The 41,194-nt window shown below is 40.8% G+C and carries 40 protein-coding genes and 2 pseudogenes; 15 read left to right on the top strand and 27 right to left on the bottom strand.

The features are described 5' to 3' along the window. A pseudogene (locus tag FTU70_RS12510) lies at window positions 1–117 on the top strand (transposase); the annotation flags it as partial. On the opposite strand, the gene FTU70_RS12505 reads toward FTU70_RS12510, so the two are convergent. Together FTU70_RS12505 and FTU70_RS12500 are read right to left on the bottom strand one after the other, a co-directional pair. Next, window positions 79–477: a PD-(D/E)XK nuclease family protein gene (locus FTU70_RS12505; protein WP_373685344.1), complete on the bottom strand. Its 399-nt coding sequence runs from the start codon at window positions 475–477 to the stop codon at window positions 79–81. The pseudogene FTU70_RS12510 and the gene FTU70_RS12505 sit on opposite strands and share 39 nt — an antisense overlap. Window positions 478–591: 114 nt before the next feature. After that, on the bottom strand, window positions 592–2,295 hold the full coding sequence (locus tag FTU70_RS12500) for a M61 family metallopeptidase (protein ID WP_180060675.1): 1,704 nt from the start codon (window positions 2,293–2,295) through the stop codon (window positions 592–594). A gap of 203 nt (window positions 2,296–2,498) precedes the next feature. Between FTU70_RS12500 and FTU70_RS12495 the strand changes: the two genes are divergently transcribed. From FTU70_RS12495 to FTU70_RS12485, 3 genes are all read left to right on the top strand, one after another. Next, window positions 2,499–3,809: a D-alanyl-D-alanine carboxypeptidase PBP6B gene (locus FTU70_RS12495; RefSeq protein WP_180060674.1), complete on the top strand. Its 1,311-nt coding sequence runs from the start codon at window positions 2,499–2,501 to the stop codon at window positions 3,807–3,809. Window positions 3,810–4,092: 283 nt separating this feature from the next. After that, window positions 4,093–4,575: a peptidylprolyl isomerase gene (gene slyD / locus FTU70_RS12490; protein WP_004972992.1), complete on the top strand. Its 483-nt coding sequence runs from the start codon at window positions 4,093–4,095 to the stop codon at window positions 4,573–4,575. 253 nt (window positions 4,576–4,828) lie between these two features. Beyond that, window positions 4,829–6,271, top strand: a complete 1,443-nt coding sequence (locus FTU70_RS12485; protein WP_180060673.1) for a deoxyribodipyrimidine photo-lyase — start codon at window positions 4,829–4,831, stop codon at window positions 6,269–6,271. 82 nt (window positions 6,272–6,353) lie between these two features. On the opposite strand, the gene yaaA is transcribed toward FTU70_RS12485, so the two are convergent. Next, entirely contained in the window at window positions 6,354–7,133 is a 780-nt protein-coding gene (yaaA, locus tag FTU70_RS12480; protein WP_179990676.1) for a peroxide stress protein YaaA, read from the bottom strand. 450 nt (window positions 7,134–7,583) lie between these two features. Here yaaA and FTU70_RS12475 point away from each other — a divergent pair. Next, window positions 7,584–8,329: pseudogene (locus FTU70_RS12475) on the top strand (IS5 family transposase). 74 nt (window positions 8,330–8,403) lie between these two features. Here FTU70_RS12475 and FTU70_RS12470 read toward each other — a convergent pair. The 5 genes from FTU70_RS12470 to FTU70_RS12450 all read right to left on the bottom strand — a co-directional run bounded on the left by FTU70_RS12470 (window position 8,404) and on the right by FTU70_RS12450 (window position 14,923). Further along, a complete protein-coding gene (locus FTU70_RS12470; RefSeq protein WP_004972981.1) occupies window positions 8,404–8,769 on the bottom strand; it encodes a hypothetical protein in 366 nt (121 codons plus the stop codon). A gap of 135 nt (window positions 8,770–8,904) precedes the next feature. Continuing rightward, window positions 8,905–11,151 carry a bifunctional prephenate dehydrogenase/3-phosphoshikimate 1-carboxyvinyltransferase gene (locus FTU70_RS12465; protein ID WP_136144523.1) on the bottom strand — a complete coding sequence of 749 codons (2,247 nt, stop codon included), beginning with the start codon at window positions 11,149–11,151 and terminating at the stop codon, window positions 8,905–8,907. 3 nt (window positions 11,152–11,154) lie between these two features. Continuing rightward, complete coding sequence (gene hisC, locus FTU70_RS12460) at window positions 11,155–12,246, bottom strand: histidinol-phosphate transaminase (protein WP_004972978.1); 1,092 nt, start codon at window positions 12,244–12,246, stop codon at window positions 11,155–11,157. A gap of 73 nt (window positions 12,247–12,319) precedes the next feature. Further along, the gene (gene pheA, locus FTU70_RS12455) at window positions 12,320–13,429 is read right to left on the bottom strand and encodes a prephenate dehydratase (protein WP_004972976.1); all 1,110 of its coding nucleotides are present in this window, start codon (window positions 13,427–13,429) and stop codon (window positions 12,320–12,322) included. A gap of 351 nt (window positions 13,430–13,780) precedes the next feature. Beyond that, window positions 13,781–14,923: an acyl-CoA dehydrogenase family protein gene (locus FTU70_RS12450; protein WP_096901859.1), complete on the bottom strand. Its 1,143-nt coding sequence runs from the start codon at window positions 14,921–14,923 to the stop codon at window positions 13,781–13,783. Window positions 14,924–15,163: 240 nt separating this feature from the next. Here FTU70_RS12450 and FTU70_RS12445 point away from each other — a divergent pair, with 240 nt between their 5' ends. Next, window positions 15,164–16,174 carry a glycosyl transferase family protein gene (locus tag FTU70_RS12445; RefSeq protein ID WP_167846106.1) on the top strand — a complete coding sequence of 337 codons (1,011 nt, stop codon included), beginning with the start codon at window positions 15,164–15,166 and terminating at the stop codon, window positions 16,172–16,174. A gap of 86 nt (window positions 16,175–16,260) precedes the next feature. On the opposite strand, the gene FTU70_RS12440 is transcribed toward FTU70_RS12445, so the two are convergent. Then, window positions 16,261–16,530 (bottom strand): YeaC family protein, encoded by a 270-nt coding sequence (locus FTU70_RS12440; RefSeq protein WP_004972971.1) that lies wholly within the window; start codon window positions 16,528–16,530, stop codon window positions 16,261–16,263. Beyond that, the gene (locus tag FTU70_RS12435) at window positions 16,530–17,447 is read right to left on the bottom strand and encodes an NAD(+) kinase (RefSeq protein ID WP_207973958.1); all 918 of its coding nucleotides are present in this window, start codon (window positions 17,445–17,447) and stop codon (window positions 16,530–16,532) included. Before FTU70_RS12435 ends, FTU70_RS12440 begins: the two co-directional genes overlap by 1 nt. 179 nt (window positions 17,448–17,626) lie before the next feature. On the opposite strand from FTU70_RS12435, the gene mrcB reads away from it, so the two are divergent. Both mrcB and FTU70_RS12425 read left to right on the top strand, forming a co-directional pair. Continuing rightward, window positions 17,627–20,020 (top strand): penicillin-binding protein 1B, encoded by a 2,394-nt coding sequence (gene mrcB, locus FTU70_RS12430; RefSeq protein ID WP_004972968.1) that lies wholly within the window; start codon window positions 17,627–17,629, stop codon window positions 20,018–20,020. Window positions 20,021–20,092: 72 nt separating this feature from the next. Next, entirely contained in the window at window positions 20,093–20,611 is a 519-nt protein-coding gene (locus FTU70_RS12425; RefSeq protein ID WP_096901888.1) for a hypothetical protein, read from the top strand. Between the two features lie 74 nt (window positions 20,612–20,685). Here the strand turns inward: FTU70_RS12425 and FTU70_RS12420 are convergent, their stop codons facing one another. Further along, window positions 20,686–21,585 carry an NUDIX domain-containing protein gene (locus FTU70_RS12420; RefSeq protein WP_179990675.1) on the bottom strand — a complete coding sequence of 300 codons (900 nt, stop codon included), beginning with the start codon at window positions 21,583–21,585 and terminating at the stop codon, window positions 20,686–20,688. 138 nt (window positions 21,586–21,723) lie between these two features. Between FTU70_RS12420 and hemP the strand changes: the two genes are divergently transcribed. After that, window positions 21,724–21,894 (top strand): hemin uptake protein HemP, encoded by a 171-nt coding sequence (hemP, locus tag FTU70_RS12415; RefSeq protein WP_004972965.1) that lies wholly within the window; start codon window positions 21,724–21,726, stop codon window positions 21,892–21,894. Window positions 21,895–22,005: 111 nt separating this feature from the next. Here the strand turns inward: hemP and FTU70_RS12410 are convergent, their stop codons facing one another. The 4 genes from FTU70_RS12410 to FTU70_RS12395 all read right to left on the bottom strand — a co-directional run bounded on the left by FTU70_RS12410 (window position 22,006) and on the right by FTU70_RS12395 (window position 26,404). Continuing rightward, window positions 22,006–23,355, bottom strand: a complete 1,350-nt coding sequence (locus FTU70_RS12410; protein ID WP_180060672.1) for a HAMP domain-containing sensor histidine kinase — start codon at window positions 23,353–23,355, stop codon at window positions 22,006–22,008. A gap of 17 nt (window positions 23,356–23,372) precedes the next feature. After that, entirely contained in the window at window positions 23,373–24,035 is a 663-nt protein-coding gene (locus FTU70_RS12405) for a response regulator transcription factor (protein WP_004972960.1), read from the bottom strand. 143 nt (window positions 24,036–24,178) lie between these two features. Next, window positions 24,179–24,535 carry a NirD/YgiW/YdeI family stress tolerance protein gene (locus tag FTU70_RS12400; RefSeq protein ID WP_179988821.1) on the bottom strand — a complete coding sequence of 119 codons (357 nt, stop codon included), beginning with the start codon at window positions 24,533–24,535 and terminating at the stop codon, window positions 24,179–24,181. A gap of 111 nt (window positions 24,536–24,646) precedes the next feature. Then, entirely contained in the window at window positions 24,647–26,404 is a 1,758-nt protein-coding gene (locus tag FTU70_RS12395; RefSeq protein WP_179990673.1) for a GspE/PulE family protein, read from the bottom strand. Between the two features lie 248 nt (window positions 26,405–26,652). Between FTU70_RS12395 and FTU70_RS12390 the strand changes: the two genes are divergently transcribed. After that, on the top strand, window positions 26,653–27,855 hold the full coding sequence (locus FTU70_RS12390; protein WP_179990682.1) for a DUF4010 domain-containing protein: 1,203 nt from the start codon (window positions 26,653–26,655) through the stop codon (window positions 27,853–27,855). On the opposite strand, the gene tsaA is transcribed toward FTU70_RS12390, so the two are convergent. Further along, window positions 27,852–28,607: a tRNA (N6-threonylcarbamoyladenosine(37)-N6)-methyltransferase TrmO gene (gene tsaA / locus FTU70_RS12385; protein ID WP_035310989.1), complete on the bottom strand. Its 756-nt coding sequence runs from the start codon at window positions 28,605–28,607 to the stop codon at window positions 27,852–27,854. The genes FTU70_RS12390 and tsaA overlap by 4 nt on opposite strands. A gap of 102 nt (window positions 28,608–28,709) precedes the next feature. Between tsaA and FTU70_RS12380 the strand changes: the two genes are divergently transcribed. Beyond that, entirely contained in the window at window positions 28,710–29,489 is a 780-nt protein-coding gene (locus FTU70_RS12380; RefSeq protein ID WP_004972950.1) for a ferredoxin--NADP reductase, read from the top strand. A gap of 59 nt (window positions 29,490–29,548) precedes the next feature. On the opposite strand, the gene FTU70_RS12375 is transcribed toward FTU70_RS12380, so the two are convergent. The 3 genes from FTU70_RS12375 to FTU70_RS12365 form a co-directional block, all read right to left on the bottom strand. Then, window positions 29,549–29,734, bottom strand: a complete 186-nt coding sequence (locus FTU70_RS12375; protein WP_004972947.1) for a hypothetical protein — start codon at window positions 29,732–29,734, stop codon at window positions 29,549–29,551. Between the two features lie 20 nt (window positions 29,735–29,754). Beyond that, the gene (locus tag FTU70_RS12370; RefSeq protein ID WP_179991052.1) at window positions 29,755–30,009 is read right to left on the bottom strand and encodes a hypothetical protein; all 255 of its coding nucleotides are present in this window, start codon (window positions 30,007–30,009) and stop codon (window positions 29,755–29,757) included. Between the two features lie 226 nt (window positions 30,010–30,235). Continuing rightward, the gene (locus FTU70_RS12365; RefSeq protein ID WP_096901843.1) at window positions 30,236–30,856 is read right to left on the bottom strand and encodes a cation transporter; all 621 of its coding nucleotides are present in this window, start codon (window positions 30,854–30,856) and stop codon (window positions 30,236–30,238) included. A gap of 75 nt (window positions 30,857–30,931) precedes the next feature. Here FTU70_RS12365 and cadR point away from each other — a divergent pair, with 75 nt between their 5' ends. Further along, window positions 30,932–31,333: a Cd(II)/Pb(II)-responsive transcriptional regulator gene (cadR, locus tag FTU70_RS12360; RefSeq protein WP_004972941.1), complete on the top strand. Its 402-nt coding sequence runs from the start codon at window positions 30,932–30,934 to the stop codon at window positions 31,331–31,333. Window positions 31,334–31,382: 49 nt separating this feature from the next. On the opposite strand, the gene arsH is transcribed toward cadR, so the two are convergent. The 3 genes from arsH to FTU70_RS12345 all read right to left on the bottom strand — a co-directional run bounded on the left by arsH (window position 31,383) and on the right by FTU70_RS12345 (window position 33,540). Continuing rightward, window positions 31,383–32,087 carry an arsenical resistance protein ArsH gene (gene arsH / locus FTU70_RS12355; RefSeq protein WP_179988822.1) on the bottom strand — a complete coding sequence of 235 codons (705 nt, stop codon included), beginning with the start codon at window positions 32,085–32,087 and terminating at the stop codon, window positions 31,383–31,385. Window positions 32,088–32,159: 72 nt separating this feature from the next. Further along, window positions 32,160–33,218 carry an ACR3 family arsenite efflux transporter gene (arsB, locus tag FTU70_RS12350; protein WP_136144349.1) on the bottom strand — a complete coding sequence of 353 codons (1,059 nt, stop codon included), beginning with the start codon at window positions 33,216–33,218 and terminating at the stop codon, window positions 32,160–32,162. A gap of 4 nt (window positions 33,219–33,222) precedes the next feature. Further along, a complete protein-coding gene (locus FTU70_RS12345) occupies window positions 33,223–33,540 on the bottom strand; it encodes a metalloregulator ArsR/SmtB family transcription factor (RefSeq protein WP_180060671.1) in 318 nt (105 codons plus the stop codon). 98 nt (window positions 33,541–33,638) lie between these two features. Between FTU70_RS12345 and arsC the strand changes: the two genes are divergently transcribed. The 3 genes from arsC to FTU70_RS12330 all read left to right on the top strand — a co-directional run bounded on the left by arsC (window position 33,639) and on the right by FTU70_RS12330 (window position 35,971). Further along, window positions 33,639–34,067, top strand: coding sequence for an arsenate reductase (glutaredoxin) (gene arsC / locus FTU70_RS12340; protein ID WP_180060670.1), 429 nt, complete (start codon window positions 33,639–33,641; stop codon window positions 34,065–34,067). Window positions 34,068–34,291: 224 nt separating this feature from the next. Beyond that, window positions 34,292–35,674, top strand: a complete 1,383-nt coding sequence (yegQ, locus tag FTU70_RS12335; RefSeq protein ID WP_131261785.1) for a tRNA 5-hydroxyuridine modification protein YegQ — start codon at window positions 34,292–34,294, stop codon at window positions 35,672–35,674. 27 nt (window positions 35,675–35,701) lie between these two features. Next, complete coding sequence (locus FTU70_RS12330) at window positions 35,702–35,971, top strand: YfhL family 4Fe-4S dicluster ferredoxin (RefSeq protein ID WP_004972931.1); 270 nt, start codon at window positions 35,702–35,704, stop codon at window positions 35,969–35,971. A 235-nt stretch (window positions 35,972–36,206) separates the two neighbouring features. On the opposite strand, the gene ahpF is transcribed toward FTU70_RS12330, so the two are convergent. The 5 genes from ahpF to FTU70_RS12305 all read right to left on the bottom strand — a co-directional run. Next, on the bottom strand, window positions 36,207–37,772 hold the full coding sequence (ahpF, locus tag FTU70_RS12325; RefSeq protein ID WP_180060669.1) for an alkyl hydroperoxide reductase subunit F: 1,566 nt from the start codon (window positions 37,770–37,772) through the stop codon (window positions 36,207–36,209). Between the two features lie 216 nt (window positions 37,773–37,988). Beyond that, a complete protein-coding gene (locus FTU70_RS12320; RefSeq protein WP_131261786.1) occupies window positions 37,989–38,906 on the bottom strand; it encodes a hypothetical protein in 918 nt (305 codons plus the stop codon). Window positions 38,907–38,962: 56 nt separating this feature from the next. After that, on the bottom strand, window positions 38,963–40,090 hold the full coding sequence (locus FTU70_RS12315; RefSeq protein WP_104852204.1) for a toxic anion resistance protein: 1,128 nt from the start codon (window positions 40,088–40,090) through the stop codon (window positions 38,963–38,965). A gap of 30 nt (window positions 40,091–40,120) precedes the next feature. Continuing rightward, window positions 40,121–40,912 (bottom strand): hypothetical protein, encoded by a 792-nt coding sequence (locus FTU70_RS12310; RefSeq protein WP_004972923.1) that lies wholly within the window; start codon window positions 40,910–40,912, stop codon window positions 40,121–40,123. A 172-nt stretch (window positions 40,913–41,084) separates the two neighbouring features. Continuing rightward, window positions 41,085–41,194: zinc ribbon domain-containing protein (locus FTU70_RS12305; protein WP_179994364.1), on the bottom strand; the 110-nt coding region annotated here is incomplete at its 5' end.

Genomic DNA, 41,194 nt, shown 5'->3' with positions numbered 1-41,194 from the left:
TGGAAGCAGATGAAATATTATTGGCGAGATTTTCAAGTCATGACAGCTGATAAAATAGAGCAATGGGTGGAGAGAGTATCAAACCAATTCGGAAAAGAATACATGTTTACTTTTTGATGACAGCTTACAAAATTCATTCTTTTTAGATAAAAACAATAAATCTATATTTTGCATTTCCCTATGAATTACGAGGTCATCAAAATCTAAGTGAACAAAATCAAAAACAGATAAACCTGACTTATTACCTAAATTTTGAAATTCATTTTCTTTAAAATATAATTTTATAAACTCTTTTAATACAAAATCTCCTAATTTATGAGTTTCTGCAGGATCAAACAGCCATGCTAAAAAATTTGAATGCTGTAATTCTCTGTGTGAAACTCTTAAAATTTCCATAAGATTGACTTCTTCATTTACTAAATTCTGCAAACTATTGAAGTCATCATCTAATATCAGCTCTTTTAACTGATATTCCACCTCATTTCTCATAACTTAAGCCTTGGTCCCTCTTAAGCATTACACTTAGTTACTTTCTTAATATTTTTATTAAAAGTAAACCGATGCAAAAGCATCGGTTTACATTTTTTATGATCAACCTTTCAACCACTGCTCTACTTTTGCCTGATCTGTAACATTTAATACCACTTCTGGCAATTCAATCTGCGCAGCATATAGCTCAAAAGTCATCAACTCATCACGGCGGAACGCATGAACAGTATAAATTGCATCCTGTTTGGCATATCGCTCAAGGGATTTTACCGTAGCTTTTAAACCATCAATCGCAATAATCACATCATGCGCAGAAAGCCCCGCTTTTGCCGCTGAACCCTCACGATGTGCAGTTTGTACCAATACCCCTTCAGGTTTATCTGCCACTTTCAAACCAAATGGCAAAGACTTGTCCTGTTTTAGCTGATAATCAACACCAAACTCAGGCAATAACTGATCGAGCGGCAATTCATCAGTCGTGTTGATTAAATGGTGAATTTGCTCCGACCAATCATCCCCAGTTAATTCTTTGCATAAATCAAAGATGGTGCGCTCATGCACTTGAATGCCCTGTTGCGCATTGGCATACAATTTCTGCATTAAGGCATCTAAGCTTGAGCCACGTAAACGCAAGCCCAAATCTAAACATAAAGCCACCAAACAACCTTTGTTATAGTAGCTGGTTCCTGCATTGTTCGAGTTTTCATCTTGACGATAGAACTTGACCCAAGCATCAAAACTGGATTCTGCCACCGTTTGAATCGCACGACCCGGGTTTTGCAAATAACGATTAATTTGTGCTTTGAGCAGCTCCAAATAAGCCGCCTGATCAATTACACCACTACGAAGCAATAACAAATCATCGTAATAAGACGTAAAGCCTTCAAAAATCCATAACAGTGACGTATAGCCTTCCTGATTCAGGTCATAATTCACAAAATTTTCAGGACGAATGAATTTCACCAACCAACTGTGAAAATACTCATGGCTGCACAGACCTAAAAAGCGCTGATAATCTTTAGAAGGTTGTTCAGGTTCGTTAGCTTTCGGCAAATCATCACGAGGTGTAATTAAACTGGTACTGTTTGGATGCTCTAAACCGCCATAGCTATTGCCTGTTGCCATGGTCATAAAGGTATAGTTTTCAAATGGCGCAGAACCAAACATGGTAATTTGTGTAACACAAATTTTTTCAATATCTTGCTGCATACGCGCAGCGTTCATTGCATGTTTGCCCGAAACCACAAATTCGTGTGGAATATCTGCTGCGGTAAAACTAAAACGGGTTTGTTCTGCCAATTCAAACGGTGCATCAATCAGTTCGGCATAGTTTTTGGCTTTTAAGGTATAACGCCCTTTCACCAAACTTTTTGCTGCCAAACCTGTCGCAAGCTGAAAATGCTTCAGCTCGTCTGGTAAAAATAATTCAACTTCAATAGCTTTATCTTCTTGCCCATCTAAGCCCAAACAGGCACAGGCAGGATTGACGTATAAACGGGTTTGATCGACATAAGCGCCACGCACTGACAAATCATAAGCGTAGACATCATATTCCACCGTAATCAATTCATGATCGGTGTTAAATAAGCGCCATTTATTCTTTTCAAATTTCTGAATTTTGAGGATACGCCCCGCTTCATCATAAGCACGTACCGACTCAAGATGTTTGGAAAATTCACGAATTAAATAGCTGCCTGGAATCCAAGTGGGTAGAGATAAAACCTGAGTAGGATTAGCCAAAAAACGCACGGTGACATGAATAAGATGCTGACGATAATCGTCAAATTCGATTTGATAATGCAACATAATGGGCAATACAAAATGTATAAATAAGAACTTGACCACAAGCTTAACATTTTTTTAGCAATTGATGCGTCAAGACGAGATTTGTCTGCATTTATGGCTAGCCAACTGCGCAAAAAAGGCATAGCATGCCCTAGTCTATTGACATTGTTTTGCTGCTTAAAACCATTGTGACACCAATGGATTGGTGTAAATAAGGAACTTCTTTGAAACGTGTTATCTATCTGATTGCGCTACTCTATTGGCTATGCAGCGCAATCACGCATGCCGCATTATTGAATATTCAAGCTGAAAGTGTCGAAGCCGAAGCATGGGCAATTTTAGACCCACAATCTGGGCAAGTGATTGCAGAGCACAATAGTCACGTACAACGTGCACCTGCTTCACTCACTAAAATGATGGTGGCTTATATTGTGCTCAAAGATATTCAGGCAGGTAAATTAGACCGAGATGAAATCTTGACCGCAACACCTGTGGTGCAGCAAGTGATGTGGGATGAATCACAAATGTATCTAAAAGCAGGTGAACAGATTTCGATAGATCAGCTATTGGCAGGCTTAATTATTATGTCTGCTAACGATGCTGCACTCACTTTAGGTGAACGTGTTGCAGGTGGTGTTCCGCAGTTTATCGCCCGAATGAATCAGGAAGCGCAAGCTTTGGGCATGCAAGATACACATTTTCAGAATCCATCTGGTGTGACTATGCCTAGTCATTATTCTTCTGCGGCAGATATGGCACGTTTAGCACAAGCGATAGTGACTGAAACACCCGATTATTTGGCTTATTCAAAACAAACTAGTTTTACCTACAATCAGCACTTTCACCGTGCGACCAATATATTATTAAAACAAGACCCAAGTGTAGATGGGTTAAAAACAGGCTTCACCAAAGCTGCAGGTTACAACCTTGCCTTAACTGCAAACCGCCCAACATTGGATAGTGATGCACCTGAGCGTCGTTTAGTGGTGGTGGTGATGGGAACCAAAAGTGCGCAAAAACGCGCTGAAGTGGCACATCAATTATTAAATTTAGCCTATAGCTATACCCGTAATGAAGTCGCGATTAAACCCAAACAAATGATTGCAGAATTGCCTGTGGTGAAATCGACCTTACGCATGTTTAAGATTGAAAGCAGCCAGCCAAAGTTTGTGACGACATCACTCTATGAACAGCCACATGCAATTAACTTGGCGCAGTTTGATCAAAGTACTCAACGTCTACAACTTGTGAATGCACAAGGCGAATTAGAAACGATTGAACCTGCACAGCGCACACAAACGCATGTCAATATTGAATTGTCTGAAAAATTGCTGACTGCGCCATTGGCACAGGTCATGAAACTGGCAACCGTACACGTTTATCAAAATAATCAATTGATTAACAGCTTTTCGATTGAAGAACAGGTCAACATTGTTGAAGCCAATATTTTTGAAAGAATCATGATGTGGTTTGGCAGTTTGTTTAATTTCTTTAGCCATCAACCTGTAGAAGATGAGAAAACTTCACTCGGTTAGAAGCCGATGATCCTCAAGAATTAAATATCACCAAGATGGGCAATGTCCCATCTTTTTTATTGTCATCTACACATCATACAAAGGGCTTAAAATGAGCCTGCCATAAAATCTGCAAATTTATAGGTATGACGCATAAATTTGCATTGAAATTATAAAATTTGCCCCGATTAACTAAAAAATGTCATAAAAAACTCGGAAAAGTGAAGAATTTGCAGAAATGTCTATAACAAATTCCACGTTTCACTTTATGATGTACCCTTAAAAAATTGAATGGATCAATAACATGACTGCTATTGCAAATGACCTCGTGGTTTCTTTCCACTACACATTGACTAACGCAGAGGGTGAAACTCTCGACAAATCTCAAGGTGAACCACTTGCCTATTTGCATGGTGCAGGTAATATCATCCCTGGTTTAGAAAAAGCGTTAGAAGGTAAAACAGTAGGTGAAAAATTTACTGTAAACGTACCTGCAGCTGAAGGTTATGGCGAATACAACCCAGACTTAGTACAAGAAGTTCCTGCACAAATGTTCCAAGGTGTAGACAACATCCAAGCAGGCATGCAGTTCCAAGCGCAAACTGATGATGGCGTTCAAATCGTAACTGTAAAAGCAGTTGAAGGCGATAACGTAATTGTTGATGCAAACTTCCCACTTGCTGGTCAAGATTTAACGTTTGAAGTTGAAATCGTTGAAATCCGTGAAGCTTCTCAAGAAGAATTAGATCACGGTCACGTACACGGTGCGGGTGGTCATCACCACTAAGATCAGTATTGATCAAAACAAAAGGCAAAGTATTTTTACTTTGCCTTTTTGTTTGTCATTCTAAAATTTAGGATAAGCACATGACTGAAAGATCCTTTCAGGCAGAATATTTCGGAAAGATCATTACAGAAAAAATCAACACAACACATTGTCGTTTTATTGGACAATTAAACCCTTCGCATTTAAGACAATTTTACCCAGTCATGCTTATAATGAAGTCACCTTTCTAGCGACCACATCAAGCATTCTTCCCATGCAAAACTATAATTTAGTTTGGTTCCGACAAGATTTAAGAATTTCAGATCACACCGCGCTTTGGCATGCTAGCCAAGCAGGAGCTTGTATTGGCGTGGTGGTTCTTTCGCCTCAGCAATATCGTTTGCATCACGATGCGCCGATTAAAATTGACTTTTACTTGCGTCAATTAAATGTACTAAAAGAAAAACTCGCACAACTCAATATCCCACTGATTGTTCAAATCACGCCATCTTGGGCTGACATTGCACAAACGCTGCTCCAACTATGCCATACATTGAAGGACTCTCATCCGATTCAAAATATTTATGCCAATATTGAATTGGGAGTGAATGAGCTAAAACGTGATCTTGAAGTTCAACAAACCTTGAACCAACACGGTCAGGACTTGGTGTTGTACCATGACCGCACGCTTTTTCCCGTGGGTACGGTGCGCAATCAGAGCATGAAACCGTATCAGGTATTCAGCGCATTTAAAAAATATGCCTATCAACAGTTGAATGTCAGTATTCCGCGTTGCTTTCCTCAGCCGCAACCACAACTCCCCATCCAACTTCCTGAACAATATCTCTCTACAGTACCAAGTTTAGAACACTTAGGTTTCGACCCGCTTCCAACGGCACAACAAAATTTATGGGCAGTCACGGAACAACATGCACAGCACTTGTTAGATGATTTTACACGTGAAAAAATGCAGGATTATCAGCAACAGCGTGATTTTCCTGCGTTGTCTGGTACCAGCCAATTATCTGCGTATTTAAACTGTGGCATTCTCTCCATTCGGCAATGTCTGGCTGCGGTTTTTGCGCATTCACAAGGGCATTTTCATCTCGAAAATGCAGGACAACAAACTTGGTTAGATGAATTACTTTGGCGTGAGTTTTATCAACATATTTTGTTTGATTATCCCAAAGTTTCCAAGCACCGTCCTTTTAAAGATCAGACCGCACAGGTGGCGTGGCGCAATGATCCTGCAGGTTTAGCAGCATGGCAGCACGGAAAAACAGGCATTCCCATTGTGGATGCAGGCATGCAACAACTTTTGCAAACGGGCTGGATGCATAATCGAGTCAGAATGATTTGCGCGATGTTTTTGTGTAAAAACTTATTGATTGACTGGCGCTTGGGTGAACAGTGGTTTATGCAACATTTAATTGATGGCGATTTGGCTGCCAATAACGGTGGCTGGCAATGGTGTGCCTCAACTGGTACAGATGCGGTGCCCTATTTTCGGATTTTCAACCCAGTGAGCCAATCACAAAAGTTTGACCCCAATGGTGATTATATTCGCACATGGCTACCTGAACTGGCACATTTAGATGCCAAAAACATTCATGAACCGTATGCGAAAAATCCAAATCTAAAACTGGATTATCCTCATCCAATTGTTGATTTAAAACTCAGTCGTTTACGTGCCATAGAAGCCTTTAAACAGCTTTAAGAGTACAAACAGGAGATTGGTCAGTCTCGCCCCCATCTGCCATAGGTTAGCATGATGGGAGATTCAACGATTAAACCGACAGTTAGGCGGCTTGCTCGTCACGTTTAAAGACCAATTCGCCTTTTAAAGAACTGTCTGCATCGAAATAATAACCTTCACTATTGAATGCTTTTAAGTCTTCTGCTCGTTCTAATTTATTCTCGATGATAAAACGTGCCATCAAACCACGGGCTTTTTTGGCATAAAAACTGATGACTTTATATTTACCATTTTTCTGATCTAAAAATACAGGTTTAATAATTTCAGCCTGAATTTTTGCTTCCTGCACCGACTTATAATATTCATCGGAAGCTAGATTCACCAATAATGCCGACTGGTTATGTTTTAAATCTTGGTTAATTAAATTGGTGATGATATCGCCCCAGAAACGATACAAATTTTCACCGCGCGCATTATGCAACTTAGTGCCCATTTCCAAACGATACGGCATCATTAAATCCAATGGACGCAATAAGCCATATAAGCCAGAAAGCATGCGCAAGTGTTGTTGAGCAAACTCAATCTCTGCAGCAGATAAACTATAAGCATCTAAGCCTGTGTACACATCACCTTTAAAGGCAAACATGGCCTGACGTGCATTGGCAAGATCAAACTCTGCTTGCCAGTCACGAAAACGCTCGACATTCAAAGTGGCAATTTTTTCACTGACACTCATTAAACTGGCAATTTCTGTAGCAGAAAGTTTACGTGCTACATCAATTAACTCTTGTGAATGTTGAAGTAATCTAGGTTGAGTATATTCATCGCTTGGTAATGCAGTTTCATAATCTAAAGTCTTGGCTGGAGAAATTAAAGCGAGCATAAACCACCTAAATAAAAAATACTGCGCTCACTATAGCAGCAGCTTTCAACAAACTCCAATGCGTGTTTTTGTTTAACCCTATCGGAAAAACACGTTGCGTTGTATTGCTAGAAGATGATCTCTTAGATCAATCCAACGTGGAGGCTGAGGTGCTTTTATTTCAGTGTCTGCTTTAAAAAAACATTGATTCACTCTGATCAGTTGAGCTTATTTTTTTTATAGTACTTGCAACATTTCTCTAGGCAATAAAAAACCCACTTAACTCTCCCAAATTAAGCGGGTTAAATAAAAATTATTTTGTTGTATTGTTCTTCCTGCTTAATATACGGTTGCGATGTGTCATTTAGATGACATTTCAATTAAAAAATGAATAGGATCTGTTGACATTTGCTGTATAAAAAAATAGCGAGATAGTAAAATTCAATCGCCAAACCAAATTCACTACTCGCTATACCTCGTACAATGTTGAATGATCAACACTGGTCTAAGTTAAAAGCTATTCTCGCAATTTTAATATTTATCTCAAATCAAATTTGAGAAATTTTTTTGAGGCAATCCTATATAGTATTAGAACAGGATGCCCTTCAAGAGATTTACCCGAGGTTTTTGGTAATCCAAACTCAATTTTTAAAAAGTACAATCGCTGGTCTAATAAAGATAAGATAATGAAAATATTTAAAATATTCTCAGAGAACGCTGATCGTGAATGGATATTTATTGATGCTACTCATGTTAGAGCACACCAACATTCAGCAGAAATCCCTAATCAGGATATTTCAAAAAGTGTTGGGGGTAATAATTCTAAAATTCACTTAGCTGTTGACTCTCACGGTAACCCGATCGAATTTATTATTTCAGATGGAACCACCCATGATGTCAAAGTTGCCCCTATTTTAGTCGAACAATTAGATTTAACTGACACTGAAATAGTCTGTATGGATAAAGGCTATGATTCTGAAATATTAAGAGAGCAGATTAAAAATTAAAGTGCTAAAGCGAATATACCGAAGAAATCAAACACGAAATCAAGTAATGATCATATGGACTGGTATTTATATAAAATCAGACACTTAGTTGAGAATGCTTTTTGCCGTTTGAAGCAATTCCGAGGAATTGCTACACGGTTTGATAAACTAAAGCGAAACTTTCGAAGCGCAGTTGCCTTAGCTTGTATTTATCTGTGGCTGCCTTTATGAAATGTCAACAGACCCTATTTTTAATTTAAAAATCAAGTATAAATTTTAAACATCCAACGTCTTTGCAGCTTGGTTTAACCTTTCCATTCAAACTCACTAAAAGATTGGTCTTCTTTCAGAGTATTTTCTACCGCTTGCGCCAATTGATTTAATAAACTTTGCTCGGTAATTCGTTCTAGCCAGTCTTGTTCCTCATTTGGGTATGAAGTAATTTCACAAACAAGATGCCCATCTTCACCACGGCTTTGACAGTTTACTGCCAAAGGCAGCGCATGTTGATCTACACTTACAGCGACTTGTGCACCACTCTGCGGCAACGTTTGAAAGCCATAATGAGATAAGTTTTGTGAAAGTAAATTCGCCACATAATTCTGTGCCAGAGTGCAATCTTGTAACTCTTGTTTATTTTCACAATTCGCCATAAATTTTAATTTGCGCATGCTCGAACCCAAAGGCTTTTTTCTTGTATGGGTTTAGCATAAGCAATAAAACGCAAACAGCCAAGCAAAAGCTTGGCTGTTTCAGCATAAAGTCTAGGCTTTGCGACTCTTCATCGCAGCCCCTATCGTTTTGGCTTATTCTGTCACTTGAATATTCAGACCTGCCACACCTGCAAGCTCAGTAAAGGTAGGGAAACTTGTTGCTACTGTTTCTGTACCTACAATTTTAATTTCACCAGAAGTACGCAAGCCTGCCATAGAGAAACTCATGGCGATACGATGGTCATGATGTGATTCAATCTCGCCGCCTGTAAATATCGCTGACCAGTCGCCTGCTTTGCCTTTACCCTGAATGATGATGCCATCGTCAGTTGGTGTGCAGTCAATGCCCATGGTTTTTAAACCATCTGCCATCACTTGAATACGGTCTGATTCTTTTACGCGCAATTCTGCAGCACCTGTCAGTACAGTTTGACCTTCAGCACAAGCTGCAGCAATGAACAATGCAGGAAATTCATCAATTGCCAATGGCACTTGATCTTCAGGAACATGAATCCCTTTTAAAGTACGTGAACCACGAATACGAATATCTGCAATTGGTTCACCGCCTGCAATACGTTCATTTTCCACGCTCAGGTCTGCACCCATTTGTTTCAGAATTTCAATCACACCTGTACGGGTTGGGTTAATGCCCACCGCTTCTAAGGTTACATCTGAATTTTCTGTAATGGCTGCACCCACCATGAAGAATGCCGCAGATGAAATATCAGAAGGTACTTGAATATCTGTACCCACCAATTTACCGCCGCCTTGCAATGAAATACGGTTACCTTCAGTTTTCACTTCATAACCAAATGCTCGTAACATACGTTCGGTATGGTCACGCGTTGGTTCAGGCTCAGTCACTGAAGTTTCACCTTCTGCCCAAAGCCCTGCCAATAAAATACCAGATTTCACCTGTGCAGATGCCATTGGCAAATCATAGTGAATACCTTTCAGCGCTTGCGCACCTGTAATCGATACTGGCGGTGTGCCACGTTCACCCGTCGTTTGAATTTGTGCACCCATTTCACGCAATGGTTTAGCAATACGTTCCATTGGACGCTTGGTCAATGACGCATCACCTGTCATAACAGAATCAAACTGCTGTGCAGATAACATGCCTGCCAACAAACGCATAGATGTGCCTGAGTTGCCCATATAAATTGCGCTTGCAGGTGCTTTTAAACCTTGCATGCCTACGCCATGAATGGTGACTTCACCATTTTTAGGGCCTTCAATGCTCACACCCATATCACGAAATGCTTGCAAAGTCGCCAATGCATCTTCACCTTCAAGGAAACCTGTCACATGCGTAGTGCCTTCGGCAATTGCACCAAACATAATTGAACGATGTGACACAGATTTGTCACCCGGTACGGTAAATTTACCTTGGAAAGTCTTAGCACCTGGCAAAATCGTAAATTGTTGTGTCACGTTATTGTTCTCCATAAAAGGTTTCTTGGCGAGCATATGATTAAAATGCTGTCGTGCCGCTTGTGCATGTCCAAGCAAGCCCATTAAAGCATGCGAGTCTTCTTGTTCAATCAGTTGGCGAATAATCGCGAGTTGACTTTCAAAGCCATCCACCGCTTTTAACAATGCAGTTTTATTGGCCAAGAAAATGTCATGCCACATTTGTGGATCGCTGGCAGCAATACGTGAGAAGTCACGAAAGCCACCTGCAGCATAGCGGAAAATGTCTAAATTATCTTCCCGATTTGCCAATTGTTCGACCAAATTAAAGGCCATTAAATGTGGAAGATGACTGGTATACGCCAATACCTCATCATGTTTTTCCACATCCATGCAAATTACTTCGGCTTTGGCGCTTTCCCACATTTGAATCAGTTTATTGACTGCCCACGGCGCACTGCTTGGCAATGGTGTCAAAATGACTTTGTGATTGGCAAATAAATCAACCTTGCCTGCATGCACGCCTGTATGCTCTGCCCCAGCAATTGGATGCCCGGGTACAAAACCTGCAGGTAAATGTTCTCCAAAAACCGCTTTGGCTGCAGCCACGACACTGCCTTTGGTGCTGCCTACATCGGTCAGAATTACATTATCTGCCAAATGTGGCTGAATTAATCGCAAGACTTTTTCTGTAGCTTGCACAGGTAGCGCCAACACCACTAAATCTGCGCCTTGTACCGCATCTACAGGATTGTTAAAGCCTTGTTCAATTAATCCTAATTCCAAAGCATCTTGCAGCGTTTTTTCAGAACGGGTCGATGCCACAATATGCCGACTTAAGTTTTCTGCCAGCATTACACGTGCCAAACTCGAGCCTATTAGCCCGAGTCCGATAAATGCAACTTTTTCAAACAATGGTTGCGCCATGTTTTATGCCTTCGCTTCCTTGCCTAATACTTTGGCTAATGCACGCAGGAACTTGGCATTTTCTGCTTCTGTGCCAATTGAAACACGTAAATGGGTCGTAATACCCACAGGACGTACAATTACACCTTCTTTCAATAAGGCATTAAAAGTTTGACCCGGATCGGCTTCTACATCTACCAAAATAAAGTTAGCACGTGAAGGCACATAATTCAGACCCAATGCTTTAAAGCCTGCTTCCAATTGCGCCATGCCTGCTTTGTTGGCAATACGTGATTTTTCGATAAAATCTTCGTCTTTTAATGCCGCAACCGCAGCCACCATTGCCAAGTGATTGACGTTAAATGGTTGACGAATACGGTTTAAATAATCGGTCACTTCTGCAGAAGCTAAAGCAAAACCAACGCGCAGCGCCGCCAAACCATAGCACTTAGATAAAGTACGGCTCACGATTAAGTTTGGATATTGCTCAAGGAATTTAAGGCTATTGAAGTTCTCTGGAAAATATTCCACATAGGCTTCATCTAATACCACAATCACCCGTGCAGGAACTTTTTGCATAAAGGCTTCAAATTCAGCCTCTTCAAACCATGTGCCTGTTGGGTTATTTGGGTTGGCAATAAAGATTAACTTGGTGTTGTCTTGAATTGCTGCCGCCATAGCATCCAAGTCATGTGAAAAACCTTTGGCAGGCACTTCAATCGCTTGAGCATTAATCGCTTGCGTTACCAAAGCATATACTGCAAAGGCATGTTGGCTGTACAACACTGAATCTTGATCTGAAACGAATGCGCGAGCAAACATTTCTAGCAAATCGTTTGAACCATTACCCAAAGTAATACGGTCATGCGCAAAGCCAAATTGTTTTTGAATTTGGTCTTTTAAAATAAAACCACCACCATCTGGATAGCGACCAATTTCAGCAATTTCTGCTGCAACGGCTTCTTTGACTTTGTCTGAACAGCCCAATGGGTTTTCATTTGAAGCAAGTTTGACGATATCTGTAATCCCCAACTCACGCTCAAGTTCACTGATTGGTTTACCTGGTTGATAAGGCTTTAACTTCGAGATGCCTTCATTGGCTGGGACAAACGACATTTTACACTTCCAGTTGACTAGGTGGTGAATGTGGCGCGCATGACAAACATGCACACCACTAAATTAAATACGGTTATAACACGGCAGCAGGATAAGAACCCAAGACACGAATTTCTTTCACCAATGGACGGATTTCTTCAATCGCTGCACGTACATTGTCTTGCTCGACATGCCCTTCTAGGTCAATGAAGAATACATAGGCCCATTTTTCAGGCAAGGCAGGACGTGTTTCAATACTGGTCAAGCTAATATTGTGCTTCGCAAATGGTGCAAGAATCTCAAGCAATGCCCCTGCGCGGTCATGTGCAGACACCAACAATGAAGTTTTATCATTGCCACTTGGTGGAACTTTCTCACGACCAATCACCAAGAAACGTGTGGTATTTTCTGGGTTATCTTCAATATTGCTATGTAAAATTTCGAGTTCGTAAATATTGGCCGCAATTTCAGAAGCAATTGCAGCAGAATGCCATTCATTACGAATACGGCGCGCTGCTTCTGCATTGGAGCTGAGTGCCACACGTTCTACACCCGGATAATGCACATCTAACCATTTACGGCATTGTGCCAAAGTTTGCTGATGCGCATAAATTTGTTTAATGCTGTCTTTACGAGTGTTTTCTGACACAAGGAATTGGTGATGAATACGCAATTCTACTTCACCAATCACATTTAATGGCGATGATTTAAAGCAATCTAAAGTATGGTTCACCACACCTTCAGATGAGTTTTCGACAGGTACTAAACCATAGTGTGCACTGCCTGCTTCCACTTCACGGAAAACTTCATCAATAGTAGGCAAAGGACGCACAATCGCATCTTGACCAAAATGTTTAAGTACTGCGGAATGCGTATAAGTACCAATTGGCCCTAAAAACGCAATACTTTGTGGCGCTTCAAGTGCCAAACATGCCGACATAATTTCACGGAATAAACGTGCCATGGTCACATCAGACAACGGCCCTTCGTTGCGTTCCATAACATTACGTAAAACTTGCGCCTCACGTTCAGGACGGTAAAACAACGGGCTCTCTTCTGCTGCAAATTTTGCTTTCGCCACCGCTTCAGCAAGTCGTGCTCGACGGTTAATCAGCTGCTGAATCTGTTGATCTACAGAGTCAATATCTTCACGGATTTTAGCGAGATCAAGAGAAGTCGTTGTGTTCTGATCGTCTTGGATCATTGTTATGTCGCCCTTCATAAACATTTTGCAAATAGTATAACAATAGTTAGCTTTCAAATGTTGCGCAATACAACTTTCAGTGTTTCAGATTTAAAAACATACAGTTGATCAAAGCATCACCAATCTATACATTTAAGCCGCAACTTTGCACAACGTACCGCTTAAAACTGGGCAACTATGCTTTTCTTTTTTGCATCTCTAATTCTAAGCGGTGTAATTTTATTTTTAAGTGTAATTATCAATCAGCTCATTGCTTTTAAGTCTGATCAAATTCATAAAAAAAGAGCCAGCACTGGGCTGACTCTGGAGATGATCCTTGATCTTTATTCAATTGGACTTTTAGGCATTGTTTTAACGCCCCAATAAACCACGCGCGACAATTTCTTTCATAATTTCATTGGTTCCACCGTAAATTCGCTGGATTCGCGCATCGACAAAGAAACGAGAAATCGGGTATTCCGTCATATAGCCATAACCGCCAAACAGTTGCAGCAATTGATCGGCAATTTTCATTTGCATATCTGTCGCAAAGCTTTTTAAAGCGGCTGCAGTTTCGACGTCCAGTTTGCCCTGCATATACAATTCGACGTTTTGATTATAAAAAGCAGCGGTTGCCAATTCATCAATCTTAGCCTGTGCCAATACAAAACGGGTATTCTGGAACTGACCAATGGCTTGTCCAAACGCCTGACGCTCTTGCACATATTGTGTGGTCACATCAATTGAACCACGAATAGCACCCAATGCTGTGGCTGCAATCGCGGTACGTTCACGTGGCAATTCTTGCATTAAATAGGCAAAACCATGCCCTGCCTGTCCCAACAGTTGGTTTTTCGGCACTTTGACATTGTCGAAGAATAGCTCTGACGTGTCTTGTGAATGCAAACCAATTTTTTCCAAATTGGTGCCTTTTTTAAAGCCTTCTAAATGAGTATCGACCAACATGAGCGACACGCCTTTGGCACGTGCTTGCGGATCTGTTTTTACTGCCAAAACCACTAAGTCTGCATGCTGACCGTTAGAAATAAAGGTTTTAGAACCATTCAGTACATAATGATCATCTTGCAAAATGGCGTTGGTACGCATGGCTTGTAAGTCTGAACCCGCACCTGGCTCGGTCATGCCAATTGCACCAACCACTTCACCCGACACCATTTTAGGCAGCCAGTATTGTTTTTGTTCTTCTGTACCAATATGCAAAATGTACGGCGCAGCGATTTCAGAGTGACAGGAAATACCTGTAGAAAGTGCGCTATAACCTGCACGTGCCGATTCTTCGACCAACATTAGGGAATAATGCGTTGGAACACCATAGCCGCCATATTCTTCAGGCACATCAATACATAAAAAGCCATTTTCACCTAACAGATTCCACACGCTGCGCGGCATGATGCCCTCACGTTCCCACGCAGCATAATGCGGTGCAATATGCTCCTGCATAAAACGTCGAAAGTTATCTCTAAATAATTCTAAATCAGCATCATAAGCCAGCATATCCAATCCTTTATTTTTCAATTGTTGTTTTCAATAGTATCCATGCTATGCATTTTTATACAGGCTGTCATGTGTTATCCCTACAGATTGTCTTACTTTACAGTCAAACTTTAGTCGTCATTTCAGATATGCAATGAAACTTGTGGCAGCTCGTACAAGCTGAAGCTGTGAATAGTGCTGCAAACTGTTGCCGAAGTTTATACACTAGTATACTAACTAAAGATGTGTGTGAACTCGCTTATGCCAAATACAAACCCCAATAAAAGAAATATTTATAAAGATGTAGAACATCCATTTGCACAATTTATTCGAATTATTGGCAAAGGCAAAACAGGCGCACGTTCACTGACCTATGATGAAGCCTATCAAGCTTTTTCTATGATTTTGCGCAATGAAGTCTTGGACGTTCAATTAGGCGCTTTTTTAATGCTGCTGCGTGTGAAGGAAGAATCTGTAGAGGAGTTGGCAGGTTTTGTGCAAGCCACCCGTGATCAACTGCAATTTAAACCGCTTCAGGTCGATTTAGACTGGTCATCTTATGCAGGTAAACGCAGACATTATCCGTGGTTTTTATTGGCAGCGCTGACTTTAGCAAAACATAACTATAAAGTGGTGATGCATGGTGCTTCTGGGCATACCATCAACCGTTTATATACCGAACAAGCACTGCAATATTTAGATTATCCAATTTGCCAAAATGACCTAGACGTTGAACAGCAATTGGCACAGCGTAATTTTGCTTACTTACCATTGGATGTTATTTCACCGATTTTGAGTGAGTTGATTAATTTACGCAATGTGATGGGTTTACGTTCACCCATTCATACCCTTGCCCGTTTAATCAACCCTTTTAATGCCAAAGCCACCATGCAGGCGATTTTTCACCCTGCCTATCGCAGTTCACATCAACAAGCCGCATTTCAGCTGGGTTATCAAAACAGTGCAGTGATTAAAGGCGAAGGTGGCGAGTTTGAACGCAACCCCGATGCCAAAACTTTAATTTGTGGCATCAAAAATGGCGCTTTATATGAACACGAACTGCCTAAACTGACCGATAACCGCAGCCCTATAGAAGAAGAACTGGATTTGGCAGTATTTAAAGCCGTCTGGCTAGATCAGCAAACTCATGAGTATGGTGAAGTCGCCATTACCGAAACCATAGGTATCGCTTTATATACCATGGGCGTTTGTGATGATTATGCTGTAGCGATGCAAAACGCACAGCAGCTTTGGCAAAATCGTCACAACTAAAACGTCATTGAAAATACAAAAAAAGACACCCATCTCAGGTGTCTTTTTTTGTATTTTCAATTTTTCTGAAAGCTTTCTTACATCATTTAAACAAAACGAATCGGTTTAAATTCTTCATGCTTGTGATGATCGTCATCACACTGCTCGCCTTCTTCTTTAGTGCCACGGTCAATATAGCCACTACGCTCAGTTTCAGGCAGGTTTTTCATTTCCCACGCATACACTGCTTGCATACAAATTTGACGTTGCTCTTGGGTCAGCGCAACACCGTTTGGCCACTTGCCAATTTCAATTGCCGTTTTTAAACGTCCAACAATTTCAGGATCGAGTACGGCAAGCATTTGTTCAATATTCATCATTCATCCTGCTGTTGCATTGATTCAAAATCTTGATTCCACCCTAATTTGGTACGACATGCCATATAGAAGTCATAACCTGGTGGATGTAATAAATTTAATTTATAAGGATGTTTGCGGATATGCAAACTATCTCCGACATTTAATGAAACACTATGTTGACCGTCAGCACTAACCATCGGCAATACACGGTTTTCACGAATATTGATTTTAATTTCGCTGTGTCCACCCACCACAATTGGGCGTGAAGACAAGGTATGTGGATGCATAGGCACCAATGCAATTGCATCCATGCTCGGATGTACAATTGGGCCACCACCCGACAAAGCATAAGCCGTTGAACCTGTTGGGGTCGAAACGATTAAACCATCACTGTGCTGACGATAGACATATTGCCCATCAATATTCAGTTCAAAGTCAATCATGTGAACCGACTTACCCGAATGTAGCACCACATCATTTAAGGCAATCGCTTCATAAATGATTTCACCTTTAGAGCGCACTTCCATTTCCAATAAAAAACGACGGTCTGACTGAAAATGTCCTTGCAAAACCTGATCGAGTTTAAAGATTACTTCTGTCGGTTTAATATCGGTTAAAAAGCCTAAACGCCCACGGTTCACACCAATTACAGGGGTATTGTATTTAACCAAAGCGCGCGCTGCGTGCAGCAATGAACCATCCCCCCCCACCACAATCACCAAATCGACCACTTCGCCTAATAAAGCACGGCTGACTGTTTGGGTGTTGTTATAAGGTACAAGTTGAGCAGTGTCAGAATCAAAAACGGGATGCAAACCCAATCCTAAAATATGGTCGTGAATCAGACATAATGTTTCTACGACAGAATATTTGTCTGGACGGCCAATCAGTCCAATGTTCCGAAAGTTCTTATGTGAAATTTGCACCTGCGATATCGCTCCGCTACGATTCGACGCCTATCATAGCACTAACCTAGTTGATTTAAAAAAACTTTAAAACTACATTTCTGCTCAATTTTATGACGATATTTTCCCTTCAGTCACAGATTAATTATTGCAAATTCAGTAAAAGCTTCGCATGATTAGCAAAATTTATCAGGATCTTATCGCGATTTATGAAGTCTGAGCGTGGCATAGGCATAATTGCATTACTATTTTGCATCATCGTTATTGGTGGATTTATTGCATTTAGTATCTACTTGATTCGTCTGGATAATATTGTCAGAGACAAATTTGAAGGACAGCGTTGGGATATTCCAGCCAAGGTTTTTGCACGCCCGTTAGAAGTGTATAGCAATGCACCTGTCAGCCAGACCGACTTTACTCAAGAACTGAAACTGCTTGGCTATAAAAATACAGATAATTATGCTAAATCAGGCAGTTATGTCAGCGATGGTAATACTTTATTTGTGCATACCCGTGGTTTTGACTTTGGAGACAGTGTCGAACCTGAACAGGTTTTAAAAGTCAGTTTTGCCAACAATCAAATTAGTGAAGTGAGCGCCACCAAACCATCTAATACAGGTATTGCACGTTTAGAACCGATGTTGATTGGCGGAATTTATCCACAGCACAATGAAGATCGTGTGCTGATTAAACTGAATAAAGTACCTAAACCGCTGATTGAAGCCCTTATTGCCACTGAAGATCGTAATTTCTATCAACATCACGGCGTTTCAATTCGTGGTACTGCACGTGCTATTGTCAGCAACGTCACTGGTGGCAAACGTCAGGGTGGTTCTACCCTTACGCAGCAATTGGTGAAAAACTTTTATTTAAGCCCAGAACGCACCTTAAAACGTAAGGCCAATGAAGCACTCATGGCCATGCTGATTGAACTACATTACAGCAAAGATGAAATCTTAGAAGCCTATTTAAATGAGGTGAATTTAGGTCAAAACGGTAACTATTCTATTAATGGTTATGGTCTAGCTTCACAGTTTTATTTTGGTATGCCGTTGCGTGAGCTAAACATTTCACAACAAGCCTTTTTGGTCGGTTTGGTACAAGGTCCATCATTATATAATCCTTGGCGCAACCCTGAAGCTGCCAAAAAACGTCGTGACATTGTACTAAACAATATGTTGGTGATGGGTTATTTAAACCAAGAACAATATGAAAAAGAAACTGCGCGTCCCTTAAATGTCATTACAAAACCGACCATTGGCCCTGCCCGTTTCCCTGACTTTTTAGATATTGTCCGCCGTCAATTACGTACTGAATATCAAGAAGGAGATTTGACCAATCAGGGTTTGCGTATCTTCACGACGCTTGATCCGATTGCACAAACCAACGTACAAAATGCTTTTAAAGCATCGGTTGAGCGTTTAAGCAAAGCCAATCCAAAGCGTTTAAAAGAATTACAAGGCGCGGTGCTAATTTCTCATCCTGAAAATGGCGAGTTAGTGGCAGCGGTAGGTTCTACGCAAGATTTTACGGGTTTTAACCGTGCCTTGGATGCCAAACGTCAAGTTGGCTCACTGCTCAAACCAATTATTTATTTAAGTGCGATTGAGTCTGGTCGATATAACTGGGCAAGTCCTGTAGAAGACAGCCAAATCAGCATCCCAATTGATGGTAAATCTTGGACACCACGTAATTATAGCGGCAGCGATCATGGGATTGTGTCTATGTCACAAGCCCTATCTCAGTCTTATAACCTATCTGCAGTTCGTTTGGGACAGGAGTTTGGATTATCTACCTTCCGTAATCACCTCATTAAATTTGGTGTACCAAGTGATGCGGTTCCGCAATATCCATCTATTTTCTTGGGTGCAGTAGATTTATCGCCTATGCAGGTGATGGATATTTATGGCAACTTTGCCACTGGTGGTTTTAAATATCCGACCAAAGCGATTCGCACCGTAGTCGATGCCAATGGACGTTTACTGGATCGTTATGGTTTAACCGTACAACAAACTATTGATCCTTCTGCCGCCTATATTTTGAATTATGGCTTACAGCAAGTGATGAGTTCTGGTACAGGTCGTTCAGCTTACAATAGCTTATCGACAGATTTAAAATTGGCAGGTAAATCAGGTACAACCAATGATACTCGTGATTCATGGTTTGCGGGCTATTCAGGCAATTATTTAGCCGTTGTATGGCTTGGTTTGGATGATAACAAAGTCACAGGCTTAACAGGCTCGTCTGGTGCTTTGCCTGTCTGGAGTAATGTGATGCAGCAATTGCGTCAAAAACCTGTCAACTTACGTCAGACTGAACAAATTCAATGGCATTGGATTGACCGCAGTTCTGGGCATTTATCTGCACAAGGCTGTGAAGGTGCGATGTATATTCCAGTGAATCGTAATAATGTACCACGTCAGGCAACCGCATGTGGTTTTTCACACTATCAAGTTGAACCCGTTTACCAACCCGATACTGAAACTCAACAAGCAGCTCCTGAAACCAGTGACAGTATCGAAAATTATATCCGTGAAACTGAACCTGTATCAGATGACAATACCGATGGTCGTGTCATCTCAAGCGGCAGTTATATCAATTAAACTTGAGGATATCGATTGGTTACGCTTATGAAATTATCACGTTTAAGACAGGTTTTTTTCACCACATTCGCTATGGGTGCGATGGCAACGATTGTAGCTTGCCAGAGTTTACCTGAACCGCCTGCTCCTCAGCCTGTGCCTGAAAAACCTAAAACTGTGACGACACCAGAAGGTGTGGTGATTCGTCCTTATGAACGTGAAGAAATTAAGCGTCAATCGTTGCAAGTGGTGGTGCCACAACAAACCGTGCAACAAAAATTAGAGGATGGTCGTAGTTTGCCTGCTTTTCAAAAGTTGATGCAGCAAACCCAGACCGCTTATAAACAAGGTCAATTCAATCAGGCCGAAACAGCAGCTTTGCAAGCGCAGCGACTTGCCCCGCAAGCGGCTGAAACCTATTTATATTTGGCTTTAATTGCCAACCAAAAAAAGCAACCTGCCAATGCAGAAGCCTTGGCACGTCGTGGTTTAAGCTATGCACAAAGCGATGCCATGAAACGTCAATTGTGGTTAGTCATTCAAAAAGCAGCACAGCAACAAAATAATGCCAAAAGCCTTGCGCAAGCCCAACAAGCTTTGAAGGATTTGTAAGGACGATGATTTAATAAACTAAAAATCGCTGAGTGTAATTACATCAGCGATTTTTTATTTGTCAAACCAGAAATTCAAATAAAACGTACGCCTGCAATGCCATAGGCATGATGCTGCTCTGCCGTAGCAAAATCATCCTGAGTTAAGCCACCCAAAGCAAAAACAGGAATATCGACAAACTCAGCAATCTGTTGGAATTTTTCCCATCCTAAAGGTGTGGCATCATGATGCGTAGTAGTTGCTAAAACAGGGCTGAGCAAAATTGCTTCACAGCCAATTTGCTGTGCATGTTGTGCCGAAACAATGTCATGACATGCTGCAATATAACGCTGCCCGACTTTTAAATCGCCCTTTTGGAATTGCATTAGTTGCGATTGTTTCAAATGAATTGCTGCAATCGCGTGTTGCTGAATCGTATTTAATTGCTTCCACAATTCCAAATTGATAATCACTTGCCCCAGTTGCTCAATGCAATATTCTGACAATTCAACCTTGCAGGCAGCATTGGGCTCAACCCGCCAATACAGCAGTTTTTGCTTAGGCAAATTTGCTAAATGTTTTAAATCTTCACTGACTTTAATAGCCTGTTGCCACGCCAGTCGTTGCACAATTGCACGATTGGCTTGCGGAAAATTCAGCTCTAAAAGTTGCGGACGGCTAAACCATGTCCAAGGCACTTGAATATCTTTTAATAAAGCCGCAGGTACAGCAGCCTGAAAAATATGCAGATTGACAATCACATCATCATATTCATGGCAAATAATATCAAAGGCATGCCAATGCTGTATGCCAATACCAACTTCTTCAAACACCTCACGGCGGCAGGCATCTACAGGAGTTTCGCCTGCTTCCACTTTTCCACCAGGAAACTCGTGTTTATTGCCCTGATGTTGTTTGGCTTCGCGCCAACCCACTAACACTTTGTTTTGATGAAATAACAGCGCAATTGCCACATGAATATTTGGCTTGGACATGAACCCGTTTCCTTTTCTGCAATGTACGTTTAACTGCAAATTGTAGACTTTTATAAAATCAAAAATAATCCGTTGACAGGCTTATATGATAATGATTATCATTTAAAACAATTCTTACACACCACGGAGTAACTCAAAATGAACGCCCCATTTAATTTATTTTCACGTCATTCAGACACTCAGCATGCCCTACCTATGTTACATTCAAATAACTTGTTTGCGCTAGGACGCGAAATTCGTATTTTGCATGCAGGCGAAGAATATCGTTTACGCTTAACCCGTAACAATCGTCTTATTCTCACAAAATAATTAAAATAATCAACACAATAATAAACGTGGAAACAGCAGTATGAATCAGCGCATACTGCTTTTAAGTTCTGACTTGTCTAATTTTAACTTGCTTCCTAAAACCAATCATATTTACAACTGGGCTTTAGGCAACAAAATACGCACTTTTAAACCACCTTGTTCAGCACGTGAAAATTCAATTTTTCCTGCATGCAACTCTATAATTTTCTTACAAATCGACAGTCCTAAACCAGAACCTTGAGTTTTACTGCCTAAAGCACGGTAAAAGCGTTCGCCCAAACGTGCCAAAACGTCATCAGTCACTGCATGACCATTGTCGGCGATGCAAATTTCCTGCATCAATTCATGCGGTTTCGCTTCAATCCAAATACGTCCTTGAGGTGCTGCATAACGCACTGCGTTGTCAATCAAGTTGCGCAGGCAGCTAAATAGCAATTCAGGATTGCCTTGCACTTGTATCGGTTGAATATCTGACTGAATCTGAATGGCTTTTTCCTGAATAAACGGCGTCAGACTTTGTAAAACTTCCTGCACCAAGTCTGCTATAGATACCGCACTTTTATTTAACGATGCCGCATCTGTCGGGTCTAAACGTGCCAATAACAGCAAATTTTCCAATACTTGTGTACCACGACTGACATCACGCTGAATTTGCTCTAAATCTTGTGCCAACTCAGGTTGTTGTTGGTATTTACGTTTTAGCACCTGCAAACGCAATTGAATGGCAGATAAAGGAGAGCGTAATTCATGCGAAGCATCTGCTGTAAATCGCTGTTCTGCAATTAAAGACTGCTCTACTCGCCCCAACAATTTATTCAATTGCTGCAGCATGGGTTGCAGTTCTTTCAATTCAGGTTGTGTGGGGATAATTGGCATCAAATCATGTTGATTTTTTTCTGCAATTTGTTGGGAGAGTTGCTGAATCCGCTTAAATTGACGACCAATCATAAAATGCACAATGGCCCATTGCAGCAACCACAACAGCAATAAAATAGCGGCATAACCTAAACTGGTTGCAGCAATTTCCTTGAAGCGATATTTAAGCGGCTGCGCGACAATCACATGCAAGCCATCTTCCTCTGCCACATAGCTGCGCCAAATTTGTCCATCTTGCCAGTGAAATGAAAAACCATGCTCAGATACCACGGCAAGCTGAGACAAGTGAAGCTGAGAAATGTCATGTTCATCTTCAGAGGTAGTCAAAATCAGATCATCTAATCCCAATTGATAGGCAATATGAAATTGCTCACTCAACTCATCGACCTGATTGCCTGCATGGTCACGCAAGTCTGCTCGCAGCAACATATCGGCTATTTCATCCATAATGTCATCATGCACGCGCATGGTCTGATAACTGGCAACCGCCAATAATAAAATCAGGGCGAGTCCACCCGCCAAGACCGAACTTAAAACGGAGCTTTTAACCAGTTTGGACTGTAAAGAAATGACCTGTTTAGACATGCGGAGATCAAACTGAATTAGTTATCTTGCTGCATACGATAGCCTAAACCTCGGATGGTTTTAATGCGGCTACTGCCAATTTTTTTGCGTAATTGATAAATAAATACTTCAATCGCATTACTTTCAATTTCATCGCCCCATGCATATAAAGACTCTTCGAGCTGTTCACGAGTCACCACATGCTGCGGGTTTTGCATCAGTTTATGTAAAATCTGGAATTCCTTGGCCGTTAAATTGACCTGTTGATCATCCACTTTCACTTGTTTGCTTTGCGTATCTAAAACCAAGTTGGCAAATTCAAGCTGCTGTGTCGGATGACTTTGCGCACTGCGTAACTGACTGCGTACCCGCGCCGATAGTTCTTCAAGGCTAAACGGTTTGACCAAATAATCATTGGCACCTAAATCAAGTCCCTGTACCCGATCTTGAATACTATCGCGCGCAGTAATAAAAATAACAGGTGTGTCCTGTTGCTGCTGTCGTAAAGCGTGCAGAATTTCATCACCGCTATTTTTAGGCAACCCACGGTCTAACAACACACAATCATAATGATGCTGCTGAATCGCTAAAATGGCATGATCACCACGTTCAACCCAATCGACATTATAACCATCCATTTCCAGCCAAGTTTTTATACTTTCTGCTTGCGATACATCGTCTTCAGCCAAGAGTAAGCGCATATCTTCCTCTGTTATTTATGCTTCAAAATTTTATGATTTCAAAATACTTTACATGATAAAACCACATACACCTTACAGCGTATGTGGTTTTTGAGTGAAATCAGTTTTGTGTAGCAACTAATGCTGTTTTACACAGCGTAGATTTAGAAACGAACTTGATCCACATCTATTTCAATACGTTTTGTAGGCTTGTGATCAATATCCACTTCACCAATTAAGGTAACAGGCGTTTTGGCAGAAACTGCTTTGCCATTCCATAAGTCATCATCAATATCGACCGTAATAGTGCCTGTGTTATCACGGAACTGATATTTTTCATCACCAATAGATTTCACCACATAACCTTTTAACTGCACTTTGCTGTCATCTTTCAGGCTTAAAGCTTGTTTTACAGTTACATTTTGATGTAGTGCTTGGGTGTTAATGCTGTCGTTTGCCATGGTGATTGAAGCCATTGCCATTAAACCTGCCATCAACATTGCTTTCATTGTAAATTTCATTGCTTCACCTTTTTGTGTTGCTCATTTCGTTATGGTGATTAAAACAAAGCAAGATGAGCTGAATCTTAAGATTTCCATTTTTTAAAATTCATCGTAAAAAGTTTGAATCTGCTAATTTAATGGCACGACTCGCAACACTTCCTCTAAAGTGGTCATGCCTTCTAAAACTTTGCGTGCGCCTGCAATACGCAACGGTTCAATGCCCTCTTTTTTAGCTTGCTGACGTAATTCATTTAAATTGGCATTGGCGCTGATGAGCTGTTTGGTATCTAAACTTAACGGCATAAACTCATAAATTCCGACCCGACCTTTATAGCCCGTTTGACGGCATTCATCGCATCCAACAGGTTTAAACACTTGTGCAGGCATTTCCATAATGTAATCGAAGGTCAAATGTTCCCAATCTTTTTCATTTATTGAGCCTTCTTGCTTACAATGCGGACACAGTTTACGCACCAAACGCTGTGCCAAAACGCCTAAAATTGTGGCAGCTGTCAAAAATGGCTGTACGCCCAAATCATGCAAACGAGTCAAACTTGAAGGCGCATCATTGGTATGCAGTGTCGATAAAACCAAATGCCCCGTCAGTGCCGCTTGAATTGCCATATTTGCGGTATCCTGATCTCGAATTTCTCCGACCATAATAATGTCAGGGTCTTGACGCATTAAGGCACGCACACCATCGGCAAAACCTAAATCAATTGCAGTATTCACCTGCATTTGGTTAAAACTCGGTTCTAACATTTCAATCGGGTCTTCAATGGTGCAGACATTGACTTCATCGGTAGCCAATTGCTTTAGCGATGAATACAGCGTGGTGGTTTTACCCGAACCTGTAGGGCCTGTAACCAAAATAATGCCGTGACTATGTGCAGTCAGGGCATGCCATTCATTCAACAAACGACTATCAAAACCCAATTGCTGAAAACTGCGTACCAATACTTCTGGGTCAAAAATACGCATCACCAGTTTTTCGCCAAACGCCGTTGGTAAGGTCGATAAACGCAGTTCAGTTTCTTGTCCTTTTGGAGTTCGGGTTTTTAAACGTCCATCTTGCGGTTTACGTTTTTCGGCTACATTCATACGCCCTAAAATTTTAATCCGTGAGATGACTGCGGTAAGCGTATTGGCAGGCATGTTATAGATGGTGTGCAACACGCCATCAATACGAAAACGTACTTTGCCTGTGTCTTTACGTGGTTCGAGGTGAATATCGCTTGCGCCTTGTTCAAAGGCAAATTGCAGCACCCAATCGACCAACTTCACAATATGTTGATCATTGGCATCTGGGTTTTGGGTATCGCCCAATTGCAATAAAGCCTCGACCCCTTTATTTTCACGGTCGTGTGCAGAAGATTTTTGTGATGAATGTACTGCACGACTCACTTGGTAATATTCAATCAAATAGCGCTGTAATTGATCTGGGCTGAGTAAAACCCGCTGAATTTTTTTGGGCAATAAACTATGTTCTAAGTTGGCAACCCATTCTTTTTTATAAGGTTGATCTGTCGCAATTAATACCGCATCTGCAGTCACTTCCACCGCTAAAATACGGTTACGCAGCGCAAATTCCTGCGACATCACAGCAGTTAAAGCGGCAACATCGGCTTTTAACGGATCAATAATATAGAATGGCAAGCCTGATTTATCAGCCAGCCATTGGCATAAACGGTTTAAAGTTAAAGTGGTTTGGGGATGACTTTGATCGACCAAATTAAAGTTGGCAATCCATTGTAACGGATGCCATTTTAATTGATCACGTTGACGATGCGTGGTTTGTACCAAAGCCTGATCACGTTCGGTAATTTTACGATCTTTGACTAATTGTTCTAAGCACCAAGTACTGTCTATTTCAAAATTAAAATTCATTGTTATATGCCCCAAAATCTGGGTTTACTATAGCAGAGTTTGCTTTCAGGGCTGAATGACTTCTTTAATACAGTAATCTTGTATGGTTCGATTAAGCCATAATTTTAGAGTGAAAATAGATTCATAAATGGCGATAAACACAATTCAAATATATGATGTTTAAAATAACACCTTGTATTTGGAATGTTGCTGTGGATTTTCTGACTCCTCCATCTTTGGTTACAACCAATTTTCCCGAACTGCTCACCATGTTTGCAGCAGCACTTGGCTGTGGCTTACTGATTGGATTAGAGCGTGAACGCAGTAAAAAAAATGGACAACATCACCGTTTTGCAGGCGTACGTACCTTTGGAATTTGCGCATTATTAGGTGCCATTTGCTTCTTATTGGGCACGAGCATTGCCATTGTGGGTGCGTTGATTGTTGGGGGAATTGGCTTATATTCCCTCAAAAATCAAACGGAAGATGACCCCGGCGCTACCACCGAACTTGCCTTCGTGATGACCTATTTTATTGGTGCATTGTGTTTATGGAATATTCCATTGGCAGCAGGTTTATCGGTTATTTTGACAGGTTTACTCATGACCAAGCACACCATGCATGGCATTGTCAGTCAGTGGATTACCGAAGCTGAACTACGTGATGGCTTGTTTTTACTGGCTTTGGTGTTAATTGCCTTGCCACTGACGCCTAATACTGCACTATGGGGCAATGTGCTTAATCCTTATGTGATTTTAAAATTATTGATTTTAATTCTAAGTGTGCAGGCTTTGGCGCATATCGCCAAGCGTTTACTCTCAAGCAGCAACGCCCTCATATTATCTGCAATTGCTTCAGGTTTTGTATCAAGCACCGCAACCATTGCCAGTTTAGGCATGGAAGTACGCGCAGGTCGTGGCGACGCACGTGCCAATGCAGGTGCAGCGCTGATGTCTTGCGTGGCGACTTTAGCGCAAATGTTGATTATTGTGGCGGGTGTCAATCTGATTTGGTTTAAGTTATTAATTATTCCAAGTTTGGTCGGAATCGCGATTTTGGTTGTAGCGGGTGTCTGGTTGCTCAAAAAACATAAAAGTACGACAACAGCAAAACCTGAAGCCGACACCCGTATGTTTAGCCTTAAAGAAGCCGCTATTATTGTGGCGACCTTAACCGCAATTCAAGCGATGGTATACGGCTTGGAACAAACCCTTGGGGATGCAGGTTTAATCATTGGTACCCTGCTCGCCTCGTTATTTGAGGTTCATGCCGCAATTGCAACCGTGGTGATGCAAGGTCCACCGAGCCAGCAGGTACTTTTGTATGCCTTAATTTTAGGTGTGGTGGCACATGCGATTGCCAAATGCGTCAATGCCGCGCTCATTGGTGGTTTGCGCTTTGCACTGTATTTCGCCCCTGCCCAAATTCTGCACATGCTGGCGTTGGTGGCTATTTTATATATGCTGGTTTAATCGACAGCGATTAAAACAATTTTTAGGATATGCACTGCGTGCTGATCAACACGGAAACTGACATCAAAATCTGCAAAATTCATGGTGTAAATTCGTTCAGCATCATCCTGATATGCAGGTCGTGGATCTAAAGACAAGACCTGTTCCAATTCCTGCACAATTTGTGGTTGCAATACGCCTGAGCCGAGTAACTGATTTTTTTGCGCTTCTGCTGTGTCCATCCATAGCACTGTTTTTCTTATGGGTTCATCTTGCGCATAACCACTTTGTGCATCAGGCACAGCATCTGAATATTGGATATAAGGTTTAATATCCAAAATAGGCGTGCCATGCAGTAAATCTGCCCCTGTCACATAAACTCGCAGTGACTTACCCACTTTTTTGACCTGTTTAAATTGCACCACAGACAAACCAATGGGTGCAGGTCGATACATGCTGCGCGTCGCAAACACACCTATTTTTTGATTACCACCCAAACGTGGCGGACGCACTTGTGCACGAAAACAGGGGTTTTGCTGTTTCTGTACGGTTGGATGAGCATCGGTTTGGTTTTTATTGTCGTGAAATTGCCAGATTAACCATAAGTGACTAAACGCTTCGATCCCTTCAAATGCCAACACATCGTTATAAGGCGCCTGCATTTCAATATACGATTCGACTTGTACCAGATTCGGTTGACGAGGAATACCAAATTTTTCTCGGTAGGGAGAGTGCATAAATCCGATTATTGGCATTTTTAGATCAGTCTTCATCACTTTTTCTGATAAGCTCAATTAAATATATTCAGTTTATAGAGAATGATTTTAGATTAGAATAGCAAGCTGTTCTAATTTGATAATTTATTGAGACCTTTAATGGCTGCTTTCAACGTCGAAAAGATTACTCACGTACACCACTGGAATGACACTTTATTCAGTTTTAAAACGACTCGCGATACCGCACTACGTTTTAAAAACGGTCAATTTGTGATGATTGGTCTGGAAGTAAATGGCAAGCCTTTAATGCGCGCTTACTCGATTGCCAGTGCTAACTATGAAGAAGAGCTAGAATTCTTCTCAATTAAAGTACCTGATGGCCCTTTAACGTCTATTTTACAAAAAGTAAAAGTGGGCGATGAATTGCTGGTTTCTAAAAAACCTACAGGCACTTTGGTACTGGATGATTTAAATCCTGGTAAAAACCTATACTTACTTTCTTCAGGTACAGGTCTAGCTCCATTTTTGGCAACCATCCGCGACCCTGAAACTTATGAACGCTTTGAAAAAGTGATTGTGGTTCACGGTACACGTTTCATTTCTGAATTGGCTTATCAAGATTTAATTCTAAATGAATTACCAAATCACGAGTTTTTCCAAGAACTTGGTATTCGTGAAAAACTGGTATATTACCCAACCGTTACACGTGAAGAATATCCAAACCAAGGACGTGTGACCACGGCAATTGAATCGGGTGAAATCTTTGAAAAAATTGGTTTACCACGTTTTAACCCTGAAACTGACCGTGCCATGTTATGTGGTAGCCCTGCATTCTTAAAAGATGTTGCAGCATTACTTGACCAACATGGTTTAAAAGAATCACCACGTATGGGTGAATTGGGCGATTACGTGATTGAACGTGCTTTCGTTGAAAAATAAAAGCTGTTGAATCTAAAAAAACCGAGCTAAATAGCTCGGTTTTTTGTCATTAGCATCAATTAACGTACACTGCGACCTTCTTGGTTAGCACGTCCTTCACAGTGTGCACCACCACCAATTACAAACCCACGCTCTGCCTGACATGAACCAATCATACGACCACTCGAATCATAAGTTGTCACTTTTGAAGCACAACCTGTCATCAAAATAGCCGCTGTTAATGCGATTAAACTAGAAATTTTCATTGTATTACCCCTCTAAAAAATTAGTCTTGTTGCAGTGAAATCTGCGAATTATTTGGTATGGTTGGCAATAAACCCGTGCGCTCATCTACTTTAGAATAGTTAATGCCTTGTATGTTGGCACCACCATAACACACAGCTTTAGCCCCCAAAAGAAAGCCCTGTGTAGCGACACATGAACCAATCACTTGCCCTGCAGTATCATAAGTCACTACTTTAGAACTACAGCCAGCCAAAGCAATCAGGCTTGCTATAGAAAATAATTTAATTAGTTTCATTTAACCCTCAATTTAAAAAAAATTAAATATTATTCATCGTGTAAATTATTTTTAAATACATCAATTTATTTTTAATTTTAGTTATATATTATTTTTTGTAAATAGCAATTTGGAATAACTTATCGTTATTTTTACTTCAAATTTTAAAATTATTGCGACTACAAAAAATTAAAAGCACTCCATCTAAATCACTCAAATCAGATGGAGTGCTTTTTACGTTTATTCTTTATTCTGGTACATTCATTCTTCGTTCAGCCAAAGCTTGCTGAATCACATGATATCCCGCTGTTAAGCCCAAACTCGCCATAATCACGGCTACCACAAGATCTGGAATCAAACTACCCGTACCAAATACACCCACTGCCGCCAAAATAACTGCGAAATTACCAATCGCATCATTACGGCTACATAACCACACCGATTTCATATTCGAATCACCATCTCGAAATGCATATAAAATCAATGCAGTAACCACATTGGCTAATAAGGCGATGATCCCAATAATACCCATGGTTATGGCTTCAGGTGGAATACCCTGTATATAGGCATAGATAACCTTGCCCATCACCACCACACCAAACAAGGCCATCGTGATGCCTTTGACCAAAGCCACAGTAGCACGCCAATACAAACTTGCACTTAACACCGCAAGTGAAATCCCGTAATTGACAGCATCTCCAAAGAAATCCAGTGAATCTGCCCATAGGGATGATGAATGGGCATAGGCACCACCTATCAACTCGATAAAAAACATGCTGAGATTGATCACCAATGCAATCCATAACGCGGTTCTAAATTTACTATTCGGTTTGATTGGCGCAGGTTCATGACTACACGTACATGCCATAGACACACCTTCTTTCAAAATGAAACTGTTTCGATTATGCTCATTTAAAACTATAGACTTAGTCCAAGGTCAAGTATGGCACAATATTTAATTCATGAATTAGCTAAAAAAGTTGGAGTCAGCACAGATACAATTCGTTTTTATGAAAAGAAACACTTACTCACCCCAAGCTTTCGTGCCGAAAATAATTATCGCTATTACAACGATGAGGCACTCAAGCGTTTGATTTTTATTAAGCGTTGCCGTGCTTTAGATATGAACTTAAAAGAAATTGAAGCCTTAATTGAATTAGAAAAACAGCCGAAACAAAACTGCTGCGCTGTGAATGAATTGATTGATGAACATTTAAGGCATGTAGAAGATAAAATTGCCGAGTTGCAGCATTTTCAGCTACAACTTCAGCAACTTAGACAAGCCTGCACCACGCAAACAACCATTGATGATTGTCAGATTTTAAAGCGACTTGAAGCCGAATAATCGCTCTCTAAGCCTTTTGTAATGCAGTATTTACGTATCTAAAATTGGATTATAAACACTTCTGATTAACACGCTTCGATAGCTGCTCGGCAGTTTCCACACGTTCAGAATAACGATCTACCAAATATGCTGCTTGCCCGCGAGTCAGCAAAGTAAATTTATATAACTCTTCCATCACATCGACAATACGGTCGTAATAGCTAGACGCTTTCATGCGGCCATCTTCCTCAAACTCTAAAAAGGCTTTAGGAATAGAAGACTGATTGGGAATGGTGATCATCCGCATCCAACGTCCTAAAATACGTAATTGATTGACGCTGTTAAATGACTGCGACCCGCCACACACTTGCACTAAAGCAAGCGTTTTACCTTGTGTGGCACGAATTGCGCCCGCGGCAAGCGGAATCCAGTCAATTTGTGCTTTGAAAATCGAACTCATTGAACCATGACGTTCTGGGCTACACCAAACCATACCTTCTGCCCACGCCAACAATTCATGCAGCTCTTGAACTTTGGGATGTGAAGTATCGCCATCTTCAGGTAAAGGCAAACCTTTGGGATGGAAAATTTTTACCTCAGCGCCAAAGTGCTCCAAAATTCTGCCCGCTTCCTGTACCGCCAAACGACTATAAGAACGCTCACGGTTTGAACCGTACATCAATAAAATACGTGGCGGATGGTTCAACGGCTTTGCCTGCACCTGTTCAAAACTTGGTGTAGGCAATAAATCTAAATCAATATTGGGTAATACCATGCTGCATACTCTTAAAACTAAAATGGGCAACGCATGCCCATGTTTTTATCTTAAACCTCAAAATGAAGAAAATTACTTTGAACTGACAATCGACTCATTTTGATAAAACTTTTTACGCAGCCATAAAGACACACTCACCAAAGCAATCAACACAGGCACTTCAACCAAAGGGCCAATAATCGTGGTAAATGCAACGGGAGAAGCCAAGCCAAACGTTGCAATGGCAACAGCAAGTGCTAATTCAAAATTATTCCCTGCTGCGGTAAAGGAAATGGCGGTCGTCCGTGGATAATCATTGCCCATCCATTTGCTCATAAAGAAGCTAATAAAGAACATGGCAGCGAAGTAAATAATCAATGGAATGGAAATGCGTAAAACATCCATCGGCAAGCTCAGTACTTCTGCGCCTTTTAGTGCGAACATCGCCACAATGGTAAATAGCAATGCCAACAGACTAAATGGGCTAATTTTGGGTAAAAAAGACGTTTGATACCAATCTAAGCCTTTGCTTTTCACTAAAATCAAGCGTGTTAAAAAGCCCATCAAAAAAGGAATACCCAAATAGATTAAAACAGCTTGGGTGATTGTCCAAAAACCAACATCAATCACTTGTCCTGCCACGCCAAAATACGGCGGCAAGAAACTCAGAAACAGCCATGCATAAGTACTAAAGAATATAATCTGAAAAATACTGTTAAACGCAACTAATGCAGCCACGTATTGGTTATCACCACAAGCCAAGTTGTTCCAGACCAAGACCATCGCGATACAGCGTGCCAGACCAATTAAAATCAAACCTGTCATATATTCAGGATAGTTTTGCAAGAAAATAATCGCCAAAGCGAACATCAAACACGGAGCAATCAACCAGTTTTGTACCAAAGACAACAACAAGGTTCGGCGGTCTTTAAACACTTCTGGCAAAGCTGCGTAATCGACTTTTGCCAATGGTGGATACATCATCAAAATCAAACCAATCGCAATGGGAAGGTTGACTGTGCCCACGCTCATTTGATCTAAGCTTGCCGATACTGCAGGAAATACCACGCCAATCGCAACACCTAGCCCCATGGCAATAAAAATCCATAAGGTCAAATTACGATCTAAAAAAGAAAGTTTGGACTGTGCCATGTGCTTACTCGCAATGTGTTGCAATTGTAGGGTTGATACGTGTCATCGGGCTGACATCTTGCTGCGCAATAATATTCAAAACAGCAAGCGCCCATTCGGGTAAATCAGGGTTCAAACGGTAATACACCCACTGCCCCTGACGTTGATCGAGCAAAATAGATGAGTTGCGTAACAACGCCAAATGACGTGATATTTTCGGTTGATTTAACTGCAATTGTTCTGTCAATTCACATACACAAATATTGTGTTGAGCCATCACCAATTTCAGAATGTCCAGTCGGGTTGGGTCTGACAAACATTTAAAAAAATCAGTTTGATTCATTTTTTATCTGCACTTCAATATTCACTATTGCGAATATACGCATATCCATATATAAATGCAATATTGAAATTTTATCGACCTAAAACGAGTCACTACGCATGAGTAACACTATCAAAATTTTTCATAACCCTGCCTGTGGGACGTCACGCAACACTCTAGAATTAATTCGAAATACAGGACAAGAACCTGAAATTACCGAATATTTAAAAACACCACCTACACAGGCTGAACTTGCTAGCATGATTCAACAAGCAGGTTTAAGTGTCCGCGATGCGATCCGTAAAAATGTTGAACCATACGAACAGTTGCAGCTTGAAGGCAGCTCACACAGCGATGCAGAATTAATTGCATTGATGGTCGAGCATCCGATTTTAATTAATCGTCCATTTGTTGTGACCGAGTTGGGTGTAAAACTGTGCCGCCCTTCGGAACTGGTCTTAGACTTGCTCTCTCAACCACAACTAAAAAGCTTCAGCAAAGAAGATGGTGAAATGGTGATTGATGAACATGGGCAACGAGTGCGTTAAAATGCTTTCATCATTTAAAAATTGATTATAGGTGATGAGTCAAATTGGTATTGAAAGTCCCTACTCTTGCGTTTTGTATAGCTCAGGATGAGGAACTTTCAATATCAAGATTAGCCCCAGCGTTTCAGCACAAGTTTTCTTCTGAATCCCGAGCTATTTACTAGGTTGAATCCTAAATTTAGATTCATACAATAAAGCCATATTTCTGCTATTGCTTTTTGATCATGACCATTTCCCACGTCACCGAACTTCTCTCTCCTGCTGGTTCTTTAAAAAACATGCGCTATGCCTTTGCTTATGGTGCAGATGCAGTCTATGCAGGTCAGCCGCGTTACAGTTTGCGCGTGCGTAATAACGAATTTGATCATGAAAACTTAGCAATTGGTATTCAAGAAGCACATGAATTAGGCAAAAAGTTTTATGTGGTGGTGAACATCCAACCGCATAACAGCAAACTCAAAAACTTTATTCGTGACCTAGAACCTGTGGTTGCCATGCAACCCGATGCGCTGATCATGTCTGACCCAGGTCTGATTATGATGGTACGTGAAAATTTCCCCGACATGCCTGTACATTTATCGGTACAAGCCAATGCGGTGAACTGGGCAACGGTGAAATTCTGGCAAAATATGGGTTTAACCCGTGTCATTCTTTCGCGTGAATTGTCGATTGATGAAATTGAAGAAATTAAAAACAACGTGCCTGGCATGGAAATTGAAGTATTTGTGCATGGTGCGCTGTGCATGGCCTATTCAGGTCGTTGCATGCTTTCAGGCTATATGAATAAACGTGATGCCAACCAAGGCGCATGTACCAATGCCTGCCGTTGGGAATATAAAATTCACGATGCAAAAGAAGATGAAACAGGTGACGTAATTCCTGTCAAAAATCTTTCTGAAACTGCCGATGCAGATGAACAACACATGCAGGCACAGCATCAATTTAACGAGCCTGTGTTATTACAACGTAATGACGAAGATATGTTTGCTGCCGAAGAAGATGAACACGGCACTTACTTTATGAATTCTAAAGATTTACGTGCAGTGCAGCACGTTGACCGTTTAACTAAAATGGGCATCCATTCACTAAAAATTGAAGGTCGCACCAAATCTTATTTCTACTGCGCACGTACTGCACAAATTTACCGTAAAGCCATTGATGATGCACTTGCAGGCAAACCATTTGACCCTGCATTAATGACTCAATTAGAAGGCCTAGCTAACCGTGGTTATACCGAAGGTTTCTTGCGTCGTCATGTGCACAGCGAATACCAAAACTACGAAACAGGTTCATCAAGTTTTGATCATCAGCAATTTTGTGGTGAAGTCTTAGAACGTAATGGTGACTACATTAAAATTGATGTAAAAAACCGTTTTGTAGTGGGCGATTCTCTAGAATTGATGACGCCACAAGGCAATATCTATTTCACTTTAACTGAAATTAAAGATAAAAAAGGCAATCTGATTGAAGATGCTAAAGGTTCAGGGCATATTGTAGAAATCCCTATACCTGCAGATGTCGATATGCGTTATGCCCTGCTGATTCGCAACTTACCAAATTCGACTGCAGATATTTCTGCCTCATCGTTGGCTTATCAAGCCAACTAAGTGGCAATAAACTAAGCGAGTTTTGCGATGGCACTCCTGATTACCGACCAATGCATCAATTGCGATATGTGCTTACCCGAATGCCCGAATGAAGCAATTTATGAGGGTGAAAAGGTGTATGAAATTGATGTGGCGCGTTGCACAGAATGTGTTGGGTTTTATGACTATCAAACCTGCGTTTCAGTCTGCCCAATTGAATGTATTATTCCGCATCCTGAGCATGTCGAAACCAAAGAGCAGCTACAGGAAAAGTTTAATCAGTTGAATTTATTTGGACAAAATAATAAGGCTAATTAGACTGAAATGAATCTAACTGCTGTAAATCAAACTGGATGTTAAAAATAAAAAAGAACTGAGTTGTTAGCCGACTCAGTTCTTAAAACCAAAAATAGAATAAATAAACTTTTAATACTGTGCGATAACGCACTTTACTGAACATAGCGCCTGAGTATTGGGGAACTCAGGCGCTATCTTTTTAGCGAATACAATTTAAGGATGGTTAATCCGCGTATTCAGATGTATTCGTTCAAACTTATTGACCTGAACGGATGATGTAATCAAATGCTGAAAGTGATGCTTTCGCGCCTTCACCTGTTGCAATGATGATTTGCTTGTACGGTACAGTTGTACAGTCACCTGCCGCAAATACACCTTTTACATTGGTTTCATTGCGCTCATTAATCACAATCTCACCACGATTCGTCAGCTCTACTTTTGACTCTTTTAAGAAGTCCGTATTTGGTAATAAACCAATTTGTACGAAAATTCCTGCAAGTTCAACAGTATGCTCAACATCTGTCGCACGGTCTTTATATTTCAACGCAGTCACTTGTGCGCCATCACCAATTACTTCAGTCGATAATGCATTGGTAATTACAGTAGTATTTGGCAAGCTGTTCAATTTGTTTTGCAAGACTTGGTCTGCACGTAATTTAGTATCAAACTCTACCAAAGTCACATGCTCTACAATCCCTGCAAGGTCAATCGCTGCTTCTACACCTGAGTTACCACCACCAATCACTGCAACACGTTTGCCTTTAAACAACGGGCCATCACAGTGTGGGCAGTATGCCACGCCGCGGGTACGGTATTCTGCTTCACCAGGTACATTCATCTCTCTCCAACGTGCACCTGTAGACAAGATCACCGTTTTCGATTCAAGTGTTGCGCCATTTTCCAAAGTCACTTCGACCAAACCATTGGCAGTTTCATCAGCACCTTTAATGGCAGATACTTTTTGTAGATTCATAATATCGACATCGTATTCACGCACATGCGCTTCCATTTCTGCCGCAAACTTTGGACCTTGTGTTTTTTGGATAGAAGTGAAGTTTTCAATATCCATGGTATCCATCACCTGACCGCCCATCCGCTCAGCCACAATACCTGTACGAATACCTTTACGTGCTGCATAGATTGCAGATGTATTCCCTGCAGGGCCGCCACCAATTACCAAGACATCAAACGCCTCTTTGGCATTCAGTTTCGCTGCATCTTTGCTCGCAGAATCTGTATCTAATTTAGCTACAATTTCTTCCAAAGTCATACGACCTTGACCAATGTGGTTGCCATCTTGGAATACCATCGGCACAGCCATAATTTTGCGCTGCTCAACTTCTTCTTGGAAGAATGCACCATCAATCATGGTTGCTGTTGTGCCAGGGTTGTAAATCGCAATGAGGTTCAAAGCTTGTACTACATCTGGACAGTTGTGGCAGCTCAACGATACAAACACATCAAAGTGAGATGAAAGATTCAATTCTTTGATTTGCGTTAATACTTCATCCGATACTTTTGGTGCATAACCAGAAGTTTGCAATAAAGCCAAAATTAATGAAGTGAACTCGTGCCCCATTGGTAAACCTGCGAAGAATACGCGCGGTTGCTCACCTACTTTTGCAATCCCAAAACTTGGTGCACGTGCGTTGTTACCGTCAAAACGTGCAGTAACTTGTGGCGAAAGTGCTACAATTTCTTCAACCAATTCTTTAATTTTGGCAGATTTATCAGAACCATCTAAAGTCGCGACAAGCTCGATTGGGCTTTCAAGACGTTCTAATAAAGTTTTAAGTTGTGTAGAAGTATTTTGGTCTAACATGGCTAACGTCTCCAAGGGAGTAAATTTATTTGTTGATGTCATCTTACGAAAAATAGTTACATAGGGGAAACGGTTTATTTTTATATTTATGATCGTTTTTTTAAATGATAGTGAGTTTCAAGCTTACTATTTCATTTAAAATACCTAAAGCTATTCAATTTAGACATTAACATAAAAACTGAATGTCTGCCTTAAGCAATTGAGCCTAATCATTTTTTATTCAAGTTGTTGTTGAATCCGCAGAATACGCTGCTGTAAATGTCGCGATAAAAACCAGAGTACCGCAGACAGTATTAACATAAGCGCCATAACCGCGAGATTCATATAATAAACCAGCGTATTTAATTGCTGTGCTTGCTGCACTTGCTTATGTACGCTTTGCGCCATAGGCGTTAAAGCTTTGCCATAAACTTGCTGCTGCATCGTCCATAATTGTTCAGGTTTAAATCCATAATGTAAAAATTGCGGATCTTGCTGCTCTGCTTTGACCAAGGTCAACACTTGCGGAATGGCTGCATCTTTATCTGCGGGATGATGCATCAATGCCGTTTGCGCCAACAAATAGGCTTTAACAGGCGCTGCCATTTCTGCATTTTGTAAATAACGCGCCAATTCACTTTCTTGAATGTGCTTTTCATAATGCACAATTTTGGCATATACCTGCTGTGTATCATCTTGTCGGTCATGCTGAACATAACTCAATGCCGACCAAAGTAAAATAAAACTCAGCAACCAAGCTACAAATTTCAAAACAAAGGACTGAAAGCGAATATAAAAAAAACGAATTTTCTTGAGTAGATGAACTAGAACGAATGCACCAATAAATGACACCGACAGTTTTAAAATCAACCAACCCAACCAGTTCAACAAACTGAAAAAATAATCAGGTTGCTGCCCTAAATTTGCCAAAGTCGCATCGACACTTGCAGGCATGTGTAATTGCTGAACTTCAGTGCTTAAACCAAAGAAGCTATAAATCACATCTTGCTGAATAAAAAAGCCAATTGCCGATATAAGCACCACCGTCATAGACAGCACAGCCAAAAAACTGAGCTTTTTTTGACGCTGCTGTAATGCCACAACACCTGTTTTTAGCTGCTGTGGCTGAATGGCATATTCATCAAGTGGGGGCAAATCCGACTCCTTATCAGGTAAATTTCAGATTAAATGAAGTCATTGTCAAAATGCATTTATTGACCAGACTGTTGACTTGAACCAATCACCAATTGATTCAGATTCTCCTGTAAGGCTCGCAAACGCGTAGTCGCTTCTGCACGTTTTTGCATGCCTTCTTTTTGTACCTGGATCACATCGTTCACTGTTTTAATGAGGGTATTTTGTACGTGTTCAAGGGTTTCAATATCAATCACCGAACGCTGATTGGCTTTGGCAGTATCAACCGAGTTTTGATGCAATAAATCTGCATTACGGCGCAGCAATTCATTGGTGGCATCATCAATACTGTTGGCCAGTTGCACACTGTTTTTCTGCTCATTTAAAGAAATCGCCAAACTAATCTGGTTTTTCCACGCAGGTAAGGTAATGTTTTTAATCGCATAAAATTTATCGACCAACATTAAATTATTGGACTGGATAATCCGAATCATCGGCAAAGTTTGCATGGCAGATTGTTGCAACACCTGCAAATCACTCACCCGCTTTTCTAAATTATTAGCAAGATGATTGAGATCATAAATTTTTTGAGTCGTGGTCTGATCCTGCGGCTGCGCGGAAAATTCAGAAATTTGCTGCTGAATTTCCTGCTGTTTTAACTTACCTGCTGCAATATAAATCCCCAATTGTTTATATTCATCTTGCACACCATGAAACATTTTATCCAGTGTATCTACACGGTTTTTTAAACCATTTTGTGAGCTTTCAATTTCTGTGACCAGACTATCAATTTGCGCTTTGGTGCTGTTAAAGTTTTGATCAAAACTTTGTTTAGCGCCTTTTAACTTATTGAATAAACCACCCAAAAAGCCACTGCTTTTGTTTGGATTTAAAATACTGTTGGTATTTAACTGCTGTGCAACCTGCACCACCTGATTCAGCTTTTGCCCTGTGACATCCAAATCCTTATTTTGCACCAAACCTAAAAGCTCATCGGTATAACTTGACGTTTTAGTGGCGATATTTTTGCCATATTCTGCAACCGAATGATGGCTAAGATCGCTTAATTCTTTACGCGCAGCCAGCACCTCCTGAAAGTCATCAGGCTGTAAGCCAATTTCCTGCAAATTGAGTTGCTGAAATTGTTGCTGAGTCTGTTCATCACTCACTTGCACAGCGACGTTGCGTTGTTCAGAAGTTGTCATATTTCGCCTCTATCTAATCAAAACCATGCCTTATGATTGCGCAGGTTTTTCTAAGGATTTTCTTAATGTCTTAATTAAATGCTCACGACTTTGATCCAGCTTTTCTAGCTGACTGTGTGAGCCACTTTGCTGACTTTGTTTGACATGATATTGCCATGCAGGAATGAGTACCTGCTGCGCTTCTTTAAAGCGATCTAACAAACTAAAAGAGAGTTGCTGTGAAAGTTGCATTTGAGTAATCGCAATATCATTACTACTTTGCAAAGTCTTTAAACTATAAATTTTCTTGGCCAGTCGTTCGCTAAAATTATCCAAAGGATGCTGATTGCGCACAAATCGTGGATATTCCACTAAAAACTCATCGGCAGCTTGAATGTATTTCGCCATTTGCTCACGCAAACCAACCAACTGCTGAAAACGTGATTGTGATTTCTGAATTTCAATTTGCAGCTTTTGACTCAAACGGTCTGCTTGCCCTAACAAATGATCTAGGTTTTTATAATATTGCACTTGCCCCGCGCCATATTCCAAATCTATGCCTAGCCACTTTTGCAGCGCATTAAACTTACGTTGCTTTAACACTTTTTTAGATTTGCCAAGCGCCTGAATCAATTGCTCAATGGTCACACTCAATTGCTGAGTTAAATGTGGATCCACCCCATCCAATAAAACTGACTGCGCTTGAATCACCTGATCTGCATAATGATTTAGACGATATTGATCATTCAACAACGGAACTAAATCATTGCGTTGAATCGCCAAAAGCTCTGCACGATCCACCGTAATCTCTTGCAAAGGCAGTAACACTTCAAACTGAGCCATAGACCATCACAACCCTCTTTACATGATTTTATAGTACGTGTTTTTCGGCTAAGGTCATGTAATATTTTGCAATTTTTTATTTCGATCTGCTTAAATGCTTTTTTATAGATTCGCATAACATCAGTCACAAGATGCCTGATTCAAAACACCAGTGCTTGACATCCTCACCCCCTTAAAAGAGGGTGATTCCTACAGCTAGACGCTTATGCCCAAGCGCAAGAATGTTTAGAGCTGAGTTTATATCTCGATCATGAGCTGTACCACAGCTCATGCACTCCCATT

The sequence above is a fragment of the Acinetobacter sp. YH12135 genome, from assembly GCF_013418565.1.
Taxonomy (GTDB): domain Bacteria; phylum Pseudomonadota; class Gammaproteobacteria; order Pseudomonadales; family Moraxellaceae; genus Acinetobacter; species Acinetobacter towneri.
This window is presented reverse-complemented; position numbering and strand designations above follow the sequence as displayed.

What these genes read in the sequence shown, in the direction of transcription:
- mrcB (WP_004972968.1), top strand. Translation starts at nt 17,627, where the DNA reads ATGAAGTCTGAGCGTGGCATAGGCATAATTGCATTACTATTTTGCATC.
- FTU70_RS12465 (WP_136144523.1), bottom strand. Translation starts at nt 11,151, where the DNA reads ATGGCGCAACCATTGTTTGAAAAAGTTGCATTTATCGGACTCGGGCTA.
- FTU70_RS12365 (WP_096901843.1), bottom strand. Translation starts at nt 30,856, where the DNA reads ATGGCATGTACGTGTAGTCATGAACCTGCGCCAATCAAACCGAATAGT.
- FTU70_RS12425 (WP_096901888.1), top strand. Translation starts at nt 20,093, where the DNA reads ATGGGTGCGATGGCAACGATTGTAGCTTGCCAGAGTTTACCTGAACCG.
- pheA (WP_004972976.1), bottom strand. Translation starts at nt 13,429, where the DNA reads ATGATCCAAGACGATCAGAACACAACGACTTCTCTTGATCTCGCTAAA.
- yaaA (WP_179990676.1), bottom strand. Translation starts at nt 7,133, where the DNA reads ATGCTCGCTTTAATTTCTCCAGCCAAGACTTTAGATTATGAAACTGCA.
- FTU70_RS12375 (WP_004972947.1), bottom strand. Translation starts at nt 29,734, where the DNA reads ATGAAAATTTCTAGTTTAATCGCATTAACAGCGGCTATTTTGATGACA.
- arsB (WP_136144349.1), bottom strand. Translation starts at nt 33,218, where the DNA reads ATGGCACAGTCCAAACTTTCTTTTTTAGATCGTAATTTGACCTTATGG.
- FTU70_RS12470 (WP_004972981.1), bottom strand. Translation starts at nt 8,769, where the DNA reads ATGCGCAAATTAAAATTTATGGCGAATTGTGAAAATAAACAAGAGTTA.
- hemP (WP_004972965.1), top strand. Translation starts at nt 21,724, where the DNA reads ATGAACGCCCCATTTAATTTATTTTCACGTCATTCAGACACTCAGCAT.
- ahpF (WP_180060669.1), bottom strand. Translation starts at nt 37,772, where the DNA reads ATGTTAGACCAAAATACTTCTACACAACTTAAAACTTTATTAGAACGT.
- FTU70_RS12500 (WP_180060675.1), bottom strand. Translation starts at nt 2,295, where the DNA reads ATGTTGCATTATCAAATCGAATTTGACGATTATCGTCAGCATCTTATT.
- slyD (WP_004972992.1), top strand. Translation starts at nt 4,093, where the DNA reads ATGACTGCTATTGCAAATGACCTCGTGGTTTCTTTCCACTACACATTG.
- FTU70_RS12420 (WP_179990675.1), bottom strand. Translation starts at nt 21,585, where the DNA reads ATGTCCAAGCCAAATATTCATGTGGCAATTGCGCTGTTATTTCATCAA.
- cadR (WP_004972941.1), top strand. Translation starts at nt 30,932, where the DNA reads ATGGCACAATATTTAATTCATGAATTAGCTAAAAAAGTTGGAGTCAGC.
- FTU70_RS12450 (WP_096901859.1), bottom strand. Translation starts at nt 14,923, where the DNA reads ATGCTGGCTTATGATGCTGATTTAGAATTATTTAGAGATAACTTTCGA.
- FTU70_RS12370 (WP_179991052.1), bottom strand. Translation starts at nt 30,009, where the DNA reads ATGAAACTAATTAAATTATTTTCTATAGCAAGCCTGATTGCTTTGGCT.
- hisC (WP_004972978.1), bottom strand. Translation starts at nt 12,246, where the DNA reads ATGTCGTTTGTCCCAGCCAATGAAGGCATCTCGAAGTTAAAGCCTTAT.
- FTU70_RS12380 (WP_004972950.1), top strand. Translation starts at nt 28,710, where the DNA reads ATGGCTGCTTTCAACGTCGAAAAGATTACTCACGTACACCACTGGAAT.
- FTU70_RS12400 (WP_179988821.1), bottom strand. Translation starts at nt 24,535, where the DNA reads ATGAAATTTACAATGAAAGCAATGTTGATGGCAGGTTTAATGGCAATG.
- FTU70_RS12405 (WP_004972960.1), bottom strand. Translation starts at nt 24,035, where the DNA reads ATGCGCTTACTCTTGGCTGAAGACGATGTATCGCAAGCAGAAAGTATA.
- FTU70_RS12330 (WP_004972931.1), top strand. Translation starts at nt 35,702, where the DNA reads ATGGCACTCCTGATTACCGACCAATGCATCAATTGCGATATGTGCTTA.
- FTU70_RS12395 (WP_179990673.1), bottom strand. Translation starts at nt 26,404, where the DNA reads ATGAATTTTAATTTTGAAATAGACAGTACTTGGTGCTTAGAACAATTA.
- tsaA (WP_035310989.1), bottom strand. Translation starts at nt 28,607, where the DNA reads ATGAAGACTGATCTAAAAATGCCAATAATCGGATTTATGCACTCTCCC.
- arsH (WP_179988822.1), bottom strand. Translation starts at nt 32,087, where the DNA reads ATGGTATTACCCAATATTGATTTAGATTTATTGCCTACACCAAGTTTT.
- FTU70_RS12315 (WP_104852204.1), bottom strand. Translation starts at nt 40,090, where the DNA reads ATGACAACTTCTGAACAACGCAACGTCGCTGTGCAAGTGAGTGATGAA.
- FTU70_RS12485 (WP_180060673.1), top strand. Translation starts at nt 4,829, where the DNA reads ATGCAAAACTATAATTTAGTTTGGTTCCGACAAGATTTAAGAATTTCA.
- FTU70_RS12345 (WP_180060671.1), bottom strand. Translation starts at nt 33,540, where the DNA reads ATGAATCAAACTGATTTTTTTAAATGTTTGTCAGACCCAACCCGACTG.
- FTU70_RS12445 (WP_167846106.1), top strand. Translation starts at nt 15,164, where the DNA reads ATGCCAAATACAAACCCCAATAAAAGAAATATTTATAAAGATGTAGAA.
- FTU70_RS12440 (WP_004972971.1), bottom strand. Translation starts at nt 16,530, where the DNA reads ATGAATATTGAACAAATGCTTGCCGTACTCGATCCTGAAATTGTTGGA.
- yegQ (WP_131261785.1), top strand. Translation starts at nt 34,292, where the DNA reads ATGACCATTTCCCACGTCACCGAACTTCTCTCTCCTGCTGGTTCTTTA.
- arsC (WP_180060670.1), top strand. Translation starts at nt 33,639, where the DNA reads ATGAGTAACACTATCAAAATTTTTCATAACCCTGCCTGTGGGACGTCA.
- FTU70_RS12410 (WP_180060672.1), bottom strand. Translation starts at nt 23,355, where the DNA reads ATGTCTAAACAGGTCATTTCTTTACAGTCCAAACTGGTTAAAAGCTCC.
- FTU70_RS12390 (WP_179990682.1), top strand. Translation starts at nt 26,653, where the DNA reads ATGTTTGCAGCAGCACTTGGCTGTGGCTTACTGATTGGATTAGAGCGT.
- FTU70_RS12310 (WP_004972923.1), bottom strand. Translation starts at nt 40,912, where the DNA reads ATGGCTCAGTTTGAAGTGTTACTGCCTTTGCAAGAGATTACGGTGGAT.